The sequence below is a fragment of the Halobacillus faecis genome, from assembly GCF_007991335.1.
Lineage (GTDB): Bacteria > Bacillota > Bacilli > Bacillales > Halobacillaceae > Halobacillus > Halobacillus faecis.
In genome coordinates this window covers 57672-98507 of record NZ_BJYD01000020.1, presented here as the reverse complement: position 1 = coordinate 98507, position 40836 = coordinate 57672, and the positions used below count along the sequence as shown (strand labels likewise).

44 protein-coding genes and 1 other RNA gene (1 of these 45 cut by a window edge) are annotated in these 40836 nt (G+C 42.2%); 8 read left to right on the top strand and 37 right to left on the bottom strand.

The genetic code is table 11. The features are described from left to right. Positions 1-203 precede the first annotated feature (203 nt). Positions 204-881, top strand: a complete 678-nt coding sequence (locus HFA01_RS10920; RefSeq protein ID WP_146816143.1) for a queuosine precursor transporter — start codon at positions 204-206, stop codon at positions 879-881. A gap of 14 nt (positions 882-895) precedes the next feature. Continuing rightward, on the top strand, positions 896-1303 hold the full coding sequence (locus HFA01_RS10915) for a ribonuclease HI family protein (protein ID WP_146816141.1): 408 nt from the start codon (positions 896-898) through the stop codon (positions 1301-1303). 9 nt (positions 1304-1312) lie between these two features. Here the strand turns inward: HFA01_RS10915 and HFA01_RS10910 are convergent, their stop codons facing one another. The 3 genes from HFA01_RS10910 to HFA01_RS10900 all read right to left on the bottom strand — a co-directional run bounded on the left by HFA01_RS10910 (position 1313) and on the right by HFA01_RS10900 (position 3615). Beyond that, on the bottom strand, positions 1313-1600 hold the full coding sequence (locus tag HFA01_RS10910) for a DUF6123 family protein (RefSeq protein WP_146816139.1): 288 nt from the start codon (positions 1598-1600) through the stop codon (positions 1313-1315). A gap of 421 nt (positions 1601-2021) precedes the next feature. After that, positions 2022-2531, bottom strand: a complete 510-nt coding sequence (locus HFA01_RS10905) for an isoprenylcysteine carboxyl methyltransferase family protein (RefSeq protein ID WP_146816137.1) — start codon at positions 2529-2531, stop codon at positions 2022-2024. A 1-nt stretch (position 2532) separates the two neighbouring features. Then, a complete protein-coding gene (locus HFA01_RS10900) occupies positions 2533-3615 on the bottom strand; it encodes a type III polyketide synthase (protein ID WP_146816135.1) in 1083 nt (360 codons plus the stop codon). A gap of 113 nt (positions 3616-3728) precedes the next feature. Here HFA01_RS10900 and HFA01_RS10895 point away from each other — a divergent pair, with 113 nt between their 5' ends. Further along, the gene (locus HFA01_RS10895; RefSeq protein ID WP_146816133.1) at positions 3729-4184 is read left to right on the top strand and encodes a chemotaxis protein CheX; all 456 of its coding nucleotides are present in this window, start codon (positions 3729-3731) and stop codon (positions 4182-4184) included. 75 nt (positions 4185-4259) lie between these two features. On the opposite strand, the gene HFA01_RS10890 is transcribed toward HFA01_RS10895, so the two are convergent. Further along, a complete protein-coding gene (locus tag HFA01_RS10890) occupies positions 4260-5027 on the bottom strand; it encodes an SDR family NAD(P)-dependent oxidoreductase (protein WP_146816131.1) in 768 nt (255 codons plus the stop codon). Between the two features lie 122 nt (positions 5028-5149). Here HFA01_RS10890 and HFA01_RS10885 point away from each other — a divergent pair, with 122 nt between their 5' ends. After that, positions 5150-5704 carry a hypothetical protein gene (locus HFA01_RS10885; protein WP_146816129.1) on the top strand — a complete coding sequence of 185 codons (555 nt, stop codon included), beginning with the start codon at positions 5150-5152 and terminating at the stop codon, positions 5702-5704. 41 nt (positions 5705-5745) lie between these two features. Here the strand turns inward: HFA01_RS10885 and HFA01_RS10880 are convergent, their stop codons facing one another. The 7 genes from HFA01_RS10880 to HFA01_RS10850 form a co-directional block, all read right to left on the bottom strand. After that, the gene (locus HFA01_RS10880; protein WP_167506225.1) at positions 5746-7212 is read right to left on the bottom strand and encodes a carboxypeptidase M32; all 1467 of its coding nucleotides are present in this window, start codon (positions 7210-7212) and stop codon (positions 5746-5748) included. A 72-nt stretch (positions 7213-7284) separates the two neighbouring features. After that, a complete protein-coding gene (locus HFA01_RS10875; protein ID WP_146816125.1) occupies positions 7285-8454 on the bottom strand; it encodes a THUMP domain-containing class I SAM-dependent RNA methyltransferase in 1170 nt (389 codons plus the stop codon). Between the two features lie 143 nt (positions 8455-8597). Further along, an RNA gene (rnpB, locus tag HFA01_RS10870) (RNase P RNA component class B) lies at positions 8598-8972 on the bottom strand. A gap of 96 nt (positions 8973-9068) precedes the next feature. Further along, positions 9069-9377, bottom strand: a complete 309-nt coding sequence (gene gpsB, locus HFA01_RS10865; RefSeq protein WP_146816123.1) for a cell division regulator GpsB — start codon at positions 9375-9377, stop codon at positions 9069-9071. A 77-nt stretch (positions 9378-9454) separates the two neighbouring features. Next, a complete protein-coding gene (locus tag HFA01_RS10860; protein WP_146816120.1) occupies positions 9455-10018 on the bottom strand; it encodes an SLOG family protein in 564 nt (187 codons plus the stop codon). Positions 10019-10101: 83 nt separating this feature from the next. Next, a complete protein-coding gene (locus tag HFA01_RS10855; RefSeq protein WP_146816118.1) occupies positions 10102-10722 on the bottom strand; it encodes a CotD family spore coat protein in 621 nt (206 codons plus the stop codon). A 230-nt stretch (positions 10723-10952) separates the two neighbouring features. Continuing rightward, a complete protein-coding gene (locus HFA01_RS10850) occupies positions 10953-11360 on the bottom strand; it encodes a cytidine deaminase (RefSeq protein WP_146816116.1) in 408 nt (135 codons plus the stop codon). Between the two features lie 173 nt (positions 11361-11533). Between HFA01_RS10850 and HFA01_RS10845 the strand changes: the two genes are divergently transcribed. Beyond that, a complete protein-coding gene (locus HFA01_RS10845) occupies positions 11534-14578 on the top strand; it encodes an efflux RND transporter permease subunit (protein ID WP_146816114.1) in 3045 nt (1014 codons plus the stop codon). Between the two features lie 291 nt (positions 14579-14869). On the opposite strand, the gene HFA01_RS10840 is transcribed toward HFA01_RS10845, so the two are convergent. Further along, positions 14870-15241, bottom strand: coding sequence for a YppE family protein (locus HFA01_RS10840; RefSeq protein ID WP_146816155.1), 372 nt, complete (start codon positions 15239-15241; stop codon positions 14870-14872). A gap of 55 nt (positions 15242-15296) precedes the next feature. Beyond that, positions 15297-15563, bottom strand: a complete 267-nt coding sequence (locus HFA01_RS10835) for a hypothetical protein (protein ID WP_146816112.1) — start codon at positions 15561-15563, stop codon at positions 15297-15299. Positions 15564-16152: 589 nt separating this feature from the next. Here HFA01_RS10835 and recU point away from each other — a divergent pair. Continuing rightward, entirely contained in the window at positions 16153-16743 is a 591-nt protein-coding gene (gene recU, locus HFA01_RS10830) for a Holliday junction resolvase RecU (protein ID WP_146816110.1), read from the top strand. Between the two features lie 16 nt (positions 16744-16759). Beyond that, positions 16760-19378 (top strand): penicillin-binding protein 1A, encoded by a 2619-nt coding sequence (locus HFA01_RS10825; protein WP_146816108.1) that lies wholly within the window; start codon positions 16760-16762, stop codon positions 19376-19378. Positions 19379-19417: 39 nt separating this feature from the next. Here HFA01_RS10825 and nth read toward each other — a convergent pair whose 3' ends face one another. The 16 genes from nth to HFA01_RS10745 form a co-directional block, all read right to left on the bottom strand. Continuing rightward, positions 19418-20077: an endonuclease III gene (nth, locus tag HFA01_RS10820; RefSeq protein WP_146816106.1), complete on the bottom strand. Its 660-nt coding sequence runs from the start codon at positions 20075-20077 to the stop codon at positions 19418-19420. A gap of 8 nt (positions 20078-20085) precedes the next feature. After that, positions 20086-20781: a DnaD domain-containing protein gene (locus HFA01_RS10815; RefSeq protein WP_146816104.1), complete on the bottom strand. Its 696-nt coding sequence runs from the start codon at positions 20779-20781 to the stop codon at positions 20086-20088. Positions 20782-20872: 91 nt separating this feature from the next. Beyond that, complete coding sequence (asnS, locus tag HFA01_RS10810; protein WP_146816102.1) at positions 20873-22165, bottom strand: asparagine--tRNA ligase; 1293 nt, start codon at positions 22163-22165, stop codon at positions 20873-20875. Positions 22166-22183: 18 nt separating this feature from the next. Further along, complete coding sequence (locus HFA01_RS10805) at positions 22184-23368, bottom strand: pyridoxal phosphate-dependent aminotransferase (protein ID WP_146816100.1); 1185 nt, start codon at positions 23366-23368, stop codon at positions 22184-22186. 15 nt (positions 23369-23383) lie between these two features. Continuing rightward, the gene (locus HFA01_RS10800; protein WP_167506223.1) at positions 23384-23911 is read right to left on the bottom strand and encodes a cell wall elongation regulator TseB-like domain-containing protein; all 528 of its coding nucleotides are present in this window, start codon (positions 23909-23911) and stop codon (positions 23384-23386) included. Next, entirely contained in the window at positions 23874-24044 is a 171-nt protein-coding gene (locus HFA01_RS10795) for a YpmA family protein (protein WP_146816098.1), read from the bottom strand. The genes HFA01_RS10800 and HFA01_RS10795 overlap by 38 nt, the downstream gene beginning before the upstream one ends. A 71-nt stretch (positions 24045-24115) precedes the next feature. Beyond that, positions 24116-26917 (bottom strand): ATP-dependent DNA helicase DinG, encoded by a 2802-nt coding sequence (gene dinG, locus HFA01_RS10790; RefSeq protein WP_146816096.1) that lies wholly within the window; start codon positions 26915-26917, stop codon positions 24116-24118. 83 nt (positions 26918-27000) lie between these two features. After that, complete coding sequence (panD, locus tag HFA01_RS10785) at positions 27001-27390, bottom strand: aspartate 1-decarboxylase (RefSeq protein ID WP_146816094.1); 390 nt, start codon at positions 27388-27390, stop codon at positions 27001-27003. Between the two features lie 21 nt (positions 27391-27411). After that, positions 27412-28278 carry a pantoate--beta-alanine ligase gene (gene panC / locus HFA01_RS10780; protein ID WP_146816092.1) on the bottom strand — a complete coding sequence of 289 codons (867 nt, stop codon included), beginning with the start codon at positions 28276-28278 and terminating at the stop codon, positions 27412-27414. Positions 28279-28286: 8 nt separating this feature from the next. Continuing rightward, positions 28287-29108, bottom strand: coding sequence for a 3-methyl-2-oxobutanoate hydroxymethyltransferase (gene panB, locus HFA01_RS10775; RefSeq protein WP_146816090.1), 822 nt, complete (start codon positions 29106-29108; stop codon positions 28287-28289). After that, a complete protein-coding gene (locus HFA01_RS10770; protein WP_146816088.1) occupies positions 29101-30093 on the bottom strand; it encodes a biotin--[acetyl-CoA-carboxylase] ligase in 993 nt (330 codons plus the stop codon). Before HFA01_RS10770 ends, panB begins: the two co-directional genes overlap by 8 nt. Continuing rightward, positions 30069-31271 carry a CCA tRNA nucleotidyltransferase gene (locus HFA01_RS10765; protein WP_146816086.1) on the bottom strand — a complete coding sequence of 401 codons (1203 nt, stop codon included), beginning with the start codon at positions 31269-31271 and terminating at the stop codon, positions 30069-30071. The genes HFA01_RS10770 and HFA01_RS10765 overlap by 25 nt, the downstream gene beginning before the upstream one ends. Continuing rightward, positions 31264-32391, bottom strand: coding sequence for an N-acetyl-alpha-D-glucosaminyl L-malate synthase BshA (bshA, locus tag HFA01_RS10760; protein ID WP_371860329.1), 1128 nt, complete (start codon positions 32389-32391; stop codon positions 31264-31266). The genes HFA01_RS10765 and bshA overlap by 8 nt, the downstream gene beginning before the upstream one ends. Before the next feature lie 15 nt (positions 32392-32406). After that, on the bottom strand, positions 32407-32811 hold the full coding sequence (mgsA, locus tag HFA01_RS10755) for a methylglyoxal synthase (protein ID WP_146816082.1): 405 nt from the start codon (positions 32809-32811) through the stop codon (positions 32407-32409). 16 nt (positions 32812-32827) lie between these two features. Further along, positions 32828-33628 (bottom strand): 4-hydroxy-tetrahydrodipicolinate reductase, encoded by an 801-nt coding sequence (gene dapB, locus HFA01_RS10750; protein ID WP_146816080.1) that lies wholly within the window; start codon positions 33626-33628, stop codon positions 32828-32830. Next, entirely contained in the window at positions 33621-33962 is a 342-nt protein-coding gene (locus HFA01_RS10745; protein ID WP_146816078.1) for a nucleotide pyrophosphohydrolase, read from the bottom strand. The genes dapB and HFA01_RS10745 overlap by 8 nt, the downstream gene beginning before the upstream one ends. A 637-nt stretch (positions 33963-34599) precedes the next feature. Between HFA01_RS10745 and HFA01_RS10740 the strand changes: the two genes are divergently transcribed. Beyond that, positions 34600-35472 (top strand): YitT family protein, encoded by an 873-nt coding sequence (locus HFA01_RS10740; RefSeq protein WP_146816076.1) that lies wholly within the window; start codon positions 34600-34602, stop codon positions 35470-35472. A 67-nt stretch (positions 35473-35539) separates the two neighbouring features. Here the strand turns inward: HFA01_RS10740 and HFA01_RS10735 are convergent, their stop codons facing one another. The 8 genes from HFA01_RS10735 to HFA01_RS10700 all read right to left on the bottom strand — a co-directional run. Further along, entirely contained in the window at positions 35540-36214 is a 675-nt protein-coding gene (locus HFA01_RS10735) for a zinc metallopeptidase (RefSeq protein WP_115895308.1), read from the bottom strand. A 63-nt stretch (positions 36215-36277) separates the two neighbouring features. After that, a complete protein-coding gene (locus HFA01_RS10730; RefSeq protein WP_146816074.1) occupies positions 36278-36979 on the bottom strand; it encodes a hypothetical protein in 702 nt (233 codons plus the stop codon). A gap of 54 nt (positions 36980-37033) precedes the next feature. Further along, on the bottom strand, positions 37034-37609 hold the full coding sequence (gene lhaT, locus HFA01_RS10725; RefSeq protein ID WP_167506224.1) for a lipoprotein heptaprenylglyceryl N-acetyltransferase LhaT: 576 nt from the start codon (positions 37607-37609) through the stop codon (positions 37034-37036). Between the two features lie 80 nt (positions 37610-37689). Then, entirely contained in the window at positions 37690-38679 is a 990-nt protein-coding gene (locus HFA01_RS10720) for a menaquinol-cytochrome c reductase cytochrome b/c subunit (RefSeq protein WP_146816070.1), read from the bottom strand. Between the two features lie 28 nt (positions 38680-38707). Next, complete coding sequence (gene qcrB / locus HFA01_RS10715; RefSeq protein ID WP_035504929.1) at positions 38708-39382, bottom strand: menaquinol-cytochrome c reductase cytochrome b subunit; 675 nt, start codon at positions 39380-39382, stop codon at positions 38708-38710. 3 nt (positions 39383-39385) lie between these two features. Next, on the bottom strand, positions 39386-39895 hold the full coding sequence (locus HFA01_RS10710) for a QcrA and Rieske domain-containing protein (protein ID WP_146816068.1): 510 nt from the start codon (positions 39893-39895) through the stop codon (positions 39386-39388). Between the two features lie 133 nt (positions 39896-40028). After that, positions 40029-40484, bottom strand: coding sequence for a YpiF family protein (locus HFA01_RS10705; protein ID WP_146816066.1), 456 nt, complete (start codon positions 40482-40484; stop codon positions 40029-40031). Between the two features lie 102 nt (positions 40485-40586). Further along, on the bottom strand, positions 40587-40836 hold the end of the coding sequence (locus HFA01_RS10700; protein WP_146816064.1) for a ReoY family proteolytic degradation factor. Its footprint extends 311 nt past the window's final position; 250 of the gene's 561 nt are visible here — the last part of the coding sequence; its start codon lies off the right edge, out of view; the stop codon is at positions 40587-40589.

Here is a 40836-nt window from a genome sequence, read left to right as displayed (position 1 = left end):
GCTCCCCAGCCACCCATGACGCTCAACATCGCAACGAACCTCGGAAGGTCTCGAAACTGAGTCTTCCACAATCCTGCCATATTATTGAATAAGAGTAATCAATCTTGTCAAATAGCTCGTACCATCGTATAATGGATCGCTGTTGGTTCTATTTACCCGCGGTTCGTAAACTCCCGCGATACCAAAACTAAGGAGGAAATACGATGAGTAACGAAATCTTATGGATATTATTTGCATTGATTAACTTCGGATTATTAATTGGAATTTACCGGTTGTTCGGAAAGCCCGGTTTGTTTGTATGGATCGGAATGTCCACCGTCCTTGCGAATATTCAAGTGGTCAAAACAGTAGAGATGTTTGGCCTCAATGCGACTCTTGGGAATATTGTCTATGGAACCGCCTTTCTAGCTACCGATATTCTCAATGAGAAATACGGAAAAAAAGAGGCGAGAAAAGCAGTGTGGTTAGGGTTTTCCACATTAATCATTATGACGATCATCATGCAGTTCGCCATTCTTTTCAACCCAGGCGAAAACGATATCGCTCAACCAGCCTTGCAGTCTTTATTTGGTCTCGTCCCGAGAATTGCACTTGGCAGCATGCTTGCTTATATTGCAAGCCAATATTTTGACGTATGGTTATATGCTAAACTGAAAGATCAGTTCCCCTCTGATCGTGCGCTTTGGATCAGGAACAATGGGAGTACAATGATCAGTCAATTGTTAGATACGAGCGTCTTCTGTTTCATCGCTTTTTTCGGTTTGTATCCTTTCGAGATTTGGCTTGAGATTTTCATCACAACGTATATTATCAAGTTCGTCGTGGCAGCTTTGGATACACCATTCTTTTATTTGGCTAAAAAAATGCCGCATTCTGAATGAGGAGGTCATGAGCTATGTTAGAAGTGTACACAGACGCTGCTTGCAGTGGAGAGCCAGGCCCGAGTGCTGCAGGAGTGGTCATTAAACAAAACCAAAAAACGGAAGAGTATCAATTTTATTTAGGGACTTGGACCAATCATGAAGCAGAGTTTCTCGCCATCATCCATGCTTTGCAGGTATGCAGGGAGAAATATTCAGGAGAAATCATCTCGATCAGGTCTGATTCAAAAATCGCCGTGGATACAATGGATAAGCGATACACTAAAAATCAGAAATTCGTTCCCTTGTTTGAAAAAATTATGAAGCTTGAAGAAAACTTTTCCTATGTGTTTTATAAATGGATTCCTGACAAACAAAATAAAAATGCAGACCGCCTTGCCAGAGAGTGCCTACAGACAAAACAAAACCCAGATCAGCAATGATCTGGGTTTTTATTTTTGTGTCGTCCTTGCAATGGAAAGTTGTTCTTCGATGGATTCATAAGCCATTCTTTTACTCGTGATGGATGCATTTGAAATAAGTTCTAAAATACTAATGAAAAAGCTTGGATCAAAGGACTGTTGAAGTTTTAAAGTCATGTTAACAGCTACAATGGTTTTCCATTCCGGAGCATGAGATGAGTTATTTCCGAAATATATAAATTGCACATCCTCATCACTCAATTTGAATCCCTTACTCCAAAGATCTTCCAAGAAGTAAGCTAACGTTTCTCTATCCATAATACTCTCCTAACCTGATCCGTCATCGATATGTATTTTCGACATTTTTCTATATCATAACAAAAATTTCGAAGTGATCGGCAATAAGGCCTTAATTTTTCACGAAATTTTTATTCTCTCTTCACGGATTCCAAGCATGAGAAAAGCCAGGTGTATTCACCTGGCCGAAAGGGTCCGTTCATACCTTTTTTTATCGTAGAAATGAGAACTTTGGTTTTTCATCCTGAAGACATTCATGACCGTTTGAGCAGGAACACTTCCCAGCTTAGCTAATACAAAAATCATCAAACTACTGTAAACGGCTACCGTTAACAATATGAAAACCACCATTATTGTTCTCACCCTTCTAATTGAAAATGAATTTCATTTCTAATTAGAATCTTATCAGACATGAAAGAGTTGAGCAATGTTTTTTGATTAATTAAATACGTTCATGTAACGCCCTTTCCTCCGCAGGTATTCTCACTGTAAGGACGAGCAGGTGGAGGAAAGGGAAGATCAGTGCTGTTAAATAGGCATGAAACAGTACAGGAATAACCATCAATTCAAAAAAGACAATCACATAATTTGGGTGTTTCACAAACCGGTAAATGCCCTTCCGAATTGGCTCTTCATCGGGTAATACGAGTATTCTCGTATTCCATCGTTTTCCTAAAGTTCGAATGCAAGCGATTCTAAGAATCTGTAACACAAAGAATCCAGCGAGTGCGAAATAGAAAAATGGTTGCTGAACATATGGAGTCCAAACGAACTCTGCAATGATACATACAAAGAATGCACTATGCAAAAGAATAAACAGGAAATAGTGACCCTGTCCCCACTCCTTTGCCCCCCTTTCCACCATCCACTTACGATTACGGTTGGCTAGCGCAAGTTCCCCCAGCCGCTGAAAAATCAAAAAAGCTAAGATCATCCATAAAAAGATTTCCATTCTACACCCACTCCAAACTGACAATTTCTGAACTAAACCCAGGTCCCAGGGAAGTCATAATCGATTTCGTTCCTTTTTCATGTTGCGTCTTTAAGACTTCATGCAGGACGAAATGTACAGTTGGGGAAGACATATTCCCATGAGAAGACAACACCTTTCTAGGGATATTTAAAGCGCCCTCCTTCAAATTGAATACTTCCTCGTAAGCTTCCAGCACTTTTCTACCTCCAGGGTGAGCTACAATGAAAGGCAGTTCTTCGATCTGCCAATCGTTGCTTCGTACGACTTCTTTCGCATGTACACTCCAAAATTCCTTGACTAATCTCGGGATACTTTTATTGAAAATCACTTCAAACCCTGTATCTACAACTCTCCATCCCATGACATCTGTACTGTGAGCTTTTGTTTTAGAATTGGAGTTGAGGATTTTCGGAAGCGGATGCTTGATTTTCTTTAAAAGGGAAGAATGATCACCCGCTACTAAGACAGCTGAAGCTCCATCACCGAATAGCGCGGTACCTACGAAATTGCTCACTCTGGCATCCTCCGCCTGAAAGGTCAAGCTGCATAGTTCTGCGCAAATGACAAGGACATTCTGATCCGGATGACCGAGAAGCCATTCATAAGCTTTAGCGACACCGCTCGTTCCTCCAGCACATCCCAACCCAAACAATGGGGTCCGTTTCGTGTCCTCCCTAAAACCGAGTTCATTCATAATATAAGCATCCAGGGTTGGGGTGGAAATACCAGTGGAAGACACAAAAATGAGATGATCAATGTCATCTGTTGAAAATTCATCACCTCCAGGTAAATTGGATAAGCAAGAAGCGATCGCTTGTAAACTGTAGGCTAATGCTTTTGTATGATATAAATGGTTCCTCTCTTCTAATCCATGATTTTTTTTAAACCACTCTAAGGGAGCAGCGAACTGCCTTTTTTCAATATTGGCGTGCTCAAAAATCGGCATCAACCTTTTTTTCTCATGATCTTTTAAAGGAAACAATTCATAAACCAGTTCTTGAACATCTGATTGATCGCAGGAATAGTCAGCACATTGAACGCCCGAAGATAATATGTATGGCATTTTCATCCTCCTTTTTTTTACTATGTGCAAATTAGAGGAAATTATGTCTGTAAATGGAGTTTTTTATGGTATGATGGACCTATATCAAATGAAGCTATTCTGGAGGGAGTCTCATGTCTTTCAATCCATCCATTACCGCTGTTCTAAATGGGAGTATACATACAGTCCACCGCATGATTCCTCTAGAAATAAAAAACGAAGAACCATCCCTTCTAAATCAGACCTATATGAATGGGGATCTCGGAGTATTGATCGGAATGACCGGTGACCTTGCCTGTCAGCTATTGATCGAGGGAAGTGAAGCGAGCTTCCGTTTAATAGGAGAAAAGATGTACGGATGGCCATTGGAAGGTGAAATGCTTTCCTCTTTTACTGGTGAGCTGGGTAATATGATTGCAGGAAATCTCGCCACCCATCTGTCCGAACATGAAGTGGCGATCGATATCACGACTCCGACACTTGTTGGAGGGAACAAAAAGGTGGAAAAGTCCAGGGAAGGGTTCCATGTCTCGTTAAGCATTGAAAAGGAACATCAGCTCTCCCTGTTTTTAATGGTTGAAAAAACATAGCAAAAGCGCCATAAGATATGGCGCTTTTGCTATGTTATCCTGAGGAACATTGAACTCATGTGATTGGCAGTTCGACTAAAAGCCGTATATGGTCATGCCTCCATCAACAAACAATGTCTGGCCTGTCATGTAATTTCCGGCGTCAGAAGCTAAGAACACAGCGGCACCGCTTAATTCTTCTAATTTACCTATTCTGTTCAGCGGTGTTCGTTCAAGAATCTCCTGGACATAGGACTCATCTTGAAGGAGTCTTTCTGTAAGTGAAGTCGGAAAATACCAGGGACCAATAGCATTGACATTGATATTATATTTTCCCCATTCAAGGGCAAGGTTTTTGGTCATTTGGATCAGCGCGCTTTTCGTCATGGCATAGACAACGCCCGTCCGTAAAGCGGTGTGGCCACCGACGGAAGATATGTTAATGATTTTCCCTTTCTTCGAGGATTTCATCACTTGACCAGCGTACTGAGAAAGAAAGAATGCACTGCGCATGTTCGTAGATATTATTTGGTCCCACTCTTCCTCTGTCACTTTTTCAGCTTCACTTCTGATGTTCATCCCCGCGTTATTGACCCATATATCAAGATCCCTTCCTTCTCGAACACGCTCAACCTCCTGGACGATTTCCTTATAATCGTTAATATCCTTACAAATAATCGATGCCTGTTTTCCAAGCTTTTCGACTTCCTTTTTTGTTTGCTCCAGGTCTTTTAAGTTTCTGGCAATCACAATCACATCCGCACCAGATTCTGCAAAAGCCAAAGTGATGGCTTTTCCTATTCCTTTCGTTCCTCCTGTAATCACAGCTAGTTTTCTTTCTAATTTAAAGTCTGGTAAGTACATGGCTTAGCCCCCATCGATAGTGTTGAATTTTCAGTATAGTATAACATTTTTGCAATTTCTTTACATACCGTAAAGCCTGGCATAGAATGAGAATCGTGAATAGAAAAAAGGGGGTTGTCTGTATGAAAAAATGGTTGTTAGCTTTAGGTCTTTCCGGAGCACTCGTTTTAGCTGGATGTAATGGTGACACGGAAGAAGGCACAGACGCAGACACTGAAAATCAGACAGAAGACACGACAGAAAATCAAGAAAACGATGAACAAAAGGTGAAGAAAGAATTGCTCAGTGCTCAAATGGCTCTAACGAACACTTTCAAACCGTATCAACAGAAGATTTCTGCTTACCAATCAGCCGTCTCCGCAGAAGAACCTGATGCAGAAGCCATCCAAACGGCAGCAGAAGAAGCGAAGACAGCAGCAAATGAAGCTTCTTCCATGGTTGACGACTATACAATTGAAGCCGATCTGCCTGAAGATGTCATGACGAAATTTGAAGAAACACTGCCTTCTCTTCAAGCCTATTATGAAGGTGTAGAGAAAGCATTGAATGAAAACATGGAAAATGCTGACTTTACAGCAGCAGAAGAGAAATTCACAGAATTCAACGATCAGTTCAACGAAATCCTTAAAGAAGCTGGTTTCCCAGCTACTCCGAATCTGATGGAAGAAATGTCTTAAATAACACAAAGCCCGGCTTATTCAGCCGGGCTTTTTTCATACTAAAAATGATAGATTTTTTTGTATTTATTTGTCAGATAATCAATGAGATAGTCAGGATTCAGTCCTTCACCAGTAATGTCATTTAAGATTTGCAGCGGTTTTTTCATTTTTCCATACTGATGGACGTTTTCCGTCAGCCATTCCTTAACTTTGTAGAAATCGCCTTCTTCGATATAGTGATCTACATCGATCTCTTCTCTCATTTTTGAGTTCAGCTGGGCCGCATACATGTACCCTAAGGCATAAGAAGGGAAATAGCCGAAGTCCCCACCGGACCAGTGAATGTCTTGAAGTACTCCTTCAGAATCATTTTCAGGAGTGATTCCGAGGTAATCGTTCATCTTTTGATTCCACAAATCAGGTAAATCCTTCACTTCAATCTCACCAGCAATCAACGCCTTTTCCAACTCATAACGAACCATAATATGCAAACAGTACGTCAACTCATCCGCTTCGATACGAATTAGTGATGGTTTCACTTCATTGACAGCCGGATAAAACTTTTCCAATGGAAGATTTTGAAAATGCTCAGGTGCATAGGATTTAAACAATTCATAATGATTTCGCCAAAAACCTTCACTGCGAGCTATGAAATTTTCCCAAAAAAGTGATTGTGATTCATGAATACCCATGCTTGTCCCATCAGCAAGTGGCGTAAAAGCAAGCTTTGGATCTATGTTTTGCTCATAGAGGGCATGTCCACCTTCGTGAATCGTCCCAAAAACAGCTGTCCGGAAATCTCTTTCGTCATATTTTGTTGTCACTCGGACATCATTAGTATTCAGTCCAATTGCAAAAGGATGAACGGTTTCATCTAATCGTCCGGCCTCAAAATCATAACCCATCCGCTCCAAGATCACTTCACTGAACTCGGCCTGGCGCTCTTTAGGGAAATGGCCCTGGAGGACTGACGGATCAGGTTGATTAGGAGCTTCTTGGATTTGCTTAAGAAGGTCCGTTAAAGCTTTCCTCACTTTTGGAAACACTTTATCCAGTACTTCCACAGTTACACCCGGCTCGTAATTATTCAACAAAGCATCATAACGGTGGTTTTCATAACCCCAGTAATCCGCGAATTTACGGTTGTATTCAACCAGCTTTTCTAGATAAGGACGAAAACTTTCGAAATCATTATTACTTTTGGCTTCCCCCCACATGGATTCCGCCTGAGTTTGGAGCGTCACGTAAGCTCTATACTCTTCAGTAGGAATTTTAGCCGTTTTATCGTACGTCTCTTCCGCTTCTTCCACCGCTCTTTTTAACATTGGATCTAGAGTCTTGCTTTTCAATTCGTCGATGTATCCACGCATTTCCTCTGATGTTTGTATTTCATGGACTTTTTGTGACATTACGCCGATGACTTCAGAACGACCTTCCATTCCTTTGCGGGGGGCTTTTGTTCGCATGTCCCAAGCCATCAGCCCGATCGCTTCCCCGTAAGCCGATTGTTCCTTCAATAACTCCATAAATTTCTGTTCGGTTGTTTTACTCAAAACTACCTCTCCCCTTCATCTGAATGGATAACTATATCAAACGAATCAAAAGCCGAATCCTTTGCCATTATCCGGCTTCGATTTTGGCTTCCTTCCGAAGTACTGATAATAATCCGTTTTGATAAAGCCATTGAAGAGCTTCCGTTTTTTAGTGGCAGGTTTTCCGTATAGTTTCTCAAACCCTTCATGGGAAGTAAGAATGTACACACTCCAAGTTGGATGATCACGCATGATCGTACCAAGGTTTCGGTACATCTGTTCCACTTCTTCACGGTCACCCATTCGCTCTCCATAAGGAGGATTAGACACGACGTACCCATTTTCCTGCTTCGGTTTGAAATCACTCATCTGCATTTGCTTCCAAGTAATCAATTCACCGAGTCCTGCTTCCATCGCATTTTTTTTAGCGATTTCAATTAAACCAGGGTCAATATCCGAACCGAATATTTGAAGCGGTTGATCATAATTCGCAGAATCTTCCGCTTCCTGGAAGGCATCATCCCAAGCTTTTTGTGGAATAAAACTCCAATTCTCTGAAGCGAATTCCCTGTTAAAACCAGGGGCAATATTCTGACCGATCAGTGCGGCTTCAATAGCGATCGTCCCGGACCCACAAAACGGATCCACAAACGGCTGGTCAGGGGTCCAATTTGTAATCTGGACAAGCGCAGCGGCTAGGGTCTCTTTCAGGGGGGCTTCGCCTTGGCCTACGCGATATCCTCTTTTGTGCAACCCGCTTCCTGATGTGTCAATCGTCAATAACGCTTCATCCTTATGAATCGCCACTTCCACTCTGTAAAAGGCTCCCGTTTCTTTCAACCATGAATCTATGCCGTGTTTGACTTTTAATCGTTCTACGATCGCTTTTTTTACAATGGATTGACAATCAGGAACACTATACAGCTTCGATTTTACCGATTTACCAACTACCGGAAACTCCCCATCTTCTTCTATGAAAGTTTCCCATGGCAATGCCTTCGTGTTTTCAAAAAGTTCATCGAACGATGTGGCCTTGAATTTTCCAACCAGCAATTTGACACGATCAGCCGTTCGAAGCCAGAGATTGGCTCTAGGTATCGCTGACACGTCTGCTTGAAATACGACTCTTCCATTTTCAATCTGTATATCTTCATATCCTAATGCTTTAACTTCTTTCCCTACTATGGCTTCAAGTCCCATAGCTGCCGTTGCAATCAACGTCACTTTTTTCGACATGATGAACCTCCTTCATATGTAGCATGAACAAATTAAAACGATTTCCTTCCTTACCTATGGTGGCAATAAAAAGAAAAAACCCTTCTAAAAAGCATACGGCTTTCCAGAAGGGTGTCATCTGTATCATTAGCGACCTTTGAATACTCTGTAAGCCATGTTCTGTGCCATTGTACTGCAAACGGTGGTCAACCTCGTACTCCGGTGGCAATCATCTATCTGCCGTCAAACGGCCTCTTCTCTGGTTCATTTCCCATTGAAAAGTGCCCCTACCTATATTTGGGTTGCTCGCTCGTGGGGTTTACCTCGTTCCACCCGAAGTATTTCTACTCCGGCTCCGTCACTGTGGCACTTTCAAGGTAGTCATTCCATATCAAAGACTTAGGAATTTTCCCTGCCGTAAGTTCTAAAGAACTCCCTTGACTTATGGTTTCGTCAAGCACGAACACTACAAGCATCGCAGCTTGTGCGAGCATGGACTTTCCTCTGCATAGAAACCTATACAGCGATTACCCGAGTATTCAAATGAGCATTATCAATTGTCATTGCGTCTCTTTGAGACGTGCTAAACCATTATAACAGACACTTATTCGCTTGTCATTGGAAAAAATTGAATACTAGTCAGCATATTTATTGCCAAAAACAGCTTTCTCTAAATTTGAAACACGCTTTAAGATGTCATAATTCACTTGATGATTATTGGTAGATGGTTGTCTTTGTCTTTGGGCAGATTCCCGTGATGACATTTTCTTCAACCGGTCATTTTCCTGCTGCAGACGTTCAATTTCCTGCTGAAAACGGTCATAATCCTGAATGATCAAGTCCAGATACTCATCTACTTCTTCCTGGTTATACCCTCTCATAGACGTTTTAAAGTCCTTCTCAAGTATATCCTTTCCACTTAAATGATACTCTTCTAAGTTCATTTTTCTCACCTCTGTTTCACACATTACATCCATTTTTTCAAAAGGTGACGAAAATGTCAATTTCAAATCTAGAACATTTACTGACTCCAGAAATCTGGATCGGCCATTCGAAGCTCTTCTACCGTCTCTTCAAGGTCCAGAGGGGTAATATAAACGATCTCATAACGGCCTTGATCTTGAACCTTTTTTGCTAATCTTAAGAAGTATTGCGGGCTACCCTCTGTATCTTCATCAAACAGAACGAGACATCCTTCCGAATGGTCAATTAGAAATTGATCTTTTGCTTTGAATTGATAAGGACCCTCGTATCCTTTGTTGTAGATCGGCTGGTAAAAATCAGCTGTCATAGTTATTTCCTCATAAACGAGTTTAAGATCTTCAGGCCAGCGCTCTTCCTGGTTTTCAAACGGAGGCAGAACACCTAATTTTACATCGAACTCTTCTTTTAAATCGAGAACGACTTCAGCCGTCCATAACTCCACGCCCATTTGTCCAGAAATGAGTACCCATTGCAAACCTTCTTCTATGTAGGAAAGTAATCTTCTTTTTATGGTCTCTTTTACGTAATCTATTTTTGGGTCGTTGTGCTTGAAAATGCCCATTTCCATCGGTTTATAACCAGTAACAACAATTGTTTTCAATGTTCTACCTCCTTTTTATTCATTCATTTTAATATGTTTCCTAAAAAAAAGAAAATAAGCCACAAGGTAGTGGCTTATCTATCTCAGCTATTGGAACCTGAGCCCATCATTGGCATTTGACCGTTACCCATCATCGGCATCTGACCGCCTTGGCCCATCATTGGCATCTGACCGTTACCCATCATCGGCATCTGGCCGCCCTGACCCATCATTGGCATCTGACCATCACCCATCATCGGCATCTGGCCGCCTTGGCCCATCATTGGCATCTGGCCGTTACCCATCATCGGCATTTGACCACCCTGGCCCATCATACCTTCCATTTCTTCCATATCCTCATCGTTCATCATTGGCATTTGTCCTTGGCCTTGGCCCTGACCCATAGGCATTTGGCCCATGTCTTGAGGATTCATATAATCCATCCAGTTATAATCTGGTGAAGATCCTTGAGGAAAAGCGAAGTCCTGAGTTCGGAAGTTGTTTTGCTCAGAAACCATGTATGGGAAATAATGGTTGTTATTCAACGTGTGATTGTTTCGCACGAGAATGTGCGTAGGATGAATGTAATCTTGGTTTTCACAGAAGTAGTTATCCACTACACAATTTTGGACAGGACAGACGATCGGTCTACGGTTTCCGGCTGGAGACGACATTGGGGACATAGGTCCACATCCGCAAGAGTCCTGCATAGAATGTTGATGCATTGTGCTTTCACTCCTTGTTCTTTTATTCCTTATCAGCGTATGTCACAAAGAGCGTGAATGTACTAGGCGATATCATCATATCCACTACTTTCTTATCAACAGGTACCTATTTCTACAAGGATGCATGCTAAAAGGAGACAAATAAAACAAGCGCTCATCCTGGTTGAATGATAAAGTTTTTGATCAAAAAAATAAAAAAAAGGATGAGAGTCTCATCCTTTTCCTGCCTATTAGGCTTCTTCTTCTGACAGATCAGCCGAAGAAAATGAAAATGGAAGAATTTCTTCCATTGTAAATGTTTTCGTATCCCCATGAAGATTTGTTGTATGAATTTTAACATCCGACTGGAAAAATTCACTCATGACTTGACGACAAGATCCACATGGAGGAACCGGTCTTTTGGTGTCTGCGACAACAGCCAGTTCCTTGAAATGATCATGTCCGTCGGAAACGGCCTTAAAAATCGCCACTCGTTCTGCACAACATGTTACAGGATAGGCCGCATTTTCAATATTACATCCTGTATAGAGCGTTCCGTCTTCTGTGACCAGAGCAGCACCTACAGGGAATTTTGAATAAGGTACATAGGCTTTTTCCCTTATCTTTTTCGCTTCATTGATTAGTTGTTTGGATTCCATCTACATTCCTCCCTACTCATGGGAAGGTTATTATATATGAATATATGTAAAATGTAAAGCGGTTTCATACTCACTTTCACAAAGCACATCGAGAGAGCATTTAATTGACACATGTGTCGGAAAAAAGTTTATACTGAAAGAGCATTAAAATTATAAGGCTTAGGAGGAACACAATGAAGTCAATTTTAAATTACAACAAAATCATTTGGATTTTTATTTTGTTATTGATTTTCACAGGGATCTTCACCTATCTGCAACTACCGAAAAGGGAAATTCCTGAAATTAATGTAAACGTCTCTTCCATTTCTACGGTTTACCCTGGAGCAACGCCTCAAGAGGTGGAACGGACAATCATCAACCCTCTTGAAGAAGAGCTGTTGAATACAGAAGGGATTGATGAAATCACCTCGGCGTCGACTACTGGGTTCGGTACAGTGACCGCTACTTTATCGGGGGGTGAGAATCCAGAGACAACGAATGCTAAGATCCGGCAAGCTGTATCAGATGTATCCAGGTCATTTCCAGAAGAAGTTCAAGCCCCCAATGTGAACACTGACATGACTATGTCAGCTGTTGCTTCTTATCACTTATACAGTAATGAGCGAACAGATTTGTATGACTTACGGCAAGAATTAGAAGAATGGAAGGCAGAATTGACAAAGACTTCTGGTGTCGATTCCGTTTTAATTAAAGGTTTACCTGATCAAAAAGTAGCTGTTAGTTTGGATAATGATCAATTGAAAGACCTGCAGATTTCTCCATCTTCTGTCATTCGTTCGTTGAGTGAAGAGTTAGGACCTTCACCAATTGGCACAGAACAAAGAGACGGCATCATTCATCAACTCATTTTCGAGAAATATTCAGACATAGAAGAATTGGAGAATTTATTTGTCGGAAACAATTCAGCAGGGGAGCCTGTCACCCTCGCTGACATCGGATCCATTGAAATAACAAACCAAGAAGTTGAAGATCTTATTACTTATAAAGAACAGGCTGCTTTATCCGTCACCGTACTTACGGAAGAAGGGGTAAACATTAGTGCTCTTCAAGAAGAATTGACAGACAAAATTAACGTTTTGTCAGAAGAGTTGCCAGACGAAATTCAGGTCGATCAATTTTATACACAAAGTACAATCATTGATGAGGTCTTTTCGAACCTCATTACATCCTTTGCCATTTCGTTTTTAGCTGTCATTATCATCATGGTTCTTGGACTTCCTTTATCGTCAGCGATTCTCGTTGCCTTATCCATTCCAATATCCATTCTCATCGGTTTGATCCCTCTTCCATATGTAGGAGTCGATTTAAACCAAATATCAGTCATTGGAATGATTATAGCCATTGGGATATTGGTTGATGATGCTATTGTTGTCAATGACAACATTCAAAGAAGATTCCAACTTGGAGATGGACCGATGGAAGGCACCATTCGAGGCGTGAAAGAGGTCGGCAAGTCAATTATAACTTCAACACTTATGATCATTTTCAGTTTCTTGCCTTTAACGTTTTTATCCGGAACCAATGGGGATTTCATCAGAGCCTTACCATCTGTCTTAATTTTTACGGTGCTGGCATCCACGATTATTGCACTGACGTTCATTCCCACCATTCAATATGCTAGAAAAAAACGCAAGAAAAAATCCCAAAAAGCAAAGTCTGGACTTCTTGGGGGTATGTTTGACCGGTTAGAACGTACTTACGCTGACAAGGTTCTTCCTAAGACTACGAAGAAACCTTTAATCACTTCCTTGATCGGCCTTGTTATATGTGCCCTTTTAGCCACATTGGCCATAAGGATTCCATTTGAGTTCTTCCCAGCTGCTGATCGTCCTGAAGTCACCATTACTGTTGAAAATCCTCAAGGGACTACTATTGAGGAAACAGAAGAAAAGTTACAAGAGTTGACCGACTATCTGGAGGATTCTGATGACACCATCACTGAAACAGCGGTTTATTCAGGAAGTGGACTTCCCAATCTGTTCAGTTCAGGATTACAGCGTTCAGGTGAAAACACAGGTCAGGTTCTTGTCCGAGTCGACAGAGACCAGACGAGTGCAAGTGATTTTATAGAGGAATGGGAAGAGCCTTTAAGGCGAGAATTTCCAGATAGTGAAATCTTCCTTGAAACCATTGTTTCTGGTCCACCACCTTCACCACCTGTCCAGATCCAAATCCAGGGTCCTGAAATTGAAACGTTAATTGCTGAGGCAAAGGAAGCAAAAGATCGATTAAGTGAGCTGGAAGGTGCTGAAATCGCTACACTAAATGCCGAGACGCAGCCTTTCACAGAATACAATGCGGATCGTTCATTGCTTGCAGAAAATAATATTCCAATCAATCAAGTCACTTCTCAACTCCAACTGGCAAATATCGGAGTACCTTTAGGGACCTTTGATAATGGTGTGAATCGCTTACCTATTGAGGTAATTGTTGACGATGGTGTTGAGAACGGAGTAGCCCTTTCTGTGCTGAATGTAGTCAGTCAGCAGACGAATCCAAGCGGACCTCCAGAAACGCTGTCTCTTGACGAAATTATCACAACAGATTCAACCGAACGGATCGGTGTCATTCCGCACTTGGATGGAGATAGGACCATTACTGTGGAAGCCTATCCTGAAGAAGGAATGGAAAGCACATTCAATCAACAATCGACTGAAGTCGTAAGTGAAATTAAAAACAATCTTCCAGAAGGTTATACGCTGGTTGAAAGTGGCGAATCCGATGCACGTTCCGAATTTTTTGTAGAGGTGACGAAACTCTTTGTCATCGTTTTGTTCTTAATTTATTTGACGATTGCCATCCAATTCAATTCCCTGCTCATGCCTTTACTTATTACTGGAACAGTATTTTTAGCAGTGACAGGTGCTATTGTGGGACTATTCGTATCAGGTGAACCTCTTAGTTTCTTAGCTGTATTGGGCATTGTCTCCCTTTCAGGTATTGTGGTAAGGAATTCTGTGATCCTGGTCGAGTTTATTGAGCAAAACCGTGAACGTTACAGCAGTAATGTTGAAGCTGTTATTGAAGCAGGCCGAGCAAGAATCCGTCCTATTGTCCTGACCTCATTAACATCGATTGCAGCCCTTGCTCCCATTATTTATACAGGAGATGTGTTGTTCAAACCATTGGCCGTATCGATTGTATCCGGACTCGCTTTTTCAACAGTATTAACACTATTGCTCGTTCCATCGTTTTATTTAATACTATCCAAAAAATAAACCTTTTCATTTGTCAGTTCTTTCATAACAAGTTTAGAAAAGTTGTGGAAACTTTTGAATGGTTTGGAAGTCAAGAGGATTGGGCATCTGAATCATATGTTCTTGCCCTTTGCTTACCGCGCGTCTGTTCGAGTCAGTTTCATGCCTCGTCTTGAAGATCATGAGGTCAACGGGTTCGAGTGGGTTTACCGGTCCCTTCAATAAGCGAGGTGTATCCCAAAAGCCATGTGTAGCCAACTACAGTGTGGCAGAATCTTCTACTACATTCCTTTCAAATGAAAAAAGCTCCCGTTATAGGGAGCTTTTTTCATTTTGTTCTAGATCGTCAAGGACCATATCCAAAACATAATGGGAAGACTGATATAATTCTTTGAACCTTTTTCGATGCACATCCAGATAATAACTATGAAGGATGATCATTTCAATATTTTCATGTGTTGATTTCACTTGATTAGGGTGCACATTCGTCTTCCGGTCTTTAACGAAAGCCTCCGCTTCCTTTACCCATTCATTAGTCAATCGGAACATCGGATCCGTTTCCTTTTTGACCTGATTAAAAAAGTCATAGCTTTTTTTATCTACAGGACCTTCCGTATTTAAAAAGCGTTGATGACGTTCATCAATTAGACGCTTCAATTTATTTGTATCGGCTTTTAAACTCATAACATCCACACCTTTCCTCCTTCATAATAGCATGAGGGAACAAAGGGTATCAAAATCAACCGACAGAACGACGTCGGGCTTGTTGAGCAACTTTCTCCATATATTCATACCGGCGTTCTTTTTTCATCTTCCTCAATTCATCTCGAAGCCCAAACACTTCATTCTTCAATTCATCGATTTCTTTACGGTGGGAGACGGCCATATTAAACACGATTTCATCTGCTTTGATGGACAACCTGCGCTCAAGTAAGGAGAATTTCTCCTGTAAGTGCGAAAGCTGCTCCTCAAATTCATACGGTGTGATGACACTATTTTTCTTCATACACTACTCCCCCTTTTATTGGTGTTATACAAATTCTTTATTGCATGCATAACTCCTCCACGGATGACAAGACTAGAACTAAAGCAACAAAACAAGTCAAACCAGACTTTAATCTTCGACATAAAAGGAGAAAATCATATGGCTAAGAAAAAAGACCAGAAAAATAAGAAACCGACACCGGCAAAAACGGACAATCCTAAATTATCTGGTGAGAACCGCCCTTCTACGTGATTGGACAGAAGCTGTTGCTATTTTTTATAGCAGCAGCTTTTTTTATAAACTGTTTATAAACGTTTATATGCCGAATTTTTATTCATTTCCTTCCATTGCATCCATTCGTTCATAAAGGAAGCCATCCACTTTCAACGAGAGTCAAAAAACAGCGTTCATTATCGAAAGAGTATGATTAGGGTTTTGGATGGAATATGGAAGGGAAAACAATCCTGGCGGTTTTGTTATTTGTGTCAATCGTGTGAACAGGTGAAACTTTCCTGCCTTTTATACGTCTAAATAAAATGAGTCGCATGTATATATTCTTGGACACGAAAATTTGGTATGATACTCTCATGGCTATAGGGAGGGATTGGTTGTGAATTATCCCAATGGGAGACGTAGTTCCAAGACGAATTTAGCTCCAAAAGGAAAAACGAAACCGGATTTTAGTAATAGGGGAATGTCACTGGAAGAAGACATTAATGTAACGAACGAGTATTACTTACAGGCAGGGGTTGCGGTAGTCCATAAAAAGCCAACGCCTGTTCAAATTGTACAAGTAGATTACCCAAAAAGGAGCGCCGCTGTGATTAAAGAGGCGTATTTCAAACAAGCCTCTACGACAGACTTCAATGGAGTTTATCGTGGAAAATACATTGATTTTGAGGCAAAGGAAACAAAAAATAAAACTTCTTTTCCACTGAGTAATGTTCACCAACACCAGATTGACCATATGAGAGCTGTTCAAGCTCACGGTGGAATCAGCTTTATGATCATAAAGTTCACACCTTTAGATGAGACGTACCTCCTTCCGACAGCATCGATTTTTTCGTTCTGGGAAAATCAGTGGCACGGCGGGAGGAAATCGATTCCTTATGCCCACATCGCTAAAGAAGGAATCAAAATCCCTTTTCATTATCAGGCCAGGGTTCATTATGCCACGGCCATCGATAAGCTTTATTTCTGAAATGGAGGAAATGTAAATGGCCAATGATAGCCAGTCACGTACAGCAAGAAGAAAACAGATGAAATCATCGAAAAAAGGCAAAAGCACATCAAAATTCAAAAGAATTTTCATGACCCTCTTAACCATCGGAGTCGTTCTGATGTTAGGGGTTGGAGCATTATTTGCATATTATGTCGCTACGGCTCCAAGTTTAGATGAATCGAAATTATCCGATCCATTCTCTTCCAAGGTTTATGACCAAAACGGAGACTTGTATGCTGATTTAGCCGGAGACGAGCGACGGACGAAAATCACGTACAACGACATCCCTCCCGTTCTTGAAGACGCTGTATTAGCGACTGAAGATGTACGCTTCTTCGATCATATCGGAATTGATTTCCGAAGAATTGGAGGAGCCGTACTTGCCAACATTACTGGCGGGTTCGGTGCTGAAGGAGCAAGTACAATAACTCAGCAAGTCGTCAAAGAATCATTTTTAACTAAAGATAAAACCATAAAACGTAAGGTGCAAGAACAGTACATGGCTATCAAATTAGATCAGGAATATTCAAAAGAAAAGATCTTAGAAATGTACTTGAACAAAATTTACTATGGTGCTGGGGCTTACGGAGTTGCTGAAGCTGCAGAAACTTATTTTGGCAAAAAAGACCTCAGTGAGCTTACATTACCTGAAGCCGCTTTATTGGCAGGTCTCCCACAAAGACCAAGTGGCTACATGCCGTTTGAAAATCCGGATTTAGCAAAGGATCGAATGAACACGGTGCTTAGCTTGATGGTACAACACGGAAAAATTACAGAAGCAGAAGCTGAAGAAGCACGCAAAGTGAAGGTCGAAGACATGTTGATTGAAAGACAGCCTGAAAAAGAAGCACCATTCCAGGCGTTCCTTGATGAAGTGGAACGCGAGATCAAAGAGAAAATGGATGGCTCAGATATCTATAAAGACGGGTTAAAAATTTATACAACTTTAGATCCTAAAGCGCAGGAACAAGTTCAACAGCTCTTAAGCAATGAGGGGCCTACCCCATGGCCAGATGAAAAATTAATGGCTGGTGTTGCTGTCACAGATACTCAGACAGGTGCCATTCGAGCAATTGGCGGAGGCCGGAACTACCAAAAAGGTCAGTTCAATACGGCCACTCAAATTAACCGTCAACCAGGTTCAACATTCAAACCGATCACTGCCTATGGTCCGGCCATTCAATATAATAAAATGTCCACTTATCACCAAATTAAAGATGAGCCTTACGAGGTTAATGGTAAATCAGTCAATAACTTTGATAACAACTTCAGAGGCTGGGTATCCGCTAGATACGCGCTTAGTCGATCCTTGAACATTCCAGCACTGAAAACGATCAATGAAGTTGGATTGGATAAAGCGCAGAAATTCGCAGAGGGATTAGGTTTTACTTTCCGAGACGACACCATTTATCAAATGGATGCCATCGGCGGAGGTTCCGGAACGAATCCCAAAGAAATGGCTGCCGCTTACGCTGCCTTTGGTAATGGAGGCGTATATAATGAACCACATACGGTTACCAAAGTCGAAGTTCCTGGAGAAGGAACCATTGAACTTACGCCAGAGCCAACGTCTGCCATGAACAGCTACACGGCCTTCATGATTTCGAATATGCTGCAAACCACTATGAGCGAAGGTACCGGAACAGCTGCCAACGTACCTGGTGTACCTGATGCAGGAAAAACCGGAACGACGAACCGTGGGGATTATGCATCGGACTCCTGGTTTAATGGTTACACGACGAACTATTCCATTTCCATTTGGTCAGGTTACGATGGGGAAGATCCGATGTCCCAGGCGGCGAAAGATATACCAAAACAGATTTACAAGCCGTTGATGACTCAGCTATCGCAAGGAATCGAAACAGCTGACTTTACTAAACCGGATTCCGTTGCATGGGTAGATGTCGAGAAAGGTTCCAGACCTGCACGTTTACCTAGTGAATATACACCATCGGACCGCATTGTTACGGAATTATTCCACGTAGACAATCAGCCATCTAAAGTATCAGAAACGTATCAGAAATTGGATCCCGTCCAATCTCTGGCTGGACAATTCAATGAAGAAACGTCCAGTATTGATCTTTCTTGGTCTTACGGGAATACAGATAACATCAGTTTCCGTATTGCTGCCTCCATTGATGGTGGAGAAATGAGAGAATTGACAACAACGAAAGAAACAAGAGTCGAGATTACGAACGTTGACCCAGGCGCTTCCTACGAATTTGCTGTAGTCGTTGTTAGTGATGACGACAATACAGCAAATAGTGACCCTGCTACCGTCACGGTTCAAGCCCCGGGTTCTCTTGAACAGGAAAATCCTGAAGAATCCGAAGACGGAGAAAATCAGGAAGATCAAGAAGAGGACACGGAAGGTGAAGGGCCTCCTGAAGAGAATAATGAAGGAGACGGAGAAGGAAATAACAACGGAAACAATAATGGAGAAGGTCAAGGGAATGGTCAAGGCAATGGCCAAGATGATGGATCCGGCAATAATGATGACAGTGAAAGCGATGACCAAAACCAAAGTGATGATTCTGGTTCAGACGGGAACGGTGGTTCTGACGAAGAACAACCTCCCGCTGAGGAGGACCAGGAACAGCAAGATGCAGCTTAACCAAAAATACCCTCTCGAAATAAATTCGAGAGGGTATTTTCATTGTGATTTCTCTTTCTTTTTCATTCGTTTTTGCCCTTCCCTACATAAAAATAACAAAGGACACTCTTCACAATTCGGGCGCTGGGCTTTACAGTGATAGCGTCCGAAAAATATCATTCGGTGATGGGTTACACTCCACTCTTCCACCGGGATTTTTCTCATTAATGTCTTTTCGACTTCCAAGACAGAGTCTTTCCACCTACAAAAAGCTAGACGTTTGGAAACACGCTCCACGTGTGTATCCACCGCAATAGCAGGTTCATCAAAAGCGACGGAAGCTACGACGTTGGCCGTTTTCCTCCCTACTCCCGCTAAGCTCTCCAGCTCTTTTTTTGTCGGGGGGACTTCCCCATTAAACTTTTCAACAAGGGTTTCGGAAAGCTTTTTTATATTCTTTGCCTTGTTCCTATATAAACCAATCCGTTTGATGTCATTCTGGAGCTCTTCTAATGGAACAGCGATATAGTCCTCAGGCTTTTTATATTTCTCAAAAAGTTGAGGAGTCACTTTGTTTACTAACGCATCAGTCGCCTGAGCTGACAGAACGACAGCAACGAGGAGTTCAAAAGGATTGCTGTGCGTTAATTCACACTCGGCTTCAGGGAACATTTCTTCAAACGTATCTAGACAATGACGGATTTGCTGTTTATTCAACATCGTGTGTTTTAAGAATCCTCCTCCAACCAGTTATAGTAAAGGGAGATATCACGCTTCTTATTCTCCTGCTTTTGTGTTTTAGGTCCTTGTTGTCCTTGCCGGAACTGTTTGCCCTGTTCACGGGCTTGTTCCACCGTTTTGACACCTTTACGCTTCCATTCCCTTAGGATCCGGTCAATGTACTTGAAGTTCAGTTTGCTCATTAATACTGCTTCTCTTAACGCAGCCTTGATCAATGCTGGAGATTGCTCTTCCTCATCAAGCCATATATTGATGGTCTCAATTTCAAATGGAGACAAGGGTCTCCCGAATTCCTGTTCAAACAGTGGAAAAATATTTTCATCATAAGATCTGTCACTCGTTTGAGGCTTCGGTGATACGGCAAAAATTTTTTCCCATAATGGTTCTAATGAATAATATTCATTAAGGACTCGATGCTCATTTTGATTTTGCTCAATGGTCATCATCCTTTTTTGGATCAAGCTCCTAAGTACTTGTGAGCATTCCTGGGACGTTATGGTTAGATGAGTCGCCAGTTGTTCAGGTGTCGGAAATCCATTCCCTTCTGTGCGAAAACGGTGGATTTGTAAGAGAACGACCAGTTCCGTTTCATTCAATTTTAATTGATGAAAATTTTCCAGTAGTTTCGTTGGAACGACCATTTGGTTATCCATGATGTTCTGAAAGCTTTGGTATTTAGCCAAATCAATCCCTCCATTCTTAATCTTCATGGAATGAAAAACACCGATACGCCGCGGCGTTAAATCGGTGTTCGTTCATCTGCATGATTAGTAATCACGGGTACAGTCGATTCAATAGACGAGGGAATGGGATCGTCTCACGTACGTGCTCGACTCCTGAGATCCAAGCAACGGTACGTTCAAGTCCTAGTCCAAAGCCGGAGTGTGGGACACTTCCGTATTCACGTAATTGCAAATACCATTTGTACGCATCTCCAGTGAGATCATGTTCTTCATATCTCTGCTGCATTAACTCCAGATCATCAATTCGTTGCGACCCACCGATGATTTCACCATATCCTTCAGGAGCAATTAAGTCTGCACATAAAACTACTTCAGGGCGCTCTGGATCCGGCTTCATATAGAACGCTTTAATATCAGCAGGATAATTGGTAATGAAAACTGGTTTATCATAACTTTCTGCAATCGCTGTTTCATGCGGAGCTCCAAAATCTTCTCCCCATTCAATATCATCAAACCCTTTATCTTTCAAAAGTTGGATGGCATCGTCATAACTAATGCGTGGGAATGGAGCCTGTATTTTTTCAAGTTTCTCTGTGTCTCGTCCGAGTGCATCAAGTTCGATCTTACAGTTCTTAAGCACCGATTGAACAACATGAGAAACATACTGTTCCTGGACTTGTAGACTATCTTCATGGTCCATGAAGGCCATTTCAGGCTCAATCATCCAAAACTCAATCAAGTGGCGGCGGGTTTTTGATTTCTCAGCACGGAAGGTCGGTCCGAAACTGAATACTCGACCGAAAGCCATTGCAGCAGCTTCCATGTAAAGTTGACCACTTTGAGACAAGTAAGCATCTTCATCAAAGTATTTCGTATGGAAAAGTTCTGTTGTTCCTTCTGCTGAAGATCCTGTAAGAATAGGAGGATCAATTTTGACGTATCCATTGTCATTAAAGAATTCGTAAGTGGAGCGAATGATTTCGTTTCTTACTTTCATGACAGCGTGTTGACGCTTCGAACGTAACCATAAATGGCGGTGATCCATTAGGAACTCTGGACCGTGTTCTTTTGGAGTGATCGGATAATCGACCGCTTCATGAATCACTTCAAAATCTTTCACTTGCATTTCGTACCCAAGTGGAGAACGCGTATCTTCCACGATCACACCTGTTACATAAAGGGAAGACTCCTGCGTTAAAGCTTTAGCATCTTGAAATTTTTCTTCTCCGATTTCTGCTTTAACGACGATCCCTTGCATAAAACCTGTTCCATCACGAAGTTGAAGGAACGCAATCTTACCACTGGAGCGTTTGTTGCTAAGCCAAGCTCCTAACGTTACTTCTTCCCCTACATATTTTGATACTTCAGATATAGTTGTTTTCACACTAAAACCTCCAAAAGCTTAAGATTGATGTTTGTTTACAAAACGTTCGATTCGATCAGCTGCTTTTTCGAGCTGATCCAAGGATGTTGCGTAGGACAGGCGCACATTATCCGGGCTTCCAAACCCTGAACCTGGGACAAGGGCTACTTTTTCTTCATCTAATAAAGCTTTCACCCATGCATCGACATCCTCAAAGCCTCCGTGCTCAACCGCTTCTTTCACGTTCGGGAAAAGGTAAAAAGCGCCGGACGGTTTCGCACAATGCACACCAGGAATTTGAACCAGTCGCTTGTGAAGGACATCCAAACGTTCTTTAAATGCCTCTTTCATTTCGTCTACTTTCTCTTCAGAAGCCGTATAAGCAGCGAGTGCTGCGTACTGGGCAATGGTGGTCGGATTTGATGTCGAATGAGAAGCCATATTGGACATCGCTTTAATAACGGTTTTATTTCCCGCAGCGAAACCGATTCTCCAACCTGTCATCGAATGAGATTTGGAAACCCCATTAATAATGATCGTCTGATCATACAGTTCTTTAGACAGCTGAGCAACTGAAACATGTTTTTCATCTGTATAGATCAATTTTTCATAGATTTCATCTGACACGATCAGGATGTCATGCTCAAGGCAAACTTCTCCGAGAGCCTTTAATTCTGATTCCGAATACATCATACCTGTCGGGTTACTTGGGGAATTAATGATAACAGCTTTTGTTTTAGGTGTTATCGCTTCTTTCAGTTGCTGTGGTGTCAGTTTAAAATCATTGGATTCATCAGCTGAAACAATCACGGGCTTACCTTCAGCGAGCTTAATCTGTTCTGGATAACTGACCCAGTACGGAGCCGGAACAATCACTTCATCTCCCTCGTTCAGAAGGACCTGGAACAGAGTGAACAAAGCATGCTTCGCACCTGTAGTAACAATGATTTGCTCATTTGTGTAGGTTAAACCTTGATCACGCTTCAGTTTTGCTGTAATGCTGTTTTTCAGCTCAGGAACTCCACCAGCTGGTGTATATTTCGTCATTCCTTCATCCATCGCGCGTTTAGCGGCATCCAAGATATACGACGGAGTATTGAAGTCAGGCTCTCCTGCTCCCAATCCAATCACATCATGGCCTTCAGCCTTCAATGCTTTCGCTTTGGCTGTGATTGCCAGTGTTGTTGATGGTGTTAAAGCTTTCACTCGTTGTGCTAATTCCATAAACGTTCACTCCTTTTACTCATTCTGTCTGAAAGCAAAACGCTGATCAAACGCTTCACCCTGCAATGTGAAATAATCCAATACATAACGGTTCTGATCATCGATATAGGTCAATTGAAAGACCGGTTCATCTTCCTCAAAACCATATTGAATATCTTTGAAAGTACAACTTGAGCATGTGTTCTCCCACCGGGAGCGCATATCCTCCAAACTAAGCGCTACTTCTCCAGAAACCTCATCAAGGATCTTATTTCCCTTTATGTCTATGAATAAAATGGATGCTTCTTTGGACTCGTTCATTCCTTGGACGATATGGAACTCTCTTTTACCATGGTATGTAGATACATGGTCAATCGTAGTAAGGTCGCCTTGATCTTTCGCAATCGCCTCTGCTTCAGGATGACCTGCTTTGCGGTCCTGGTTCACATCTATATATACCCATAGGAAAAGGACAAAAGCCAAAATAAAGAGGGTTCCTGCTATCGCCAGGCTCCACTTCAACCAACTAGGTACGGTAAATGGTGAAGACTGCGGTCTCAGCATCGTCATCATCCAGTGCCAACCCAAACATCAGATTATCTTCTTTAAGTGTGCGGTTCAATGTATCGACAATTTTATAAAGATCGTTAGACTTTTGGATCCGGACTGTCGATAATGTTTCAATCTTATTTTCCATCGTTAAAAAACCTCCATTGTGCGGGGTCCGCTTATTATTATAACAGGTACGTCCAGTCCCATGCGCTGGAGTCAGAGCCACTTATCGATCTTATTGATCAATTGGCGGGTGGACTCATAAGAAACAGGAACTTCTGGCAAGGAATTCAAGAAATATTTACCATATCGAGCCTCCATCAACCGCTGATCGCAAATAAAGACGATTCCTCGATCGGAGCTGCTTCTGATCAACCTTCCAAAACCTTGCTTGAATCGAATAATGGCATGAGGAAGGGATTTTTCCATAAAGGAATTTTTTCCTTCTTTTTGCATTCGCTCATTCCTAATCGATTGGATAGGCTGATCTGGTGGTTGAAAAGGTAAACGGACCATCATCAAACAGGAAAGGTCCTCTCCGGGGATGTCCACCCCTTCCCAGAAAGAACTCGTCCCAAGAAGAATAGCCTGATCAAACGCTTGAAAGTTTTTTTTCAGACGATCTCTGCTTCCACTGGAAACACCTTGTGCAAAAACCATGAACTCTTCTGGGTCAATAAACTCTTTTAAAAGTGAGTAGGTTTGACGAAGCATTTCATAGGAAGTAAATAAAACGAGCATTCTTCCTTTTGTCACTTCTGCAACAGAATAAATCGCTTCACTGAGTGCTTCAATAAAAGCGTCAGGCTCACTTTTTATATTTGGAAAATCATTTGGAACCATAAGTTGGACCTGCTCCTTAAACTGATAAGGAGACGGAATCGCAGCTTCCATTGTGTTGGCAAGGCCTTTCATACCCAAGGATTTGCGAATGTAATCGAAAGAACCATCTGTGGTTAAGGTGGCACTCGTTAAAATAGCACTGCTCTTCCTTTTAAAGAGTCGTTGTTCAAGCAGGTGAGCGACATCATACGGTTCACTGAATAAGTAGATCGCGTTAACGGCACCTTCTCCTTCAATTTCCACCCATTTCACTTCTTCTTCTCTCGTAAAATCAAAGTAATGAATGAGCTGGGAGCGAATTTGGTGGCAGACATCGATTTGATTGTTCAATCGTGAGAGCAGGATCGGGATACTGTAGTCCTCTTTAACGGCAAGCTGCATTCTCAACTGTTCTTCCATTCTTCCCATATGGACAATCAACTTTTTAATCATAGCCAAGAAACGATGGGACATTTCTTTAGCTGTGTCAATGAATGCCGGCATTTCTCCGGGCTTCAAAAGAAGCTGGGTACGACCAATATCACTTTTCCCTTTTCCTAACCGCTTCTGCTTTTTGACGCTTTGATAAATATACCGTGAAAGGTGGCTCAGCTCTTCCTTCGCCTCATCAATGGATTGTTGACCTTTGATTAGATTGGTGTAAAAGTCTTCCTGCAAAGACCATTCCTTATAAAGACTCTTATGGAGGATCTCTCCGAATTGGGTCAAATACCGTTGAAGTTCACGATAATTCATTCGCACACCAAAGTACCGACTAGCTACAGCTTCCAAATGATGAGCTTCATCAATAATCACATGCTCATAATCCGGCAACGCCGATTCCTCTTTCATTATATCCATACACAGAAGGGCATGATTGGTAATGACAAGGTCTGCTTGAGCCGCTTTCTCTTGAGCCCACTGGTAAAAACTATCATCCGTAAAACCAAGTCTGACGGTTTTGCTTGATTGTTCCGATGATACTTTATGCCAAAACTGTCTTCCATTTGAAGGAAGTTGAATTTCATCAACATCACCTGTACGTGTTTTTGTCAACCAAACGAGGATCATAGCCTTTGTCAGTGCAATATCGTAGTTATCCTGGTACGATCTTTCAAGTTCATAGTGAAAGTGTATCAAACTAATGTAATGAGCTTTTCCTTTATAAAGCACAGCTTTAATCGGACGGGGAAACATCCGTTCAACTTTTGGTATTTCTTCCTCTAGCAATTGTTTCTGAAGACTTGTTGTGTGAGTGGATATGACGACACGTCTACCACTTTGCATAGCTTGGAAAGCAGCGGATAGTAGATAAGCGACTGACTTACCCGTTCCAGCACCTGCCTCTATGATCGCGTGCTTATTTTCTTCTAGAGCTCGTTTGACACTTGAAGTCATTTCCTGCTGCCCTTTTCGGACTTCATAATCAGGAAGCAGGCTTTCGAGGCCATTTTCTCCCTCAAACACTTGCGTTTTCCATGTGTCGAACGCTGGAAGTTGAACGGTTTTAGATTCACGCTCGTGCACTTGCTTACGGACGGCAATCCCGTGCTTCAGCATCACATCAGATTCAGGGTTCGTGCCATAACGTTTTTCCTCTAAATATTTGAGAAAGAACTCCCTGAAATCACTTTTCAATTTCCCTTCGATCTTTAGCAAATGGTGAATGGTACGTTCCGGGAGACGCTGAAGTTCTTTCAACAAATAAAGAAGAAGATCGGCGGTCACCTGAGCATCTGACAATGCCCGGTGTGGTCGATCATGCCCCATCTCCAGACGTTCTGCCAGCTGCCCTAATTTAAAAGTAGGAGAAGTCGGCATCAAAATGCGTGCGAACTCAACGGTATCAATGATCGGATTATGTAATGGTTGATAACCGCATCGGGTCAATTCATCATTTAAAAATCCAAGATCGAATTCGATATTATGCGCCACGATGAAAGCATGTTGAAACAGAGGATAAACATCCTCGACGATTTCAGAGAAGAGCGGTGCATCTAAAACATCGTCATTTTCAATTCCAGTTAATGATCGTATAAATGGAGGAATATCTTTTTCAGGATAAACAAGAGAAGAAAACTCTTCCACGATTGTCCCATTTTCCTCCATAACAACCACACCGATTTCTATGATTCGATCACCTTTTGATGCCGCATTTCCTGTTGTCTCTAAATCCACAATTGCAAATCTCTTCATGTTCATCCCTACTTTCACAACAAAAAGGAAGGACCTTGCCTAAGACCGTGGCATAGATCCTTTCTTCACTCGCTAGTCATTTCTTATAATGGCAATGCTTGTAAAGGTGGTTCTTCCTCGATGATTTGCTCGACCTTGTTGTTCTCATCCATGAGAGCGATCTTTGGGCGGAACTCTTCCAGCTCTTCCTCATCAAGCATCGCATAGGAAACAATAATGACAATGTCATCCGGCTGCACACGGCGGGCAGCTGCACCATTCAGGCAGATGACCCCACTTCCACGTTCACCAGCAATCACGTAGGTCTCAAGCCGTTCGCCATTATTGTTGTTCACAATCTGCACTTTTTCATGGGGAAGTATACCGACTTGATCAAGCAAATCCTGATCGATTGTCACACTCCCCACATAGTTCAAATTCGCTTCCGTTACGCGTGCACGGTGTATTTTTGCTTTCATCATTGTACGTAACATATGAAATGGCCTCCTTGAAGATCACCCATAGATGATATGTCCTTCTTGATCGAAAACGACATTATCAATCAACCTCACATTGTCATAGAATACAGCCGCAGCGAGAATCACAGGACGATCAATCTTCTCTATAAATTCTAACTCAGGGTAAGATAATAATTCAATATAATCTATCTTACCACGAGTTTTATCTTCAAGAAACTTCTCTGTGGCCTCAGCAATCAATTCTTTTGACTTCTGCCCTTCCAAAACAAGTTTCCTGCCATACTGCAGCGCTTCCTGTATAAAAGGAGCCTCTTTTCGTTCTTCAATGGAAAGACGGACGTTTCTACTACTTTTCGCAAGACCGTCTCCTTCACGTACCGTAGGGACAGGGATGAGGTTAACAGGCATATTATAGTCTTTGATTAAGGCATCCACGACAGCTACTTGTTGTGCGTCTTTCATTCCGAAGTAAACATTGTCAGGCCTCGTGATATTGAAAAGTTTCGTGAGGACAGTAACAACACCATCAAAATGCCCTGGACGACTCTTTCCGCATAAAACATTCGTCCGTTTGGTAACCGTCATATTCACGGATAATGACTGTGGATACATTGTTTCATTTGTCGGAAGAAAAACAAGGTCAACGCCGTTTTCTTCTGCTGCTTTACGATCATGTTCCTCATCACGAGGATATGTATCCAAATCTTCTCCTTCCCCAAACTGAAGCGGGTTTACAAAAATACTGAGAATAACTTTGTCATTTTCCTTCTTCGCTTCCTGAATAAGGCGGATATGGCCTTCATGAAGATATCCCATCGTAGGAACGAATCCAATGGTCTCCCCATTCTTCCTCCATTCGGAAATGCATGTGTTCACAAGATCAATTTCTCTTAGTACTTTCATTTATCTCCTTACTCCTCTGGCAATTCATTAAGGTTCATAGTAAATGTATGGGATTCTTCCGGAAAAACTTTCATCTTTACTTCTTTCACATAAGATTGTACCGCTTCTCCTAAAAGATGGTTGCTATCGATATAAGGTTTTACAAACTTCGGTAATCGATCAACCCCGTACTTTAAGATATCGTGGTAGACGAGGACCTGACCATCGCACTCTGCCCCGGCACCGATTCCAATGGTGGGGATGGATAGCCGGTTTGTAATCTTTTCTGCTAACTGTCTGGGCACACATTCAAGGACGAGCGCCATTGCCCCGGCCGCTTCGATTTCAAGCGCTTCTTCAATCAGTCGTTCTGCGGATTGCTGGTCTTTTCCCTGAACCTTATAGCCTCCAAGAACATTGACGGATTGAGGAGTTAGACCTATATGTCCAACCACAGGAATTCCGGCATGAACCAGCTTTTTAATTACTTCAGAGACCTCTCCACTTCCTTCAAGCTTTAATGCTTGGGCTCCTGTTTCCTGATAAAGTCTTCGAGCATTCTTTAACGTGTCCTCTGTGGATATGTGATAGGACATGAAGGGCATGTCAATGACTTTGAAGGTGTCAGGGGCACCACGGTAAACCGCCTTCCCATGGTGAATCATATCATCCATAGTCACCGGAATCGTTGAGTCATAACCAAGCACCGTCATTCCCAAGCTGTCGCCGATCAGAATCATGTCGACATCCGCTTCTTCTGACATTTTCGCTGATGGGTAATCATAACTTGTGATCATGACAATTTTTTCTTCGTCATGCTTCATACGCAGGAACTGTGCCTTATTACGCATGATATCCTCCCTCTCCCCAATGAATTTCCGCTGAATACAGTTTCTCTTCCTCTCCGTCTTTGCTTCTTGCACGCAAAGCGCCATCAGGCTCAATCCCTATGAGAGTCGCCTGCCAGGTTTTTCTCATGGTAGAGATCGTCACCTCTTCGCCGATTTTGTAACCGAAGTGTTCCCATTCTTGTTTTACGGATGCAAACCCACGGGATTCAAACCGTTCATAGGTTTCTTCAAAAAGACGCAAGATGTGTTGGACCGTTTGTTGAATATTCCAATGCTCACCGGATTCGACTTGAAGGGAAGATGCTTTATATTTGATATCTTCGGGTATTTCACGATCTTCTTGGTTAACGTTCATTCCCATACCGAGCACAATATATTGAATTGTATCCTGCTCTGCTTGCATTTCTGTAAGAATGCCTGACACTTTCTTGTGATTGATCAATAGATCATTCGGCCATTTGATTTGCGGAACCAACGAAGACCTTTCTGCAACCATCCTTGCTAATACAGTCGCTGCCAGGAGGGTGATTTGAGGTGCTTGCACTGGAGGTAGATTCGGGCGTAAGAGGACACTCATCCATATCCCCTTACCTTTCGGTGAATCCCAATTTCTAGACATTCGTCCTTTCCCTTTCACTTGCTCATCTGCAATGACCACTGTTCCATGAGGTTTTCCCTGCTTGGCAAGCTGATGCACAATTTCCTGGGTCGATTCTACCTGGTCGTAATGATACAACTCATGGCCAATCCATTTTGTATCTAATCCCCATCTGAGCGTGTTCTCACTAATTTTATCGGGGGAAGACAAAATTTTATACCCTTTACGTTGAACGGCTTCTATTTCATATCCGTCTTTTTTTAATTCATTCATGTGTTTCCAAACGGCTGTCCTGGATATTCCTAATTGGTCAGAAAGTTCCTGGCCTGAAATATGACCATCTATGTTATTCAGTAACTCGATTAGTTGCTTGCGGGTGGATTCCATCCCCTCACCCACTCCTTTATTTTTTCATAATCATTTTCTATTTCCCCTGTGACCACACAGTGTTCAATCGTGTCCATCCACTCTGAGATCCAAGGACCTTTCGGTAGATGTGTGTACAATTGCAGAAGATCTCTAGCCTGGAAAGACAGCTCTTTTTTGTTTTGAATAGGAAGCTGATCTTTCATATCAGTCAAAGCCTTGTCCAAATTCATGTCTCCTTCATCGAGGGCAGAAAATAATCTAGAGAATGACGGGAACAGTTCATTATCTAACTGATAAACTAGCCATGATGTCACATTCTTCTTTCTTTCATAGATTTTATAAGCGTGCAACAACTGTACGGTTTTCTTCTTTGTATCCTTTGAGAGTTTCCATGACTTCATGAAATTCTCTGGAGATAGCTGTGGATACTGCACAGCATAAAAAGCAATAATTTCGTGCCACCCGAAGAGAGGTGAATACGGAACATTTCTGTTTATGTCCAAATCTTTAAGAATGGGCAAATGATTCTTTAAACCTGTTGATTGGAGAAGCTGCAATCCTAAAGCATAATCCGAGCCTCCGAAAATTTTCTCCATTTCCACTGCAATCCTTTCAATGGAAATGTGTTGAAGTAATGGAGACAAGTGATTCAGGGCTTCTTCGGTCCTCTTTTCAATCTTAAATGAAAGTTGACTGGCAAACCTGACCGCTCTCATCATTCGCAATGGATCTTCGTGAAAACGTTCAGACGGCTCACCAACAGCTTCAATCTTCTTATTCCGAATGGCATCATGTCCGTGGTAAGGATCAATAAGCCTACCGTCCCTGCTCATGGCGATTGCATTGGTCGTAAAGTCTCTTCGAGCAAGATCAAGCGTGATATCCTGTACGAATGTCACCTCATCTGGGTGGCGATAATCTTCATAGCCTTCTTCCACCCGATACGTTGTCACTTCGTAAGAAACAGAACGATGGCGCACGATTACCGTCCCGTGTTCGATTCCTACAGGGATAACTTTATCAAAAATTTCCTGAATCCGCTCAGGCGTTTCCGATGTCGCAATATCGATGTCATTGACCGGCCTGCCGCTTAAATAGTCACGCACAGCCCCACCGACGATATAGGCTTCTCCACCCGCTTCTTCAATCTTTTGGATCACTTCAAAAGCATGTTCAAATACTTCGTGACTACTCATAGTTCAAGACCTGTTCATATAAAGTTTCATACTGTCTAAGGATTGTATTCGTTGCAAATTTGTCATGGACGACTCTTTTCGACTGTTCAGCCATCGTTTGATGCAGATCCTTATCCTCTAATAACTTTGTAGCGAAGTAAGAGATCTGTTCGACATTTCCAAGTTCTGCGATAAAACCGGTTTCCCCATGATCAATGACCTCTGGAATTCCTCCGATATTTGTTCCGATACAAGGGACACCACAAGCCATAGCTTCAAGGAGGACAAGTCCAAAACTCTCTTTTTCAGATAACAATAATTTTAAATCTGAAATGGAAAGCAGTTCACTTACATTTTCCTGCTTTCCTAAAAAGAGGACACGGTCTTCTAAACCCAGCTGTTGGACAAGTTGATGGCATTCTGAATATTCCGGACCATCTCCGACAAGCAGCAGCTTCGCAGGCATTTGCTCTGCCACAGCTGCAAAGGTTTTGATGACATCGGTCACTCTTTTCACTCTTCGAAAGTTAGATATATGGATGAGTACCGCATCTTCCTCCTGAATCCCATAATGTTCTTTCAGACGTTGATCTTCTCTTCGATAATACTCCCGTTCATCTACAAAGTTATAGATGACGTCAATAGACCGGTCTGTATGTAACATCTCTTTCGTCTGGTCCACAAGACTTTGCGATACAGCTGTAACTCTGTCTGACTGTTCAATTCCAAACCGGATCATTTGTTTAAGGCTTGAATCAATACCCAGGACGGTAATATCTGTACCGTGAAGGGTCGTAATGATTTTTACGTCACGATCACACATTTGCTTGGCTAAAATCGCACAAATGGCATGCGGCATCGCATAATGGACATGAAGAATATCCAATTCCTCTCTATTGATTACATCGGCCATCTTCGCTGCTAGAGCTAAGTCATAAGGAGGATGCTGGAAGACTGGATAGTTGCTGACTTCCACTTCATGATAATAAATATTTGGATATACTCGGTTCAGACGAAAGGGCACTTGAGAGGCAACGAAATGGATCTCATGTCCTTTCTCTGCCAGCAATTTCCCGAGCTCTGTAGCAATGACACCTGATCCCCCTACGGTGGGGTAACAAGTGATACCTATTTTAGCCATAATCGATCACTCCTGTTATCTGTTCATTTCAATGATGCCTTTCCAATCAAAGTCTTCATGATCCAAAGCTTGAATCATGATATCTGCCATCGCTTGGTTAGTCGCTACCGGAATTTGATGAACATCACATAACCTCAGCAAGGCACTAATATCTGGTTCATGAGGTTGTGCTGTTAGCGGATCACGGAAAAAGACAACCATATGCATCTCTTCACTTGCTATTTTTGCTCCGATTTGTTGATCCCCACCGAGCGGACCGGATTGAAACCTCGTCACCTTCAAATCTGCTTCGTCTGCAATCCTCATCCCTGTTGTACCTGTAGCAAACAATTCGTGCTTCGATAAGATGGAATGATATTTTTTTGAAAAACGAATGATGTCTTCTTTCTTTTTATCGTGTGCAATCAATGCAATATTCATGGTAAACCTCTCCTTGTTAGTCAAGTATGTGTTCAAGACCATATACGAGGACGTCAAGTTCCATCACACGCTCGGCAGCAAGTTTCACACCGCTCATGAATGATTCACGATGAATGGAGTCATGTTTTACGGTCAAGGTCTCCCCATGCCCGCCGAAGATAACTTCCTGGTGAGCCACAAGACCTGGAAGTCTCATACTGTGAATTCTCATTCCATCAACATCAGCCCCACGAGCACCCTCAAGCGTCTCTGTTTCTGATTCATGTCCTTGTTTGTGAGGATCGCGCACCTCTTTAATTAATTCAGCAGTTTTAAGTGCGGTCCCTGAAGGAGCATCAAGCTTTTGGTCATGGTGCTTTTCAATGATTTCCACGTCTGGGAAATGCTTAGCGGCCCATTTTGAAAATTGCATCATGAGAACAGCCCCAATCGCGAAATTAGGGGCAATGATTGTCCCGATCCCTCTTTCGGATGCGAGATTCGTTAACTCGGTTAGTTCCTCTTCTGAGAATCCTGTTGTGCCAACGACAGGTCTGACTCCGTTTTCAATAGCTAGCTTTGTGTGTTTGTATCCATTCTCAGGTGTTGTCAAATCAATGAGAACATCAGCTTCCACTTCACTGAGACATTGTGCAGCATCCGTATAAATGAACGCTTCCATATCAGGAAAGCCATCCAGTTCTTTCACAGCCATTCCTTCGTGCTTCCGATCTATACAAGCCACAAGTGAGAGAGTGGACTGATTATGAATCATTTTTAATGCTTCTTTGCCCATTTTACCACGCGGGCCTGCGACAATCACTTTAATATTACTCACCTTTCATTCCTCCTTCTTTCCGTGTCCAGCGATCTTTATCCCTCGTCTCAATTTTGCTCATGGATTGTTCAAAAGCATTAGAGAGGTCGATGTCCAGTGAATTTGCAAAACATGTAAGTACGAAAATAACATCGCCAAGCTCCTCTTCAAGAGCTTTATCTTCTTCTGTACTCTTTTTTGGTTTCTCCCCATACCGGTGGTTTATTTCTCTTGCCATCTCTCCGACTTCTTCTGTCAAGCGCGCCTGGAGGCTGAGAGGAGAAAAGTAACCTTCCTTGAATTGTGATATGTAATCATCCACTCTTTTTTGGATATCTTTTGTCGTATAGTTCATGCTAAACCCTCGCTTCTTTAAGGACTCTCTCTAAATGTTAGCCAAAAGGCCGCCATTTGACAAATTTTTTAGTTTGAGCCTGTAAATATTTTATTATATAGAAGCTTTCTTTACTTGAAGACTTAGTTTCGAGATCACAGTTGTTTGTCTGCCATATTAGTAGTCAGAGGTGCTTGGGAGGCTACTCGCTTACCTGTGGGGGTGCGCCGAGCTTCTTTGGACTGCGTCCTGTGGGTTCTCGCCTATCTCCTTCACCCACAGGAGTCTCGCATCTTTCCAATCACCCCATTCCGAGAGGGAGTGACTGCCAAGCTCCCGTCCTATGAAGGTACCAAACGCTCTATATCAAGCTTTTACGATCTGAATGCCCGCTTGGGAGAATAAGTATTATCCTCTTTGTTCAATCATTCAAGCTGATTTCCATAAGTGGTTTCGAGAATCTTCCTCCGCCCCCCCATCCAATTGAGAACATCTCGAAACTGAGCCTTCCACAATCATGCCATATCCTTTTAAAACTTCCTTATGAATAATCAATACCAAAGTTATATTGCCAGAATTATAAACCGGAAGATATTGCCGCCATCCATTGAATTATCTATAATTGAAGTCGTGTGAAACAACTATTGGAGGTGTACATATGAAAATCTTTGGACTACGCGTGAAAAATATCATATGGATCTTAATCGGATCCGCTATCTTTTCTTTTGGACTTGTCCATTTCAACATTCAGAACGAATTAGGAGAAGGCGGATTTACTGGTATTACCTTACTCCTTTTATACTTGTTCGATTGGGATCCTGCGCTTATGAATATTGTGCTCAATATTCCAGTCCTCATTATAGGATGGAAGATTCTTGGCCGGATCACGTTCTTTTATTCCCTAATCGGAATCCTTGCCGTTTCCGTTTTCATTTCAGTTTCTCAAAACTATATGATTGAATTCAACCTCTCCGATGATCTTACCTTAGCTGCCTTGTTCGCAGGTGTGTTCATAGGGGTTGGGCTGGGCATTATATTTCGGTACGGCGGGACGACAGGAGGAGTCGATATTATTGCACGCCTTGTCAATAAATATCTTGGCTGGAGTATGGGAAGAGCTATGTTCCTTTTTGATGCCCTGGTCATTCTTGTATCCATTATTACTTACCTCGAATACACAAGAGGGATGTACACATTAGTAGCTGTTTTTGTCGGCGCAAGAGTCATAGACTTTATACAAGAAGGGGCGTACGCGGCGAGAGGGACAACGATTATCTCTGAGAAAAGTGAGGAAATCTCTAAACGAGTAATGGAGGAAATGGATCGAGGCGTAACCGTTCTCGAAGGAAGAGGGTCCTTTTCTGGTTCAAAAAGGGATGTGCTTTATTGTGTCATCGGTAAAAATGAAATCGTTAGACTAAAGTCTATCATTGATCATATTGATCCTCACGCGTTTGTCGCTGTTAGTCATGTACACGATGTCATGGGCGAAGGCTTCACTTTGGATGAGAATAAAAACCCTATCGACTAAGTTGATCAAATAAACATTTTCAAGCAAACAAAAAACCGATCCTTCTCCAAGGATCGGTTTCTCTTATTTATTCTTCGTTCATGCCTACAAACATGAATACAAAACGCAGCAATTCTGCAAGTGCCACGAGAGCACCGGCAACGTAAGTCATCGCCGCAGCGTTCAACACTTTCTTCGTTTTACGCTCTTCATCATTTCGAATGACTCCAGTTGACACCAATTGGCTCATGGCGCGATTTGAAGCATCGAATTCAACAGGTAAAGTAATCAATTGGAACAAGACAGCAGCTGCAAAGAATACAATTCCTGCTAAAGCAAGGCCGGTCATCCCGAGTAGAAAACCACCGATAATGAGAAAGATGGAAATGTTAGAACCGAAACTCGCAACGGGAACAAGGGCACTTCGGAAGCGTAAGAATGCATAATCCTGTGCATCCTGAATCGCATGACCGACTTCGTGTGCAGCAACAGCAGCTCCTGCAGTTGAACGACCATGATAAATATCTGTTGAGAGACGAATGACTTTCGAACGAGGGTCATAATGATCAGTTAAATGTCCACGAACTTCTTCAACAGCAACATTGTATAATCCATTATCATCAAGAATTTTTCTAGCTACCTCTGCGCCTGACATGGCTGAGGATGTCGGAACTTTTGAATACTTTTTGTAGGTGCTTTTCACCTTTGATTGCGCCCACAGTGGAATAATCAATATTAGCGCAAAGTAAATAATAAAACTCATCTTTCATTCCTCCATCTTGGATGTGAGTATATAGGTCAATTTTAGTCAAAAATTCATGAAAAATCAACTATGACCACTTCTCATTGTGTGTCTATTTTTTGAACTTTCTCTATAATTGATTGCTCCAACATAAAGCAATGTCATTATAATTGCCCCACCTATAAAAATGGCGGTCGATAAGAAAGCATTCCAGTCCTGCTGGGAGTTCCCCTTAACGAGCTCTGAGATTTTCCCAATAAAATATTCACGACTAGTAATCGTATCCATGATTGATAATTCCTGCAACGCTTGATCGGCTTCGTTTACTTTTGATCTGTCTGAATAATTCATCACAACAGGACGTATCATATTCCACTCCTCCTCAATATCTTCGAGTGAAAATGAAGAAACTGAAAGATCTGAGAAGGATTCAAGTTTTTCTTCTATAGCGGTGTATGGATCATCAGATGAAGTAACGATGAGGAAAGTTATGAGCCCCTCTTCCCATCTAGTTTCTGTAAGCTTATCTGTTGAAGCGTGGACCTCCAGGCTTGCCCAAGCATCTTTATGTTCATCTGGTAGGGTTTGAACATATTGTTCCATCTCCGCATATTTACTATTCCAAAGCCGTTCAGCAAGGTCAAACTTTCCATCAGCAGCCAACCGGCGATATTGTGATGCGAATGATTCCCAATCAGGAGATCCCTCCGACCAAGAATGCACAAGGCCAGATGGTACGAGTGTGAAAATAAGGGAACAAATGATCAACAACATGGCACGTCCCATTTCACTTCTCCCCTCTCACAAGTATTATTTCATCTTATGAGAAGGAACAGAATTTTAGACCCGGGAGTTTCTTTTTACAGTTAGGACATAAGTACAAAGGACACATGCGATACTTAGCCAAAATGTAAAATAGCCGATTTCATCCATATACTCAACAATGGCTGGATAAACAGGCATTTGACCGAAAACATAATCAATCACATCATTGTGAAGCGTCCATATGGCAGCAACGACGATATGTCTCATTTTTATTTTATAAAAGGGAGCATACAAAAGACCTTGGACAGCCATAGCTCCATGTGAAAAAACTAACATGTAGCCGGTCCATGGAAGAGACCCATATTCCAATAATGTTAAACCATTCATAACAACTGCCCATACTCCATATTTTAAAAGAGTGATGATGGCCAGTGCTTCTATGTAAGGAACATTTTTACCGAAGATATAAAATCCAAGGAATATAGTAAAAAACAAACTGGCTGTAGGACTGTCAGGAACAAACAGCAGAAAGATGGGCTCAGTCACAGATAGCTGAGGTTCGTACCATATGTATCCGTAAATGGTTCCAAATAAATTAATGAAAAATAGCAAAATCAAAAATGTTCGATTCTTCAGTAGATAGGTAATCATTTGTTTCATGTTACCTTGTACCTCCAATACAAATGTAGCCGCGCTTTTATAAGCGCGGCTACATTGAATTAAGTATCTAATTACTCTTCAGATCCAGATCCTTCTGAATCACTGGAACCTTCTTCTGAAGATCCCTCTTCAGACCCTTCACCAGAAGAGCCCTCCTCGGATCCACCTTCGGACCCTTCGTCAGAAGATCCTTCTTCAGAGTCTCCTTCAGATCCTTCGCCAGAGGAGCCTTCTTCAGATCCACCTTCGGATTCTTCACCAGAAGACTCTCCACCTTCGCCACCAGCTTCACCGCCGCCAGCTTGAACGACGAATTCAGCTAGTTGCTGGAGTTCTTCATCACTGCCGCCAAAAATACCGGCAGGCATCTCTCCGACACCGTTAACAGCAATATCTTTGACTTGATCTACCGTTAATTCAGCATCAATCAAAGATGGGTAGTTCCCTTGTCCTTGTAGAGCATCCCCGTGACAGCTCAAGCAGTTCGCTTCATATACTGCATAACCAGGATGATCTTTATTGATTGTTGATTCAACCGCTTCCACGTTGACTCCGTATTTTTCTGCACGCATTTCATAATCAGCATGAGAAACAGATTCATAAGTCAACCAGAAGGTTGCGATAAAGCCTAAAAGCATCAATCCAACTGCAATCGGACGCTTTTGAGGGCGTCTTTCTGGGCCACGATCAAGGAATGGCGCAAGCAGTAAGGCACCGAATGCCAAGCCTGGCATAACGATCGCACCGAGAACGATATAATCTCCACCTGCGAATTGATACTTAAGAAATTGATACAAGAATAAGAAATACCAGTCAGGCAATGGAATATAACCTGCGTTGTTTGGATCCGCCTGTTGCTCAAGTGGTGAAGGGTGAGCAGCAGTCAAAATGAGGAACCCAATCAAGAAGACAGATCCTACGAGCCACTCCTTCAGCAGGAAGTTAGGCCAGAAGGCTTCTGTACGGCCTGGATATTCCGAATAGTCTTTTGGTAAGTTGGCTTTTCGTTCAGCCGTGATTCGTGAATCACCGACGAACTTCATCCCTTTTCCCCTATGCACAGCTTTCCCTCCTTTTTAACGATACATTTTATAGTGGTCCGGAAATCCCTTGTTTACGGATCAAGATGAAGTGGAACGCCATCAATCCGAATAGTGCAGCCGGCAAGAAGAATACGTGAATAGCAAAGAAACGTGTAAGCGTTTGAGCACCAACGATCGATGGGTCTCCGGCCAGTAATGTCCGAATCTGATCACCGATAAATGGTGTGGCTGCTGCTATTTCAAGACCAACCTGAGTTGCGAAGTAAGCCTTGTTATCCCAAGGTAACAGGTATCCTGTGAAGCCCAGTCCCAACATGACGAAGAACAAAAGTACACCAATAACCCAGTTCAACTCACGAGGCTTTTTGTAGGCTCCCTGGAAGAATACCCGTAGCGTATGTAAGAATAACATGACGATGACGAGACTCGCTCCCCAGTGGTGCATACCACGGACGATTTGGCCGTAAGCAACCTCTCGTTGCAAGTAATAAACAGATTTCCAAGCGTTTTCAATGTCCGGCACATAATACATGGTCAGGAACATTCCGGACAGGATTTGAATGACCGTTACAAAGAAAGTCAATCCACCAAAACAATACACAAATGCTGAAAAATGGTGTGCCGGGTTAACGTGTTCAGGAACTTCGTGATCTGCGATATCACGCCACAGCGGGGTAATATCTACACGCTCGTCCACCCAGTCGTAAATTTTTTGAAGCATGTATTATGCCCCCCCTCCTGAATCTTTCGTTTCACCTAAGTAAAGCATTCCTTCTTCTACTTTAAACTCAAATCGAGGCAGTGGCGCCGTCGGCGGAGTTCCTGGCACGTTGGTACCGTCTTTCGTGTAACGGCCCGCGTGACAAGGACAGAAGAATTGGTTCGGGTACTCCTCATTGGAGGCCCAGTCGACCGTACATCCCAAGTGAGTACAAATCGGTGATAGTGCTACAATTTCATCATTGTCGTTTCTGTACACCCACGCTGTTTTTTGAACTTCTGATTCATACCAAGCATCCACTTGATCGATCGTCCATTCAAAACGCTGCGGTTCATTCGTAATTTCATCAACAGAAGCTACGGAGACGAAATCTCCACCCTCTTTCGTTTTCAATACAGGATCGATTGCGAAACGAACCATCGGTGCAAGCATGCCCGCTGCCATGAAACCGCCTACACCAGTGAGTGTATAGTTTAGAAATTGGCGCCGGGATACTCGTTTTTTATCGCTCATTCTTTTCCCCCCTCTATGCTGTAATCCATGCGACATGGATTGATTACACACAGTTTACTAGGACATTACCATGATAGCGCAATCTCAAGGCGCGGTCAATAAATTATCAAACCTTGTCGGAACTTTTATCCAGTTACCAATAGGCCTGGATCAATTCACTGATTTGGTGAGCTTGCTCCCGAACAAATGACTGTGTTTCCGTAGACTGAATATCGCCAGAACCCATACCGGGCACCCAGAGTACGTGTCCCTCAAGCTTCGCTTCGTATTTTTTCCACTTGCTGTCGAAAGTAAAAAGGAAGATATGATGGAAAGGCTGCTCTTTAAACTTATGAATCCAACGATTGATCCTTTCTGTTTCGTTAGCTTGTGATCCTTCAAGATAGTGATAATCCGGCGCCAGGAATATTCTCCCCTTGTATTCTTTCTCGATCAGGTTCGTAAACACTTGGTTCAATTCCCGTTGAAAGGCTTGTTTCACCATCTGTTGGTCATTACCTGGATCGAATGGAATCAAGGGAATGATTACGGTATCAATATACTGTTTTTCTGGTATGTATTGCGTAGTATCTGCTTTCGTCCATCTCATAATTCATTTCATCCTTTATCTATGTATCATTTTCTCTTTATTTTACTATATTTAAACAAAAATGAAAGCCGGAACCTTTTTTAAGGTTCCGGCTTTCCTATATTATAAAAATGCGTTCAAATCCTGTTTGACTTTCTGAAGCTTTCCACATAATGCTTTGAATTCATCCCGTTCCCCATTAATCAGAGCTTCGTCGATCCGGTTTTCAATACTTTTCCGTCTGTGCTGCAAAAGACTGACAGATAAAAGGCGTTCCGCTTCATTTTTATCTCTGTCATTTAAGTAGTAATCTTTTGGTAGATACGGGTTTTCTTCAAGTACGAGAGCATATTTTGAGCATTGCTGTGCATTC

What these genes read in the sequence shown, in the direction of transcription:
- HFA01_RS10800 (WP_167506223.1), bottom strand. Translation starts at nt 23,911, where the DNA reads ATGCTGAGACCGCAGTCTTCACCATTTACCGTACCTAGTTGGTTGAAG.
- HFA01_RS10825 (WP_146816108.1), top strand. Translation starts at nt 16,760, where the DNA reads ATGGCCAATGATAGCCAGTCACGTACAGCAAGAAGAAAACAGATGAAA.
- HFA01_RS10710 (WP_146816068.1), bottom strand. Translation starts at nt 39,895, where the DNA reads ATGAGCGATAAAAAACGAGTATCCCGGCGCCAATTTCTAAACTATACA.
- panC (WP_146816092.1), bottom strand. Translation starts at nt 28,278, where the DNA reads ATGAAAGTACTAAGAGAAATTGATCTTGTGAACACATGCATTTCCGAA.
- HFA01_RS10885 (WP_146816129.1), top strand. Translation starts at nt 5,150, where the DNA reads ATGAAAAAATGGTTGTTAGCTTTAGGTCTTTCCGGAGCACTCGTTTTA.
- panD (WP_146816094.1), bottom strand. Translation starts at nt 27,390, where the DNA reads ATGTTACGTACAATGATGAAAGCAAAAATACACCGTGCACGCGTAACG.
- HFA01_RS10920 (WP_146816143.1), top strand. Translation starts at nt 204, where the DNA reads ATGAGTAACGAAATCTTATGGATATTATTTGCATTGATTAACTTCGGA.
- HFA01_RS10890 (WP_146816131.1), bottom strand. Translation starts at nt 5,027, where the DNA reads ATGTACTTACCAGACTTTAAATTAGAAAGAAAACTAGCTGTGATTACA.
- nth (WP_146816106.1), bottom strand. Translation starts at nt 20,077, where the DNA reads ATGTTGAATAAACAGCAAATCCGTCATTGTCTAGATACGTTTGAAGAA.
- HFA01_RS10745 (WP_146816078.1), bottom strand. Translation starts at nt 33,962, where the DNA reads ATGAACTATACGACAAAAGATATCCAAAAAAGAGTGGATGATTACATA.
- dinG (WP_146816096.1), bottom strand. Translation starts at nt 26,917, where the DNA reads ATGAAGAGATTTGCAATTGTGGATTTAGAGACAACAGGAAATGCGGCA.
- HFA01_RS10805 (WP_146816100.1), bottom strand. Translation starts at nt 23,368, where the DNA reads ATGGAATTAGCACAACGAGTGAAAGCTTTAACACCATCAACAACACTG.
- bshA (WP_371860329.1), bottom strand. Translation starts at nt 32,391, where the DNA reads ATGGCTAAAATAGGTATCACTTGTTACCCCACCGTAGGGGGATCAGGT.
- HFA01_RS10900 (WP_146816135.1), bottom strand. Translation starts at nt 3,615, where the DNA reads ATGCCATACATATTATCTTCGGGCGTTCAATGTGCTGACTATTCCTGC.
- HFA01_RS10795 (WP_146816098.1), bottom strand. Translation starts at nt 24,044, where the DNA reads ATGGAAAATAAGATTGAAACATTATCGACAGTCCGGATCCAAAAGTCT.
- HFA01_RS10730 (WP_146816074.1), bottom strand. Translation starts at nt 36,979, where the DNA reads ATGGGACGTGCCATGTTGTTGATCATTTGTTCCCTTATTTTCACACTC.
- qcrB (WP_035504929.1), bottom strand. Translation starts at nt 39,382, where the DNA reads ATGCTTCAAAAAATTTACGACTGGGTGGACGAGCGTGTAGATATTACC.
- HFA01_RS10845 (WP_146816114.1), top strand. Translation starts at nt 11,534, where the DNA reads ATGAAGTCAATTTTAAATTACAACAAAATCATTTGGATTTTTATTTTG.
- HFA01_RS10765 (WP_146816086.1), bottom strand. Translation starts at nt 31,271, where the DNA reads ATGAGTAGTCACGAAGTATTTGAACATGCTTTTGAAGTGATCCAAAAG.
- HFA01_RS10850 (WP_146816116.1), bottom strand. Translation starts at nt 11,360, where the DNA reads ATGGAATCCAAACAACTAATCAATGAAGCGAAAAAGATAAGGGAAAAA.
- HFA01_RS10705 (WP_146816066.1), bottom strand. Translation starts at nt 40,484, where the DNA reads ATGAGATGGACGAAAGCAGATACTACGCAATACATACCAGAAAAACAG.
- HFA01_RS10770 (WP_146816088.1), bottom strand. Translation starts at nt 30,093, where the DNA reads ATGGAATCCACCCGCAAGCAACTAATCGAGTTACTGAATAACATAGAT.
- HFA01_RS10875 (WP_146816125.1), bottom strand. Translation starts at nt 8,454, where the DNA reads ATGTCGAAAAAAGTGACGTTGATTGCAACGGCAGCTATGGGACTTGAA.
- HFA01_RS10840 (WP_146816155.1), bottom strand. Translation starts at nt 15,241, where the DNA reads ATGAGTTTAAAAGCCGATACAAATAAATTGAAGCGTCTAATTGATGAA.
- panB (WP_146816090.1), bottom strand. Translation starts at nt 29,108, where the DNA reads ATGCGTAATAAGGCACAGTTCCTGCGTATGAAGCATGACGAAGAAAAA.
- HFA01_RS10835 (WP_146816112.1), bottom strand. Translation starts at nt 15,563, where the DNA reads ATGAAGAAAAATAGTGTCATCACACCGTATGAATTTGAGGAGCAGCTT.
- HFA01_RS10895 (WP_146816133.1), top strand. Translation starts at nt 3,729, where the DNA reads ATGTCTTTCAATCCATCCATTACCGCTGTTCTAAATGGGAGTATACAT.
- HFA01_RS10880 (WP_167506225.1), bottom strand. Translation starts at nt 7,212, where the DNA reads ATGGAGTTATTGAAGGAACAATCGGCTTACGGGGAAGCGATCGGGCTG.
- HFA01_RS10915 (WP_146816141.1), top strand. Translation starts at nt 896, where the DNA reads ATGTTAGAAGTGTACACAGACGCTGCTTGCAGTGGAGAGCCAGGCCCG.
- HFA01_RS10910 (WP_146816139.1), bottom strand. Translation starts at nt 1,600, where the DNA reads ATGGATAGAGAAACGTTAGCTTACTTCTTGGAAGATCTTTGGAGTAAG.
- HFA01_RS10740 (WP_146816076.1), top strand. Translation starts at nt 34,600, where the DNA reads ATGAAAATCTTTGGACTACGCGTGAAAAATATCATATGGATCTTAATC.
- lhaT (WP_167506224.1), bottom strand. Translation starts at nt 37,609, where the DNA reads ATGATTACCTATCTACTGAAGAATCGAACATTTTTGATTTTGCTATTT.
- HFA01_RS10905 (WP_146816137.1), bottom strand. Translation starts at nt 2,531, where the DNA reads ATGGAAATCTTTTTATGGATGATCTTAGCTTTTTTGATTTTTCAGCGG.
- gpsB (WP_146816123.1), bottom strand. Translation starts at nt 9,377, where the DNA reads ATGAACTTAGAAGAGTATCATTTAAGTGGAAAGGATATACTTGAGAAG.
- HFA01_RS10855 (WP_146816118.1), bottom strand. Translation starts at nt 10,722, where the DNA reads ATGCATCAACATTCTATGCAGGACTCTTGCGGATGTGGACCTATGTCC.
- mgsA (WP_146816082.1), bottom strand. Translation starts at nt 32,811, where the DNA reads ATGAATATTGCATTGATTGCACACGATAAAAAGAAAGAAGACATCATT.
- HFA01_RS10735 (WP_115895308.1), bottom strand. Translation starts at nt 36,214, where the DNA reads ATGAGTTTTATTATTTACTTTGCGCTAATATTGATTATTCCACTGTGG.